Source organism: Micromonospora sp. NPDC049274 (assembly GCF_040678875.1).
Classification (GTDB): domain Bacteria; phylum Actinomycetota; class Actinomycetes; order Mycobacteriales; family Micromonosporaceae; genus Micromonospora.
The window spans coordinates 114614-169219 of record NZ_JBFAQS010000016.1; the positions used below are offsets into that span (position 1 = coordinate 114614).

38 protein-coding genes and 2 pseudogenes are annotated in these 54606 nt (G+C 72.4%); 25 read left to right on the forward strand and 15 right to left on the reverse strand.

All coding sequences use genetic code 11. The features are described from left to right. Positions 1-1050 precede the first annotated feature (1050 nt). The 4 genes from AB0K10_RS26050 (at position 1051) to AB0K10_RS26065 (ending at position 5539) form a co-directional block, all read left to right on the forward strand. Complete coding sequence (locus AB0K10_RS26050; RefSeq protein ID WP_363687603.1) at positions 1051-2235, forward strand: zinc-dependent alcohol dehydrogenase; 1185 nt, start codon at positions 1051-1053, stop codon at positions 2233-2235. Continuing rightward, the gene (locus tag AB0K10_RS26055; protein WP_363687605.1) at positions 2232-3167 is read left to right on the forward strand and encodes an SDR family NAD(P)-dependent oxidoreductase; all 936 of its coding nucleotides are present in this window, start codon (positions 2232-2234) and stop codon (positions 3165-3167) included. Before AB0K10_RS26050 ends, AB0K10_RS26055 begins: the two co-directional genes overlap by 4 nt. Positions 3168-3272: 105 nt before the next feature. Continuing rightward, complete coding sequence (locus AB0K10_RS26060; RefSeq protein WP_363687607.1) at positions 3273-4283, forward strand: serine hydrolase; 1011 nt, start codon at positions 3273-3275, stop codon at positions 4281-4283. A gap of 113 nt (positions 4284-4396) precedes the next feature. After that, entirely contained in the window at positions 4397-5539 is a 1143-nt protein-coding gene (locus tag AB0K10_RS26065) for an MBL fold metallo-hydrolase (RefSeq protein WP_363687609.1), read from the forward strand. 23 nt (positions 5540-5562) lie between these two features. Here the strand turns inward: AB0K10_RS26065 and dgt are convergent, their stop codons facing one another. Beyond that, positions 5563-7074 carry a dGTP triphosphohydrolase gene (gene dgt / locus AB0K10_RS26070; RefSeq protein ID WP_363687611.1) on the reverse strand — a complete coding sequence of 504 codons (1512 nt, stop codon included), beginning with the start codon at positions 7072-7074 and terminating at the stop codon, positions 5563-5565. A gap of 124 nt (positions 7075-7198) precedes the next feature. Between dgt and AB0K10_RS26075 the strand changes: the two genes are divergently transcribed. From AB0K10_RS26075 to AB0K10_RS26085, 3 genes are all read left to right on the forward strand, one after another. Beyond that, positions 7199-9721 carry a Tex family protein gene (locus AB0K10_RS26075; protein ID WP_363687689.1) on the forward strand — a complete coding sequence of 841 codons (2523 nt, stop codon included), beginning with the start codon at positions 7199-7201 and terminating at the stop codon, positions 9719-9721. A gap of 218 nt (positions 9722-9939) precedes the next feature. Continuing rightward, positions 9940-10821, forward strand: coding sequence for an aminoglycoside phosphotransferase family protein (locus tag AB0K10_RS26080; RefSeq protein WP_363687690.1), 882 nt, complete (start codon positions 9940-9942; stop codon positions 10819-10821). Positions 10822-10844: 23 nt separating this feature from the next. Continuing rightward, positions 10845-11309 (forward strand): hypothetical protein, encoded by a 465-nt coding sequence (locus AB0K10_RS26085; RefSeq protein WP_363687613.1) that lies wholly within the window; start codon positions 10845-10847, stop codon positions 11307-11309. Here the strand turns inward: AB0K10_RS26085 and AB0K10_RS26090 are convergent. Continuing rightward, positions 11242-12186, reverse strand: coding sequence for a DUF389 domain-containing protein (locus AB0K10_RS26090; protein WP_363687615.1), 945 nt, complete (start codon positions 12184-12186; stop codon positions 11242-11244). The two genes, AB0K10_RS26085 and AB0K10_RS26090, sit on opposite strands and share 68 nt — an antisense overlap. A gap of 182 nt (positions 12187-12368) precedes the next feature. On the opposite strand from AB0K10_RS26090, the gene AB0K10_RS26095 reads away from it, so the two are divergent. Genes AB0K10_RS26095 through AB0K10_RS26110 form a run of 4 tightly spaced genes read left to right on the forward strand, consistent with a single transcriptional unit; the run spans position 12369 to position 16076 of the window. Continuing rightward, the gene (locus AB0K10_RS26095; protein ID WP_363687617.1) at positions 12369-13553 is read left to right on the forward strand and encodes a DegT/DnrJ/EryC1/StrS family aminotransferase; all 1185 of its coding nucleotides are present in this window, start codon (positions 12369-12371) and stop codon (positions 13551-13553) included. Then, positions 13550-14215 (forward strand): sugar transferase, encoded by a 666-nt coding sequence (locus AB0K10_RS26100; protein WP_363687619.1) that lies wholly within the window; start codon positions 13550-13552, stop codon positions 14213-14215. The genes AB0K10_RS26095 and AB0K10_RS26100 overlap by 4 nt, the downstream gene beginning before the upstream one ends. Beyond that, entirely contained in the window at positions 14212-14859 is a 648-nt protein-coding gene (locus AB0K10_RS26105) for an acetyltransferase (RefSeq protein ID WP_363687621.1), read from the forward strand. Before AB0K10_RS26100 ends, AB0K10_RS26105 begins: the two co-directional genes overlap by 4 nt. Then, positions 14856-16076 carry a glycosyltransferase gene (locus tag AB0K10_RS26110; protein ID WP_363687623.1) on the forward strand — a complete coding sequence of 407 codons (1221 nt, stop codon included), beginning with the start codon at positions 14856-14858 and terminating at the stop codon, positions 16074-16076. The genes AB0K10_RS26105 and AB0K10_RS26110 overlap by 4 nt, the downstream gene beginning before the upstream one ends. Before the next feature lie 106 nt (positions 16077-16182). Here the strand turns inward: AB0K10_RS26110 and wecB (AB0K10_RS26115) are convergent, their stop codons facing one another. Genes wecB (AB0K10_RS26115) through AB0K10_RS26125 form a run of 3 tightly spaced genes read right to left on the reverse strand, consistent with a single transcriptional unit; the run spans position 16183 to position 19488 of the window. Next, positions 16183-17307, reverse strand: a complete 1125-nt coding sequence (wecB, locus tag AB0K10_RS26115) for a UDP-N-acetylglucosamine 2-epimerase (non-hydrolyzing) (protein WP_363687625.1) — start codon at positions 17305-17307, stop codon at positions 16183-16185. A gap of 22 nt (positions 17308-17329) precedes the next feature. Beyond that, complete coding sequence (locus AB0K10_RS26120; RefSeq protein WP_363687627.1) at positions 17330-18454, reverse strand: NAD-dependent epimerase/dehydratase family protein; 1125 nt, start codon at positions 18452-18454, stop codon at positions 17330-17332. After that, on the reverse strand, positions 18448-19488 hold the full coding sequence (locus AB0K10_RS26125) for a polysaccharide biosynthesis protein (protein ID WP_363687629.1): 1041 nt from the start codon (positions 19486-19488) through the stop codon (positions 18448-18450). The genes AB0K10_RS26120 and AB0K10_RS26125 overlap by 7 nt, the downstream gene beginning before the upstream one ends. A gap of 408 nt (positions 19489-19896) precedes the next feature. Between AB0K10_RS26125 and AB0K10_RS26130 the strand changes: the two genes are divergently transcribed. Further along, a complete protein-coding gene (locus AB0K10_RS26130; RefSeq protein WP_363687631.1) occupies positions 19897-21279 on the forward strand; it encodes an O-antigen ligase family protein in 1383 nt (460 codons plus the stop codon). A gap of 21 nt (positions 21280-21300) precedes the next feature. Here AB0K10_RS26130 and AB0K10_RS26135 read toward each other — a convergent pair whose 3' ends face one another. Genes AB0K10_RS26135 through AB0K10_RS26145 form a run of 3 tightly spaced genes read right to left on the reverse strand, consistent with a single transcriptional unit; the run spans position 21301 to position 25053 of the window. Next, entirely contained in the window at positions 21301-22716 is a 1416-nt protein-coding gene (locus AB0K10_RS26135) for a glycosyl transferase family 1 (RefSeq protein WP_363687633.1), read from the reverse strand. Then, positions 22706-24109, reverse strand: a complete 1404-nt coding sequence (locus tag AB0K10_RS26140) for an oligosaccharide flippase family protein (RefSeq protein WP_363687635.1) — start codon at positions 24107-24109, stop codon at positions 22706-22708. Before AB0K10_RS26140 ends, AB0K10_RS26135 begins: the two co-directional genes overlap by 11 nt. An 8-nt stretch (positions 24110-24117) precedes the next feature. Beyond that, entirely contained in the window at positions 24118-25053 is a 936-nt protein-coding gene (locus AB0K10_RS26145) for an NAD-dependent epimerase/dehydratase family protein (protein WP_363687692.1), read from the reverse strand. Positions 25054-25271: 218 nt separating this feature from the next. Between AB0K10_RS26145 and AB0K10_RS26150 the strand changes: the two genes are divergently transcribed. Then, entirely contained in the window at positions 25272-26507 is a 1236-nt protein-coding gene (locus tag AB0K10_RS26150; RefSeq protein WP_363687637.1) for a glycosyltransferase family 4 protein, read from the forward strand. 85 nt (positions 26508-26592) lie between these two features. Here AB0K10_RS26150 and AB0K10_RS26155 read toward each other — a convergent pair whose 3' ends face one another. Continuing rightward, positions 26593-27873 carry a glycosyltransferase gene (locus AB0K10_RS26155; protein WP_363687639.1) on the reverse strand — a complete coding sequence of 427 codons (1281 nt, stop codon included), beginning with the start codon at positions 27871-27873 and terminating at the stop codon, positions 26593-26595. Further along, on the reverse strand, positions 27870-28973 hold the full coding sequence (locus tag AB0K10_RS26160; protein WP_363687641.1) for a glycosyltransferase family 4 protein: 1104 nt from the start codon (positions 28971-28973) through the stop codon (positions 27870-27872). Before AB0K10_RS26160 ends, AB0K10_RS26155 begins: the two co-directional genes overlap by 4 nt. Before the next feature lie 225 nt (positions 28974-29198). On the opposite strand from AB0K10_RS26160, the pseudogene AB0K10_RS26165 reads away from it, so the two are divergent. After that, positions 29199-30371 (forward strand): annotated as a pseudogene (locus AB0K10_RS26165) (glycosyltransferase); the annotation flags it as partial. A 20-nt stretch (positions 30372-30391) separates the two neighbouring features. On the opposite strand, the gene AB0K10_RS26170 reads toward AB0K10_RS26165, so the two are convergent. Both AB0K10_RS26170 and AB0K10_RS26175 read right to left on the reverse strand, forming a co-directional pair. Beyond that, positions 30392-31090, reverse strand: coding sequence for an acyltransferase (locus AB0K10_RS26170; protein ID WP_363687643.1), 699 nt, complete (start codon positions 31088-31090; stop codon positions 30392-30394). Further along, positions 31090-31686 (reverse strand): acyltransferase, encoded by a 597-nt coding sequence (locus AB0K10_RS26175; RefSeq protein WP_363687645.1) that lies wholly within the window; start codon positions 31684-31686, stop codon positions 31090-31092. The genes AB0K10_RS26170 and AB0K10_RS26175 overlap by 1 nt, the downstream gene beginning before the upstream one ends. A 145-nt stretch (positions 31687-31831) precedes the next feature. Between AB0K10_RS26175 and AB0K10_RS26180 the strand changes: the two genes are divergently transcribed. The 6 genes from AB0K10_RS26180 to AB0K10_RS26205 all read left to right on the forward strand — a co-directional run bounded on the left by AB0K10_RS26180 (position 31832) and on the right by AB0K10_RS26205 (position 40446). Beyond that, on the forward strand, positions 31832-32872 hold the full coding sequence (locus AB0K10_RS26180; RefSeq protein ID WP_363687647.1) for a hypothetical protein: 1041 nt from the start codon (positions 31832-31834) through the stop codon (positions 32870-32872). A 151-nt stretch (positions 32873-33023) separates the two neighbouring features. Further along, the gene (locus AB0K10_RS26185) at positions 33024-34226 is read left to right on the forward strand and encodes an aminotransferase class I/II-fold pyridoxal phosphate-dependent enzyme (RefSeq protein WP_363687649.1); all 1203 of its coding nucleotides are present in this window, start codon (positions 33024-33026) and stop codon (positions 34224-34226) included. A gap of 230 nt (positions 34227-34456) precedes the next feature. Further along, positions 34457-36331 (forward strand): nucleoside-diphosphate sugar epimerase/dehydratase, encoded by a 1875-nt coding sequence (locus tag AB0K10_RS26190; protein WP_363687651.1) that lies wholly within the window; start codon positions 34457-34459, stop codon positions 36329-36331. A 301-nt stretch (positions 36332-36632) separates the two neighbouring features. Continuing rightward, positions 36633-37874, forward strand: a complete 1242-nt coding sequence (locus tag AB0K10_RS26195; protein WP_363687653.1) for an oligosaccharide flippase family protein — start codon at positions 36633-36635, stop codon at positions 37872-37874. Continuing rightward, positions 37871-39253, forward strand: coding sequence for a glycosyl transferase family 1 (locus AB0K10_RS26200; protein ID WP_363687655.1), 1383 nt, complete (start codon positions 37871-37873; stop codon positions 39251-39253). The genes AB0K10_RS26195 and AB0K10_RS26200 overlap by 4 nt, the downstream gene beginning before the upstream one ends. Next, positions 39250-40446: a glycosyltransferase gene (locus AB0K10_RS26205; RefSeq protein ID WP_363687657.1), complete on the forward strand. Its 1197-nt coding sequence runs from the start codon at positions 39250-39252 to the stop codon at positions 40444-40446. Before AB0K10_RS26200 ends, AB0K10_RS26205 begins: the two co-directional genes overlap by 4 nt. On the opposite strand, the gene AB0K10_RS26210 is transcribed toward AB0K10_RS26205, so the two are convergent. Both AB0K10_RS26210 and AB0K10_RS26215 read right to left on the reverse strand, forming a co-directional pair. Continuing rightward, the gene (locus tag AB0K10_RS26210) at positions 40395-41714 is read right to left on the reverse strand and encodes a hypothetical protein (RefSeq protein ID WP_363687659.1); all 1320 of its coding nucleotides are present in this window, start codon (positions 41712-41714) and stop codon (positions 40395-40397) included. The two genes, AB0K10_RS26205 and AB0K10_RS26210, sit on opposite strands and share 52 nt — an antisense overlap. 304 nt (positions 41715-42018) lie before the next feature. Then, positions 42019-43215 carry an O-antigen ligase family protein gene (locus tag AB0K10_RS26215; protein WP_363687661.1) on the reverse strand — a complete coding sequence of 399 codons (1197 nt, stop codon included), beginning with the start codon at positions 43213-43215 and terminating at the stop codon, positions 42019-42021. A 471-nt stretch (positions 43216-43686) separates the two neighbouring features. On the opposite strand from AB0K10_RS26215, the gene AB0K10_RS26220 reads away from it, so the two are divergent. Both AB0K10_RS26220 and AB0K10_RS26225 read left to right on the forward strand, forming a co-directional pair. Next, positions 43687-45687, forward strand: a complete 2001-nt coding sequence (locus tag AB0K10_RS26220; RefSeq protein WP_363687663.1) for a heparinase II/III family protein — start codon at positions 43687-43689, stop codon at positions 45685-45687. Continuing rightward, a complete protein-coding gene (locus AB0K10_RS26225; RefSeq protein WP_363687665.1) occupies positions 45684-46865 on the forward strand; it encodes a glycosyltransferase family 4 protein in 1182 nt (393 codons plus the stop codon). The genes AB0K10_RS26220 and AB0K10_RS26225 overlap by 4 nt, the downstream gene beginning before the upstream one ends. A 30-nt stretch (positions 46866-46895) precedes the next feature. Here the strand turns inward: AB0K10_RS26225 and AB0K10_RS26230 are convergent, their stop codons facing one another. Further along, positions 46896-49058, reverse strand: a complete 2163-nt coding sequence (locus tag AB0K10_RS26230) for a Gfo/Idh/MocA family oxidoreductase (protein ID WP_363687667.1) — start codon at positions 49056-49058, stop codon at positions 46896-46898. A 123-nt stretch (positions 49059-49181) separates the two neighbouring features. Between AB0K10_RS26230 and wecB (AB0K10_RS26235) the strand changes: the two genes are divergently transcribed. The 3 genes and pseudogenes from wecB (AB0K10_RS26235) to AB0K10_RS26245 all read left to right on the forward strand — a co-directional run. Continuing rightward, positions 49182-50264 carry a UDP-N-acetylglucosamine 2-epimerase (non-hydrolyzing) gene (wecB, locus tag AB0K10_RS26235; RefSeq protein WP_363687669.1) on the forward strand — a complete coding sequence of 361 codons (1083 nt, stop codon included), beginning with the start codon at positions 49182-49184 and terminating at the stop codon, positions 50262-50264. Positions 50265-50397: 133 nt separating this feature from the next. Next, positions 50398-53499, forward strand: coding sequence for a M14 family zinc carboxypeptidase (locus AB0K10_RS26240; RefSeq protein WP_363687671.1), 3102 nt, complete (start codon positions 50398-50400; stop codon positions 53497-53499). A 95-nt stretch (positions 53500-53594) separates the two neighbouring features. Further along, positions 53595-54506, forward strand: a pseudogene (locus AB0K10_RS26245) (NAD(+)/NADH kinase); the annotation flags it as partial. Between the last annotated feature and the right edge of the window lie 100 nt (positions 54507-54606).

Below are 54606 nucleotides of genomic sequence, written 5' to 3' on the forward strand. Positions count from 1 at the left end.
AGCGGGTTGATCCTCGGCCGCCGTAGCGGGTTGATCCTCGGCCGCCGTAGCGGGTTGATCCTCGGCCGCCGTAGCGGGTTGATCCTCGGCCGCCGCGGCGGGTTGGGGCGACCGTCCCCGGCTCCGGGCGGTCAGGCTTGATCCCTGCGCCGGGGACGGTCGCCCCAACCCTGACCCTGGTCACCGTGCGTCCGCCCGTTGCGCTCCTGCGGGGGTTACGGCGGCTTGATCCACTCGGGTTCCAGGAAGTCGGCCTTTTCCCACGCCCCGGATACCGCGACTTCAAGGAAGACGAGTCGATCAAACGGACGCTGCCACGCCGCACCCGTCCGCCCGCACGGCACCAGCGGCACCGCAGTGAATAAGCGGACGGGCAGGGATCAGGCACAGGCCAGCTCAAGCCCCAGCCCAGCCCAGCCCAGCCCAGCCCAGCTGATCGCATGATCGACGTCATGTCGCCGACATGGCGGGGTCCTGTCGTTGGGAAACCGCCATGTCGCCGATACGGAGTCGATCATGCGTTCGCGCGACCAGAAGCCGCACCGAGAAACGGTCGTAAGGTGCCAATCGCTCGGCTGAGCTCCGCACAGGCGGCCGCGAAGGCTTGATCCACTCGGGTTCCAGGAAGTCGGCCTGTCGTCACGGCTCGGATACCACGACTTCAAGGAAGACGAGTCGATCAAAGCGAGTGCCCACGGCCAGGGGCCAGACCACGGGCAGGGGCCAGACCACGGGCAGGGGCCAGACCACGGGCAGGGGCCAGCCACGGGCTGGGGGCGACCGTGCCCGGCGGAGGGATCAAGCCTGACCGCCCGGAGCCGGGGACGGTCGCCCCCAGCCCCAACCGCAACCACCCACGAGACCGCGGCACGCGACAACCCGAGACCGCGGCACGCGACAACCCGAGACCGAGGCGAGCGACAAGACCGAGACCACCGAGCCGACCCGCCAAGCCCAGACCACCAAGCCCGGACGCCACCGGAGCGAAGTCGGTTCAACTGCTCCTTCCCGGGTAGCAAGTCAGGCAGGACCGAGGGAGGGTAGCCAGACATGAAGGCGTTGACCTGGCAGGGCAAGCGGGACGTACGAGTGGAGGAGGTGCCGGATCCCCGGATCGAGGCGCCGACCGACGCGATCGTCAAGATCACATCGACGGCGATCTGTGGCTCGGATCTGCACCTGTACGAGGTGTTGGGGCCGTATCTGAAGCCCGGCGACGTCCTCGGCCACGAGCCAATGGGCATCGTCGAGGAGGTCGGGTCGGACGTTACCGGGCTCAAGCCCGGCGACCGGGTGGTGGTGCCGTTCAACATCTCGTGCGGCAGTTGCTGGATGTGCAAGCGTCAGCTCTACGCCCAGTGTGAGACGACCCAGGTGACAAGCGAGGGCAAGGGCGCGTCGCTGTTCGGCTACACCTCGCTCTACGGTTCGGTGCCGGGCGGCCAGGCCGAGTACCTGCGCGTGCCGCAGGCCCACTTCGGACCGATCAAGATTCCCGAGACCGGCGCCGACGAGCGGTACCTCTACCTCTCCGACATCCTGCCCACCGCCTGGCAGGCCGTGAAGTACGCGGACACGCCGCCCGGTGGCACCCTGGCCGTCTTCGGGCTGGGCCCGGTCGGTCAGTTCTGCGCCCGGATCGGCCGCCACCTCGGCGCCGGGCGGGTGATCGGGCTGGACCTGGTGCCCGAGCGGCTGGAGTTGGCCCGGCGGCACGGCATCGAGGTGCTCGACGTCCGCGAGCTGTCGGACGTGCCGGGCGCGCTCATCGACCTGGTCGACGGGCGTGGCCCGGACGCCGTCATCGACGCGGTGGGCATGGAGGCGCACGGCTCGCCGGGCGGCAAGTTGGCACACGCGGCTGTCGGGCTTCTGCCGGACAAGCTGGCCCGGACGATGACCGACAAGGCGGCCATGGACCGACTCTCGGTCCTGCATGCCGCGGTGAAGGCGGTCCGGCGCGGCGGCACCGTGTCGATCTCCGGCGTCTACGGCGGCGAGTTGGACCCGATGCCGCTGATGGAGATGTTCGACCGGGGCATCCAGTTGCGCATGGGGCAGTGTCACGTGCGCCGGTGGACGGACGAGATTCTGCCGCTGCTCTCCGGCGACGACGACCCCTTGGGCGTGGAGGACCTGCGCACCCACCGCCTGCCGCTGAGCGACGCGCCGCGGGCGTACGACATGTTCCAGAAGAAGGAGGACGGCTGCATCAAGGTCGTGCTCGCACCTTGAGTACGACGAGGGTGGTGGTGGTCGTCGGCGCGACCAGCGGGATCGGCCGGGCGACGGCCCGGGCGTTCGCCGAGCGCGGCGACCGCCTGGTGCTCGCGGCCCGCGCGCCGCAGACCCTCGCCGAGGTACGCGAGGAGTGCGCGGGCGTCGAGGTGTTGACAGTGCCGACGGACGTCACCGAACCGGGCGCGTTGGAGGCGCTGGCGGAGGCGGCGATCGAACGGTTCGGCCGCATCGACGTCTGGGTGCACACGGCGGCGGTGATGGCCTACGGACGCTTCGACGAGTTGCCGGAGCGGGTGTTCGACCAGGTGGTACGGACCGATCTGCTGGCCGCGGCCGGTGCGGCCCGGGTGGCGCTGCGGCACTTCCGGGCCACCGGCGCCGGCACCCTGATCCTCACCGGATCGGTGCTCGGGCACATCACCGCCCCGTACATGAGCGCCTACGTGACCAGCAAGTGGGGGTTGCAGGGGTTGGCCCGCACGCTGCAGCAGGAGTTGCGCGACAGCCCGGACATCCGGCTGTGCCTGGTCAACCCGGGCAGTGTGGACACTCCGGTGTACCAGCAGGCGGCCAACTACCTTGGCCGGATCGGCCGGCCCCCACCTCCGGTCGCCGGCTCGCAGCGGGTGGCCCGGGCCATCATCGACTGCGTGGACCGGCCCCGCCGGGAGGTGTCGGTGGGCCGGCTGAACGTGGTGCTGCGGGCCGGCTTCACAGTGCTGCCGGGCGTCTACGACGTGCTTGTCGGGCCGTTGATGCGGCTGGCCGGCCTGAGCGGTCGGTCGGTCGCGGCGCATGACGGCACGGTGTTCGCCCCGAATCCGGCCGGTGAGGCGGTCCGCGGCGGCCACCTGCCCGACCTGCGGCAGCTCGTGTCCGGACCGGTCGGGGCGGTGGGCGCCGCGCTGCGTCGACGGCTCGGCTGAACCGTTCGGGACTGTTCGGGACAGCGGAGGGCCACTGTGGATCGATCAACTCGCCTAGGGTGGTGGGCCGGCAAGCGCTCCGGCGCCCCACGACGGGAGAGACGATTGACCATCCGACTGAACCGCAGGACGGCACTCGGGCTGGGGACAGTGGCCACCGCCGGCACAGTGCTCGGCGCGGCCGCCCCGGCCAACGCCGCCGAGAACACCGAGGCGACCCCGACCACCCCGGCCCGGGCCGCCAGCCGGGTCGCCGCCGTCTTCGACAGGTACAGCACCGAGGCCGGCGGCAACTGGCAGGCGTACGTCAGCGTGGCCGACCCGGCGGGCCCGCCGGTCGTCGCGGTCGCGGCCGACGCGGACCGACGGATCGAGGCGTACAGCGTCAACAAGATCGCGGTGGCCACGGCGGTGCTGGACAAGGTCGACCGAGGCCTGCTGACGCTGGACCAGCGGGTCGACGTGACCGCCGCGATCGTCGTGCCGGGCGGCGACGGCATCTTCAGCCTGGACGGCGCGTACCCGAGCAGCGTGACCCTCGGGCACGTGCTGGCCAACCTGCTGACCGTCTCCGACGACACGGCGGTGCGGCTGTGCGGGCTTGTCGCACCGGCCGCCGAGATCAACTCGATCCTGGTCGCGAAGGGTTTCCCGAACACCCAGGTCGAGCCGGTGGCCAACCCGAACCGGTTCTTCCTCGGCACCAGCACCCCGCGGGAGACGCACGACCTGCTGCGCGCCCTGGTCGCCGGCACGCTGCTCTCGCCGGCCTCGACGACGCACCTGCTCGGGCTGCTGCGCTCCCCGGTGGCCTTCACCGACGGCATCCGGCGCACCATGTCCTCGGACGAGCGCGCCCGCATCGCCACCAAGGCCGGCTGGTTCGCCGACGCCCGGCACGAGGCCGGGGTGATCTTCGACCGGTCCGGTGCTGCGGTGCTGACCTACGCGCTGTTCGCCGACGGGCAGGCCGACCCGGACAACTTCGGCGCGACCCACCCGGCGGTGCAGGCCCGAGCCGCCATGGGTCCGAAGTTCCTGGCGGCGGTGGACCGGATCGCGGGCGCGGGCAAGACGTTCCGGGCGCCCACCCGGCGGCCCAGCAACGGCGGCTGACACCGCTTGCGGGCCGGTCGTCGGGTGACGGCCGGCCCGGTGCGGGCCACCGCCGGGGCGGGAACCGCCACGGGGAACTACCGTGTAGTGCGGGACACGGCGGAGGGACGGCGATGGCGTCAGCGAAACGCACGGACGGGCAACGGTCGCTCGGGCGACGGATGCGGGGAACGGCGGCGCTGGCAGCGCTGGCCGGCCTGGCCTGGGTGGCCCGGGACGTTCCGGCGGCGCTCGGCGGCCGGCTCGCCGGCGCCCGCGCCGAACGGGCGGCCCGCTCGCCGCAGTTCCGCGACGGCACCTTCCACAACCAGGCCGACACCCGCACGATGACCGCCGAGCCGGGTCGCAACCTGGTCCGCGAGCTGATCTTCGGCAAGCAGCAGCGGCGTCCCACCGCACCGGTGCCGCTGCTGCGCCCCAGCGCGCCGCCCGCCGCCGACAGCGCCGACGAGCTGAACATCATCTGGTACGGCCACGCCTCCGCGCTCATCGAGATCGAAGGTCGGCGGGTGCTGCTCGACCCGGTGTGGAGTGACCGCTGTTCCCCGTCCGGCCTGGTAGGCCCGCGGCGACTGCACGAGCCTCCGGTACGCCTGGACGAGCTTCCGCCGTTGGACGCCATCCTGATCTCGCACGACCACTACGACCACCTGGACATGCCCACCGTGCGGGCGCTGGTGGCCGGGCAGTCCGCGCCGTTCCTGGTGCCGCTCGGCGTGGGCGCGCACCTGGACCACTGGGGTGTGCCCGCCGACCGGATCATCGAACTGGACTGGTCCGAGTGCCACCGGGTGGGCGGGCTGGAGATCACCGCGACCGCCGCCCAGCACTTCTCCGGCCGAGGGCTGCGCCGCGACGGCACGCTCTGGAGTTCCTGGGTGGTCGCCGGGGCCCGGCGCAAGGTCTTCTACACGGGCGACTCCGGCTACTTCCCCGGGTACGCGGCGATCGGCGCCGAACACGGGCCGTTCGACGTGACGCTGATGCAGATCGGCGCGTACGACCGGGCGTGGCCGACCATCCACATGTTCCCGGAGGAGGCGGTCGACGCTCACATCGACCTGCGCGGCGGGCTGTTCATTCCGGTGCACTGGGCGACGTTCAACCTGGCGCTGCACGACTGGTCCGAACCGGTGAACCGGCTCTGGGCGGAGGCCAAGGCCCGCGACGTCCGGCTCGCCGTGCCCCGCCCCGGCGAGCGGGTGGTGGTCGACGAGCCGCCCGCGGTCGACGGCTGGTGGCAGTCCGTAGCCTGAGCCGGGTCAGAGCACGAGCCGGGTCAGAGCACGAAGGCGTCGGTCCAGAGCGCGCCGGAACGCCCGGACAGCGCATCCAGCATGGCTACCGCCTGCCCGTCGGTGAGCTGCGCCACGAAGTCCACGATGGCGCGGCCCCGGGCGCGGCCGATCCGGTGCGGTGTACGCGGGTGCAGCTCCGCCTCGGCCAGCTCGACCAGGTCGTGCAGCCGGCGGGGCAGCCGGGACTCCTCCTCCGGGTCGAGCAGCCACTCCCACAGGGCCTCCACCAGGGTGCCCAGCAGCCGGGCCTGACCACGCTGGTGCAGGGCCAGGTCGGGGCGGGCCAGCACGAACCGGTGGTGGACGAACTTGAGCACCTGCACCTCGTGCCACTGGGCGCAGCCGAGCAGCACGTACCCGGAGCGCACCGACGGCTGGTCGGTCACCGTGATCGCCTCCACGAAGCGGGTGGACCAGCGGGCGGAGAACCGCGACACGTACTGCTCCGCCTCGATCGAACCGTCGAACGGCATCGCCAGCAGCCCGTCCACCAGCTCCTCGCGGACGTGCTCGACGGCGGCGGCGAACGCGTCGTCGTCGGCGATCCAGGCGTCCTTGCGGTGCAGCTGGCGGCGGAGGCGCTCGATCGCCGCACCGGGCCGCCGAGCCGCCGTGGCCAGCGCCGCGTCGGTGATCGCCCGGAAGTGCCCGCTCTCGCGCTGCCAGGCCATCAGCTCGGCCGACACCGCACCCTGCTGGAGCACCCCGACCCGGTAGAAGTCCTCCACGTCGTGGATGGCGTACGCGATGTCGTCGGCGGTGTCCATCACGGACGCCTCCACGGTCTGCTGCCAGTCCGGAATCCGGCCGGCGAACGGCTCCCGGGCCTGCCGCAGGTCGTCGAGCTCGGTCCGGTACGCCCCGAACTTCAACGAGCCGCTCTCCGGGTCGTCCGGCGGCGGGGTGGCGCCGCGTGGCGGGGGATCCATGGTGCGGGGGTGCGGGTCGGGGTAGTCCAGCCGCGTCCACGGGTACTTCAGCATCGCCGCGCGCACCGCGGCGGTCAGGTCCAGCCCGGTGGTGGCCGCGCCCCGGATCTCGGTGCTCGTGACGATCCGGTACGACTGCGCGTTGCCCTCGAACCCGTCGGCGAGGCCGAGGCGCTGGCGGGCGAGCCGGTCGAGCACCCGCTCGCCCAGGTGCCCGAACGGCGGGTGACCGAGGTCGTGGGCGAGCGCCGCGGCCTCCACCACGTCGGGGTCGCAGCCGCCGAGCTTGTCCAGCAGGTCGCGCCACCGGTCGTCGGCAGTCAGGCGCTCGGCGATGGCCCGGGCCACCTGGGCGACCTTCAGGCTGTGGGTGAGCCGGTTGTGCACCAGCAGCCCGGAACCGACCGGGCTGATCACCTGGGTGACCCCGCCGAGGCGGGCGAAGAACGGCGAGCCGACGATCCGGTCCCGGTCGGCGCGGAACGGGTTGGCCGTGAGGTCGCCGAGGGCTCGGGCGCTGCCGCCGAAGAGCCGCCGGGCGCGCGGCTCCGCAGGTGATTCCATGATCGCCACGCTAGCGCAGGCCCGCGGGGACCGCGGCTGGTCACCCCGGCCGGGCGCGGCGACAAGCGTCGGGGTGGCCCGGCAGAATGCAGGCGGTACCCACTCCCGAAGGCGGATCGAGATCGTGACCCAGTCTGTTCATCAGCGGATCGCCGACGAGCTCGGCGTGGCCGAGCGTCAGGTGCGGGCGGCCGTGGAGCTGCTCGACGGCGGCGCCACCGTGCCGTTCATCGCCCGCTACCGCAAGGAGGCCACCGGCCTGCTCGACGACACCCAGCTGCGCACCCTGGAGGAGCGACTGCGCTACCTCCGCGAGCTGGACGAGCGGCGTGCCGCCGTACTGGAGTCGATCCGCGGCCAGGGCAAGCTGGACGAGGCCCTGGAAGCGCAGATCATGGCCGCCGACTCGAAGTCGCGGCTGGAGGACATCTACCTGCCGTACAAGCCGAAGCGGCGGACCCGAGCGCAGATCGCCCGGGAGGCCGGGTTGGCGCCGCTGGCCGAGACGCTGCTGGCCGACCCCAGCCAGGATCCGAAGGTCACAGCCGCCGGGTTCGTCGACGCGGAGAAGGGCGTCGCCGACGTCGCCGCCGCGCTGGAGGGCGCGCGGGCGATCCTCATCGAGACGTTCGCCGAGGACGCCGACCTGATCGGCACGCTGCGCGAGCAGATGTGGTCGCGGGGCCGGCTGGCTTCCCGGGTACGCGATGGTCAGGAGGCGTCCGGCGCCAAGTTCTCCGACTACTTCGACTTCTCCGAGCCGTACCCGAGGCTGCCCTCGCACCGGATCCTGGCGATGTTCCGGGGCGAGAAGGAGGGCGTGCTCGACCTGACCATGGAGTCGGAGGAGGCCGGTGAGGCAGAGGCCGTGCCGACCGGTCCGAGCCGGTACGAGGCGGTCATCGCCGGCCGGTTCGGGGTCTCCGACGCGGGCCGCCCGGCCGACCGCTGGCTGGTCGACACGGTCCGCTGGGCGTGGCGTACCCGGATCCTCATCCACCTCGGCGCCGACCTGCGGATGCGGCTGTGGCAGGCAGCCGAGGAGGAGGCCGTCCGGGTCTTCGCCACCAACCTGCGGGACCTGCTGCTGGCCGCGCCGGCCGGCACCCGGCCCACCATGGGCCTGGACCCGGGCCTGCGGACCGGCGTGAAGGTGGCAGTGGTGGACGCCACCGGCAAGGTGGTCGCCACCGACACCATCTATCCGCACGAGCCGCGTCGGCAGTGGGACGCGTCGGTCGAGACCCTCGCCCGGCTGGCCGGGGCGCACGGCGTGGAGCTGATCGCGATCGGCAACGGCACCGCCTCCCGCGAGACCGACAAGCTCGCCGGTGATCTGATCGCCCGGCACCCGCAGCTCAACCTGACGAAGGTGATGGTCTCCGAGGCCGGCGCGTCGGTCTACTCCGCCTCCGCGTACGCCTCGCAGGAGCTGCCCGGGATGGACGTGTCGCTGCGCGGGGCGGTCTCCATCGCCCGCCGCCTCCAGGACCCCCTCGCGGAGCTGGTCAAGATCGACCCACGCTCGATCGGCGTCGGTCAGTACCAGCACGACCTGTCCGAGGTGAAGCTCTCCCGGTCGCTGGACGCGGTAGTCGAAGACTGCGTCAACGCGGTCGGGGTGAACGTCAACACCGCCTCCGCACCGCTGCTGACCCGGGTCTCCGGAATCGGCGCCGGGCTGGCCGAGAACATCGTGCTGCACCGGGACGCCAACGGGCCGTTCCGCTCGCGGACCGAGCTGAAGAAGGTGGCCCGGCTCGGGCCGAAGGCGTTCGAGCAGTGCGCCGGCTTCCTGCGCATCCCCGGCGGGGACGACCCGCTGGACTCCTCCAGCGTGCACCCCGAGGCGTACCCGGTGGTGCGGCGCATCCTCGCCAGCACCGGCCAGGACCTGCGCGCGGTGATCGGTAAGAGCGCGATCCTGCGGGGACTGCGGGCCACCGACTTCGTCGACGACCGGTTCGGCCTGCCCACCGTCACCGACATCCTCGCCGAACTGGAGAAGCCGGGCCGCGACCCTCGGCCGGAGTTCCGCACCGCCACCTTCGTCGAGGGGGTGGAGAAGATCGGTGACCTGACGCCCGGGATGGTGCTGGAGGGCGTGGTCACCAACGTGGCCGCGTTCGGCGCTTTCGTCGACGTCGGGGTGCACCAGGACGGTCTGGTGCACGTGTCGGCGATGTCCCGGACGTTCGTCAAGGACCCCCGCGAGGTGGTCAAGTCCGGCGACGTGGTCAAGGTCCGGGTGCTCGACGTGGACGTACCCCGTAAGCGGATCTCCCTGACCCTGCGCCTGGAGGACGAGCCGGCCGCCGGCGGTGGCGGTCGGACGAGCCAGGAGGGTCGAGGCGGCCCGGCGCAGCGCGGACCACAGGGCAGCCGCGGCGAGTCCGGCGGACGCGGCGGCCAGGACGGCCGAGGCGGGTCCGGCGGACGCGGCGGCCAGAGCGGTTCGGGTGGCCAGGGCGGGTCCGGCGGACGCGGCGGCCAGAGCGGTTCGGGTGGCCAGGGCGGGTCCGGCGGACGCGGCGGGCAGGGTGGACGCGGCGGGCAGGGTGGACGAGGCGGGCAGCAGCGCCAGGGCGCACCGGCGCCGGCCAACGACGCGATGGCCGAGGCCCTGCGCCGCGCCGGACTGGCCTGATCCGCGACCTCGCGCGGTGTCGTGTAGATCTTGGACAGTTTCCGTTCGCGCGGAACGGAAACCGTCCAAGATCTGGAGCTGAGCGGCGCGGCGCGGCACGGAAGCGCCGCGCGGCACGGAAGCGCGGCGCGCAACCACCGCGCGGCGGCGCGGCGGCGCGGTGGCCGGAAATCGGCTCGCGCGGGGGTGCGCCTCGGAGTGATGATCTCGCGGTGAGGATGCATGCCGACCAGGTGGACGTGCCCGTGGACGCGGTCGCCGCGCTGGTGGCCGCGCAGTTTCCCCGCTGGCGGGGTCTGCCCGTCCGCCCGGTCTCCTCGGCTGGGACGGTGCACGCCCTGTTCCGGGTCGGGGCGGAGGTCGTGCTGCGGTTTCCGCTGCGCCCCGGGGCCGATTCCGACCTGCGCGCGGAATTGGCGCGGGAGCAGGAGTACGCCGTGCTGCTCGCCGCGCACCTACCGGTCGCGGTGCCCGAGCCGCTCGGCCTGGGTGAGCCGGGCGACGGGTATCCCGGGCCGTGGGCGGCGTACCGCTGGATTCCCGGTGCGCCGGCTCAGCTCGACCGGGTCGGCGATCCGGACGTGTTCGCCAGTGACCTGGCCGCCGTCGTGGTGGCCCTGCGCGGCATCGACACCGGCGGGCGGTCCTGGCCGGGAACCGGCCGGGGCGGACCGCTCGCCGACCAGGACGCCGACGTGCGGGCAGCCCTGGCCGTCAGCGGCGAACTGACCGACACCGCCGCGCTGGCCGAGGTGTGGGACCGGTGCCGGGCCGTCCGCCGCGACGACCCCGACGTGTGGATCCACGCCGACCTGATGCCGGGCAACCTGCTGGTCCGCGACGGTCGACTGGTGGCGGTCATCGACCTCGGCACGGTCGGAGTGGGCGACCCGGCGGTGGACCTGATGCCGGCGTGGAACCTGCTCGACGCGGGGTCGCGGGAGACGTACCGGCGGGCGTTGGGCGTGGACGACGCCACCTGGGAGCGGGGGCGCGGGTGGGCCCTGGAGCAGGCGATCAACGCGCTGCACTACTACGTCGAGACGAACCCGGGAATGGCGGGCATCGCCCGGCACACCCTGCGGGCCGTTCTGGACTGAGTCGCGTCGCGTACCGTCGGATCGTGGGTGAGGGCGACGGCCGCGAGTGGCGGGAGCGGCAGCAGCGGGCGGTGCGGGCGCACGCCGACGCGGAGGCGCGGCGGCGGGCCGCCGAGCAGGCGCAGGCGGCGGAGTTGGTGGCCTGGTTCGTGGCCGAGGCGACCCGGCGGGGTCTGCCCACCACGCGGCTGGTCGCCCGGGGCTACGACGGGCGCGGTCGCTACCGGACGCGGTTGACCGGCTGGTACGTCGACCGGGGCGGGACCCGAGCGGTGGACACGGCCGGTCGGTTCCATCTGCTGACCGTTCCGGGCGGCCTGCGGGCCCGGTTGTTCGGCGTCGACCCGCAGCCCAGCCCGGCGCCGCTTGTCGTCGGGGCCGGCGGGCGCGACGGCGAGTCGATCCCGCTGCGGACGCTGCTCACCCGGTTGCTGGACGGGATCGACGAGCCAGGTTCCACCACCAGAGCTGCTGCACCAGAAGCGTGAGCAGCCCGGCCAGGACGATCGCGCACAGGTTGATCACCAACTGGAGGGCCGAACCGCCGGCCTCGCCCCACACGCCGTAGGCGGCGGCGACCGCCACGTTCGCCGCGGCGGGCACCGTGGTCACCGAGATCAGCACCCCGACCAGGCTGCCCGATTTCTTCGAGGTCAACGAGAGCATGCCGGCGACCCCGGCGAGCAGGCCGACGACCCAGGACAGCGCGTCCGGGCGCCAGATGAAGTCGGTGAGCGGCCGCTCGGCGAGCAGCATCTCCCTGCTCACCAGACCGGCCGCGGTAAGCGCCCAGGTGCTCAGCACGGTCGCCACCATGGCCGCCAGGAACCCCACCGTCAGGGCCTGCACCGATCGGCCGATCACCGACAGTCGGCGGCGCAGGAGCGCCACGCAGAGCGCGGCGAGGGGGCCGAACTCCGGCCCGACCACCATGGCCCCGACGATGAGGATCGGCTGGTCCAGCAGCACACCGATGCCCGCGATCATGGTGGCCACCACGATCAGCACCAGGTAGGTGCCGGACAGCTCGGTCTGCTCACCGGTCTTCGCGGCGATCTCGTCCCAGACCACCGCGTCCGCGCCGCTGCCCGGCGCCCGCTCGGCCGCGCGGTCGGCAGCCGCGGAGATGGTCAGTTCGACGTCGTCGGCGGCGATGCCGCCGCTGGTGTCCACCCCGATGCGCTGGAGCCCGTGCAGCACCCCGTCGGCGCTCTCCCGCACCACGTCGCAGAGGACGAGATCGCCCTCCGGCTGCCGCGCCACGCCGGGCAGCACGGCCAGGTGGGTCACCCCCGCGTTCGCGGACAGCAGGTCGACGACCTCGTCAGACCGATCCGCCGGGACGATCACCCTCAGGTGCAGCACTCGTTCTCCCTGGTGTGGACGTACCGCGGCCGGCAGCACTCTACCGGCCGCGCCGTGGCCGTCGGAACGCGAAGACCGATCGGGTGGAAACGGCGCAGGATCGGCGAAACCACCCATCCACCGCTATAGCGGCTGCTACAACCATTGTGGTCTTTCAGCATGTTTGATCGGAGGCGCCGTCCGTGGATCTCATCCACCACCGTCCGCCCGAGGCGCGCGTTGGCGGCCCGGCCGTCACCGACCCGGTCTTCCTCTCCCCGCCGGACGTCGGCGAACTGGAGGAGTCCTACCTGCTGCGCGCCTTCCGCGCCGGCCGCTTCGACCCCGAGGGCCCGGAGTTGGGCGCGTTCGAACGGGAGGTCGCCGCGCGGGTCGGCGTCGGCCACGCGCTGGGGCTCTCCTCCGGCACCGCCGCGCTGCACCTGGCGCTGCTCACCGTCGGTGCCGGACCCGGTTCCGTGGTGGTCGTGCCCACCCTGACGTTCGCCGCCACCGCCAACGCGGTCACCTACACAGGCGCCGAACCGGTCTTCGTGGACTGTGACGCGGCCACCGGCAACCTCGACGTCGACCTGCTCTCCGACCTGCTCGGACGACTCGCCGAGGCCGGCCGGCGGGTCGCCGCCGTGCTGAGCGTGGACATCAACGGTCGGTGCGCCGACTACGACAGGCTGCTGCCGCTCTGCGCCTCGACAGGCGTACCCGTCGTCGAGGACGCGGCGCAGGCCCTCGGCTCCACCTACCGGGGCCGACACGCCGGCACCCTCGGCCGGGTGGGGATCTACTCGTTCAGCCACAACAAGGTGATGACCACCTCGGCCGGCGGAATGCTCGTCTCCGACGACCCGGCCCTGGTGGCGCGGGCCCGCCACCTCGCCACCCAGGCGCGCGAGCCGGTGCCGCACTACGAGCACCGCGACGTCGGCTACAACTACCGGCTCAGCACGCTGCTGGCCGCCCTCGGCCGGGCGCAGCTCAGCCGGCTGGACGCGATGATCGCCCGACGGCGGGCGCTGCGGGACCGGTACGCCCACCTCTTCGCCGCCGTGCCGGGCACCCGGATCCTCGGCGCCGGCGACCCGGGCTCCAACTGCTGGCTGACCTCCGTGGTGGTCGAGCCCGAACGTGCCGGCTGGCAGGCCGGCCACCTGGCCGAGCACCTGGTCGCCCATGGCGTGGAGAGCCGCCCCATGTGGAAACCGATGCACCGCCAGCCGGTGTACGCCGACCAACCGGCCGCCCTGACCGGGGTGGCCGACCGCCTCTTCGCCACCAGCCTCTCCCTGCCCAGCGGCTCCGCGCTCACCGACGACCAGGTCGACCGGGTGTTCGCCACGATCAGCGAATTTCTCCAGGAGCACCGATGACGAGCGGACCCCGCCCCTACGACGCCCTCAAGCGCGCGCTGGACGTCCTCCTGGCCGCCACCGGTCTGCTGCTGGCAGCCCCGGTGCTCACCGCCGTGGCGCTGGCCGTGCTTGTCACCATGGGCCGGCCGGTGCTGTTCCGGCAGGCCCGGCCGGGTCGGCACGGCCGGTTGTTCCACCTGGTCAAGTTCCGCTCGATGACCGTCGGCGGCGAGGACAGCGCGCCGGCCAACGACGGTGAGCGGCTCACCCCGTTCGGCAGGTGGCTGCGGACCACGAGCCTGGACGAGCTGCCCCAACTGTGGAACGTGCTGCGCGGCGAGATGAGCCTGGTCGGGCCGCGTCCGCTGCTGCCGGCGTACCTGACCCGGTACACGCCCGAGCAGCTCCGCCGCCACGACGTCCGGCCCGGCATCACAGGCCTTCAGCAGGTCTACGGGCGTAACGCGTTGAGCTGGGAGGAACGGTTCGCGCTCGACGTGCGCTACGTACGGCACCGCTCGCTCGCGCTGGACCTGCGCATCCTGCTCCGCACGGTACGGATCGTGCTGCGCCGCGAGGGCATCACGGCGCCGGGCGTGGCCACCGCCCGCGAGTACCTCGGCCCGTCCGGACTCGCCACCGCCGGCACCGGTCACGCTCCGACGACGAGTCGCCGGTGAGCCTGGACATCGTCGTCGTCGGCTGCGGCGGCCACGGCCGGGAGGTGCTGGGCATCGTCCGGGCCGTCAACGCGGCCGCCGGCGGGGAGCCGGTCTGGCGGATCCGTGGCTTCGTCGACGACCGGCCCAGCGAGGTCAACCTGAAGCGGGTGCAGCGGCTGGAGGTGCCCTACCTGGGCGGTACGGCTCGTCTCGCCAACCAGCCCGCCGGCACGTACCTGGCGCTGGGCATCGGGGATCCCGCCTCCCGGCGGGCGGTGGACCGGCGGCTGGCCGCCCACGGACTGCACGCGGCGGTACTGATCCACCCGGACGCGACGGTCGGCCCGGACGCCGTCTACGGCGAGGGCCTCATCGCGTTCCCCGGTGCCCGGGTCACCACGAACGTCACGCTCGGGCGGCACGTGCACCTCAACCAGAACAGTGCCGTGGCGCATGACTGCGAGGTCGGGGACCACGTGTCGGTCAACCCGCTCGGCGCGGTCTCCGGCGACTGCCGGCTGGGCGACGGTGTACTGATCGGGGCGGGCGCGGTGGTGTTGCAGGGGCTGCGCGTCGGCGCCGACGCCACAGTCGGCGCGGGCGCCTGCGTGGTCCGGGACGTGCCGGCCGGCGTCGTCGTCAAGGGAGTCCCAGCCCGGTGAGCGCGAACGGCGCCTCCGGCGGTCCGCGCGTGGGCCACCCGCACGGTGTGCGCCGGCTACGGATCGCGGTGCTGGTCAAGACCAACGCGGGCGGGACCTGGCTGCTGCCCCAGGTGGACGAGTTGCGCCACCGCGGCCACGAGGTGACCGTCGTGCTGCCCGCGGGCGCCGGCCGGCTGACCGACGAGTTGGAGCGCCGCGGGGTCGAGGTGCTGCCGTCGCCGTACGACTTCACACTGGGGTGGTCCGCGCCGGTCGGGCTGCTGCGGCTGCGGTCGCTGCTGCGTCGGCTGCGCTCCGACGTGGTGCAGTACCACCTGATCGCCTCGGCGTACGCGGTGCGGCTGGCCACGCTGGGCCTGCCGGTGCGCCGGGTGCACATGGTGGCCGGCCCGGCGTACCTGGAGTCGAGCCTGATTCGTTCGGTGGAGCGGATGCTGTGGCGGCTCGACGACGTGGTGGTGTGCGGCTGCCGGTACGCCTCCACCCGGTACGGGGAGCTGGGCTGCCCGCCGCAGCGGCGACCTGTCGCCGTGTACGGGGTGGACACCGACGCGTTCAGCCCGGACGCCACCGGCCCGGACCAGCGGGCGAAGCTCCGCGCCGAGCTGGGCATCGACCAGTCCGCGTTCCTGGCGGTGCTGGTCAGCTACGTCTACCCGCCCAAGCGCCTGGTCCACTCCGGTCGCGGGGTGAAGGGGCACGATGTGCTCCTGACGGCCTGGCGGACGTTTCGCCGTCGACACCCGGACGCGCACCTGCTGCTGGTCGGGGGCGGCTGGACGGCGGCCGGGGAGAGCTACCGGCGGCAGCTCGCCCAGCGCTTCGGCGTCACCGACGATCCGGCGGTGACCTGGGTGGAGTCCGTCCCGGACGTCCGGCCCTGTTACGCCGCGGCCGACGTCAGCGTCTCCCCGTCACTCTGCGACGGACCGGGGGCCGCGGTGGAGGCCGGCTCGATGGGCGTACCGAGCATCGTCAGCGGGGCCGGCGGCCTGCCCGAGGCGGTCACCGACCGCTCCGGATGGGTCGTTCCGCCGGCCGACCCGGCGGCTCTGGTGGACGCGCTCGACGCGGCGTACCGCGCCTGGGCCGGCGGCACGTTGCGCCTGCGCGGCCGGTTGGCCCGGCGGCACGTGCTGGCGTCCTTCGACGACCTGCGGGCGGCGGCCGAGGTGGCCGACATCGTGGAGGACGTTGCGGCGCGACGGCGCTGACCCACGACGGCGCTGACCCACGACGGCGCTGACCCACGACGGCGCTGACCCACGACGGTGGGCGGCCGGTGGCCGGTCCCGCCGGACCACCGACCGCCCCCGCGTGTCAGTGCCGGATGCCGGCCCAGTCGTGGTGGCGGCGCACGGTGGAGAGGATGAAGTCGACCACCCGCCGGGAGGTGTCGGGCACCTGGTAGTCGACCGGGCAGGGCACGCCCTGGGCGGCGACCTGCGCCACCGTCACCTCGACCGCCTCGACGACCCCCTGCGGGTCCAGGCCGGTCATGATGATGCCGCCGGCGTCGAGCGCTTCCGGGCGTTCGATCGACTCCCGCAGGGTCACCGCGGGGAAGCCGAGGATCGCCGCCTCCTCGCTGATCGTCCCGCTGTCCGACAGCGTGCAGTACGCCTTCGTCTGCAGGTGTACGTAGTCGAGCAGGCCGAACGGGTCATGGAAGGCGATGCCGTCCAGGGCTGTGGCGTCCGGGGCGAGCGCCTCCAGGCGCTTGCGGGTGCGGGGGTGGGTGGAGACCAGCACCGGGAAGCCCCACCGGTCACGGACGGCCACGAGGCAGTCGAGCAGCCGCTGGAGCCGGTCGGGCCGGTCCACGTTCTCCTCGCGGTGCGCGCTGACCAGGAAGTACCGGCCACTGTCGAGTTCCAGCTGACGCAGGATCGTCGAGCCGGCGATCGGCGCCCGGTAGTGCTCCAGGACCTCCCGCATCGGCGAGCCGGTGTGCAGGATCCGGCGCGGGTGCAGACCCTCGGCGAGCAGATTGCGCCGGGCGTGTTCGGTGTAGACGAGATTGAAGTCGGCCACGTGGTCGACCAGCCGGCGGTTGGTCTCCTCCGGCACGTTGAGGTCGAAGCAGCGGTTGCCGGCCTCCATGTGGTAGACCGGCACCCGCATCCGACGGGCCATCAGGGCGGCGATGCAGCTGTTGGTGTCGCCGAGCACGAGCAGGGCGTCCGGCCGCACCTCGGCGATCGCCGCCTCCATGCCGACCAGCACCCCGCCGAGCACCCGGCCCAGCGAGGACGTGTCGACGCGCAGGAACCGGTCGGGTTCGCGCAGGCGCAGCTCGGAGAAGAACACGTCGGAGAGGCTGCTGTCCCAGTTCTGCCCGGTGTGCACCAGCACGTGGTCGACTGTCTCGTCGAGTCGGGCGAGCACCCGGGACAGTCTGATGATCTCCGGGCGGGTGCCGACGACTGTCATCACGCGGGTCATGGGGTCTCCCTTGGCCTGTCGCTCACCGGACGCCGGCTGGCACGCGGTGCTCGCCGCCGACCGGCTCCGGCCAGGTGTCCGGTCGCTGCGGGTCGAACAGCTCGTTGGTCCAGAAGAGGGTGAGCAGCTCGTCCGGACCGGTGTTGGTGATGTTGTGCGCCCACATGGTCGGCATGTCGATGACGACCGGTTCGGCGCCGCTGACCGGGAACCGGAGGACGTCGGTGTCGCCGACGCGGCGCAGGCTGATCTCCGCGCTGCCGCGCAGCACCACGAACCGTTCCACCTTGGCCAGGTGGAAGTGCTCACCGCGGGTGACACCGGGGAGGGTCGTCGAGCAGAACGTCTGCCCCGCTCCCCCGTGGGTCTTGACCGTCTCGACAAGCGCGCCGCGGGCGTCGGCCCGGCTGGGCAGGGCGAGCGGATAGTGCGCCGGGAAGCAGTGCGACCGGTACGTGTTGAACAGCCGTACGTCGTGCCTGTCGCGCAGCGGCGGGATCTCGCCGGTGCGGTAGATGCCGGCGTACGAGGAGAGCTGGTCGGCGAGGTCGCGGACCCCGATGCGCAGCGCCGGCATTGCGGGGTCCCAGGAGCCGCCCGCCGCCACGCCGGCCAGTCGGGCCGCCGCGTCGGTGACGTGCACCAGGTCCATCTCCCGGTCGGCGTGCACCTCGGGCCGGCCACCCTCGGCGAGCACCCGGCAGAAGGTGGCGACCGCCGAGTTGTACCAGGGCCGGCCGTGTTCGCCGTACAGGTTGGGCAGCAGCACGTCGTCCAGGGCCACCCCGGTTTCGGCGAGGATGCCGGCGGCGGTGGCCTTGGCGTCGCCGTAGGGAGTGCCGTTGCCGGCCTGGACCGAGTTGGCGAAGACCACTCCGGCCGGCGGTTCCGGGCAGGCCCGCAGGCCGTTGGCGAGTTGGGCGGCGAGCTGCACGTTGCCGGCCGCCACGTCGGCGGGCTCGCCGCGGTTGACTCCGGCCAGGTGCAGCACCCGGTCCACCCCGGCGATCCTGCGGGCGACCGTCGCCGGGTCGGCCAGGTCGGCGCGGGTGAGCACGGTCGGCTCGGGCCAGCCGAGCGCGTGCAACAGGACGCGCACGTGCCAGCCGAGGAAACCGCCACCGCCGGTGACGGCGAGCCTCAGCACGCCAACACCGGGTCACGCAGCGCCAGCTCCGCCCGGACCTCCGGCAGCGCCCGGAGCAACTCCACCACCTCGGGTACGCCGAGCCGGGTGGCGTTGGCCGAGTTGAAGTCCTCGCGGGGGGTGTCGCCCAGGTCGCCCTCGGAGACGTAGAGCGCGTAGTTGAGGTCCCGGGCGTCCAGCGGCACCCGGAAGAAGTCGCCGAAGTCCTCGGCCTGGGCCAACTCCTCGCGACTCGCCAGGGTCTCGTGCCACTTCTCGCTGTGCCGTACGCCGATCACGTCCAGCTTGAACGGCACGTCGAAGAGCTGGCAGACCGCCTCGGCGAGGTCGCTGATGGTGCAGGCGGCGGCCTTGCGGATGAACACGTCGCCGGGGCGGGCGTGGTGGAACGCGTGCTCGACCAGGTCGACCGAGTCGGCCAGCGACATGAGGAAGCGGGTCATGGCGGGTTCGGTGACGGTGGGCGCGCGGCCGGCCTTGATCTGCTCGATGAACAGCGGGATCACCGAGCCGCGGGAGTACATCACGTTGCCGTACCGGACGCAGGAGACCGTGGTGGCGCTGTTCGGGTTGTTCCGGGCGTACGCCTGGGCGACCTTCTCCATCAGCGCCTTGCTCATGCCCATGGCGTTCACCGGGTAGACGGCCTTGTCCGTGCTGAGGACGACCACCGAGCTGACCCCGTTGTACGCGGCGGCCTCGACCACGTTGCCGCTGCCGAGGATGTTGGTGCGTACCGCTTCGAGGGGGAAGAACTCGCAGGAGGGCACCTGCTTGAGCGCCGCCGCGTGGAAGACGAAGTCGACGCCCCGGGTGGCGCGCACCACGGTGTCGACGTCGCGGACGTCGCCGATGTGGTAGCGCACCCGCTCGTCGCCGATCGACCGGCGCATGGCGTCCTGCTTGGCCTCGTCCCGACTGAGGATTCGCACCTCGGCGACGTCACGGTCGAGCAGCCGCCGGGCCATGGTCTGTCCAAAGGATCCGGTCCCACCGGTGATCAGCACCCGGCGACCCGCGGTCGTCACGCTCATTGGTTCTCCCGTTCGTCGTCCGACGGGCGGCTTCCACCCGCCACCCCCGGGCGGAGCACGACGCGCCACGTTCCGGGGCACCGGCCTCCGGCGGCCAGGTTCGACTCCGCGACGGATTCGGCACCCGGGTCAACGAATGCTCGGAGGAGCAGATACGCGTTCGGTAGCAAAGGGGGTTCAATTACCCATCAGAGCCCTAAAGACCATACGCTTATGCGGTGAATTGACCTCTTCGCGGCCCGTTACCTGATAGAAACGGTCCCGTGCCGCTCCCCGGCCCCGGCCGGCGCGGACCGTTCCCGGGTCCGCCGCCACGAGGGGTCGCACCCGGTCGTTCCAGAGAAGGAGTCCCATGCCGCGCGGTCACCTCTCCGGCCCGATGCGGGACCCCGAGCCGGAGCGGGGCCGATGACCGCGGCGCCGCCGGAGACCGGGCCCACCACCGGCGCCCGCTACCGCGCCACCACCGAACCGCTGGTGCCGGCCATCGGCCGACGCCGCCGAGCGGCGGATGCCCGCCCCGCATCCCCACCAGCCCCACCTGCCCCACCTGCCCCACCTGCCCCACCTGCCCCACCTGCCGGCAGCCTGCCCGCCGTCCTGGCCCTGTGCGTGGTCGCCTTCCTGGCGGCCCGCCCGCCGTGGTGGTCGTTCAACTACGGCGCGATCCTCGCGGTGCTCGCGATCGTGCTGACCGGCCGATTGCCCAGGCTGCGCCCGCTCGACGTCGCCGCGCTGCTCACCGGCTGCTGGGCCGCCGCCAGCCTGCTCTGGAGCAGCCGGACCGACCTCACCGGCCCCGCCGCCTACCGCTACATCTCGGTAGGCGTGCTGTTCGTGGCCTGCCGGCACGTCGTGCGGGGACGGCGGGACCTGCTGCTGGTCGGCTGGACGTTCCTGGGCGGATGTGCGGTGGTCGCCGTCGAGGTGGCCACCGGCGCTCGGTCCCAGGGGCAGGTGCTGCTCTTCGCCGAGCGGTACGGCATCGCCGGCAAGGAGGTGAACGTCACCGCGTACACCCTGGCCGCCGGGGTGGTGCTGGCCCTGGTGCTCGCCGCGGCCGGCGCGCACCGGCCGCCGCTGCGCCTCGCCCCGCTGGCGTTGATCGTCCTACTCGGGTACGCCGTGCTGCTCACCGGATCGCGGGGTGCCGCCATCGGCGTCCTGCTCGGTCTCGTCGTCGCGCTCGCCACCCGGATCGCGCCCCGACTGACAGCGGTCACCGTCGCCGGCCTCGCCGCCGCGCTTGTCGCGCTGGTGCCGTTCGGGCTGGCGCCGAAGGCCGAGCTGCTCTGGCTCGACGGCCTGTACGGACGGCCCACCGGCGACATCTCCGGCCGCCTGTCGATCTGGCCGTACGCGCTGTCGACCTGGTCCGAGTCGCCGCTGGCCGGCTCCGGGGCGGGCGTGTTCATCGGCACCAACCCGTTCGAGATCGGGCCGCACAACCTGCTCCTCACCGTCGGCAACGATCTGGGTCTGGTCGGCGTCGCGCTCTACTTCGCGACGATGGCCGGGGCGCTCGTCGGCACCGCCCGCACGGGCCGGGCCGGGCTCCTGACCGCCTGCGCGTGCGTCGGGATCATGCTGCCGATCTGGCTGACCGGCCAGTGGGAGACGTCACTCGCCTTCTGGCTGGTGCTCGCGCTTGTCACAGTCCTGCCGGGGATCTGGGGCCCGCGACGTCACGCGGGCATCGCCGCGCGACACGCCCGCAGCCGTCGCCGGCGCCCGAGCACCGTCGCGCCGGTCATCACGGTCGGCGGGCGGACGGTGGCGACCAGCCGGTAGCGCCGCCGTCGGGACGGGTCCTCAACCGACGTCCGAGCCCTCCAACGCGGCAGCCCGCCCGGGTCGGGGCACCACCGCCGCGCCAGCCGGTCGACCCGCCGCCTCCCGCAGCACCTGGGCGAAGCGGGCCGCCACCCGGTCGGTGCGGTGATGACGCTCCGCGTACGCCAGCCCTCGCCGGCCCAGACGGGCCCGCAACTCCGCGTCGGCGCAGAGCGGGCCGAGCGCGGCGGCGAGGGCGGCCGGGTCGTCGTGTCCGACCACCGCACCGGCGTCGGCCGCCGCCAGGTGCGCCATCGACGCCACCTCGGCCGGGCCGAACGCGAGTACGGGACGGCCGGCCGCGAGGTACTGCGGGATCTTGGTGGAGAGCGAGTAGCGGGTGTACCTGCGGTGCTCGGCGGCGAACGACTCGACGTGCACCAGCACATCGGCCCGGCGCAGCACCCCGGAGACCTCCCCGCTTGCCAGCGACCGGCCCAGGTGGACGGCGGGCATCCCGGCGAACGCGCCACCGTAGCGGCCGACGTCGGCGGCCGGGGCGTGCACGGTCAACCGCGCCGGTATGCCCCGGGCGGCCAGCTCGCCGACGGCCGCACCGACCTGGCGCAGCGACCGCCACCGGTCCAGGTGCAGCCCACCGACGTAGACCAGTTCGACAGGGGTCCCCCCCGGCCGATCCGGCGCGGGCTGGTGGGGATCGGCGAAGTCGGCGGCGTCGACACAGTTGCCGAAGGCGGCGAACGGCAGCCGGTAGCGGCGTGCGAACTCCCGCGCCATCGCCTCGCTGATCCCCATCCCGTACGAGGAGTGCCGCAGAACGTCGCGGAACCCGGCGCGGACGGCGAGCCGGGGCAGACCCAGCACCTGGCCACCGGTGTACAGCGTCGTGGGCCAGTCGTCCATGAAGTGCGGAACCAGCGGCACCCGGCACTCCTGCGCCGCGGCGACCGCGAGGCGCATCATCCGGATGCTGCCCAGCGTCGTGTAGACCACGTCCGGCCGTTGGTCACGAAGCCAGCGACGGACGTCCGGGGGTACGCGGACCGGGCTGAGGTCGACGAACGCCCGCAGTTGGGTACGCAGGTGGACGCGCAGCGCACCAGGTGCCGGATCCCGGGCCACGGCGACCGTTGCGCCTGCCGGGCTGGGCGCAGCCACCACGTCGACCGGACCCTTCAGGACGGTCCGCAGCGGCCGGCGCACGCGTTCCCACTGCCGGAACAGGTGGTACTCGACCGGCGCGTTGCGCGGCGCGAACCGCGCGAACGTGCCGACGGCGTCCGTGCCCGGAGCGCGGTCCTCGGCGTACAGCTGCGCGAGCCGGTCCGCCGGCCAGCCGGTGAACAGGTTCGACAGGGTGATGCCGGTGCCGGTGGAGCGGTCGAACACGGCCGCGCTCACCACGAGCACGCGGGGATAGTCGTCAGCGCGCACTGTCCACCAGTTCCTCCTCGACGGCCGGACCGCGGTGGCGCCGCAACGTCCGGCGATATCCGTACAGCGCCGCCGGCGCGACGGTGAGCGCGTAGCCGACGGCGCCCACCCAGGGCACGGCGGCGACGCCGAGCCGGTCGGCGGCGAACCACTTACCGAGCACCGACAGCACCAGGAACGCTCCCCAACCGCACAACTGCGGGACGAGGACGCCTCCGGCGTTCTGCACCATGAACCGGGGCGAGAGCGCCGACTGCAACAGCCACCAGACGCCCAGGCCGGCGAGCAGCCAGCGGTCGCCCCCCATCGGCACCGGCAGCCAGGCGGCGAACAGCCGGTCGCCGACGGCCACCAGGGCCACCGCGGGCAGGCCGGCGGCGAGCACGGACAGCACTGTCATCCGCCGCGTGGTCCGCCGCACCCAGTCCACCTGCCCCTGGGCCAGGGCCTCGCCGTTGGCCGGCCAGAGCGGCACGTTGACCAGGACGACGAGCTGACCGAGCTGGGACAGCAGCTTGGCCGGCACCACATAGCCGGCCACCGCGGAGAGGCCGAGCACATGCGCGATGATCAGCGTGTCGGCGTTGGTGGCGAACGAGATGACCACGGTGAGCACGAAGAACAGCCCGCTGAGCCGGGTCAGCTCCACCGCGGTGTCGAGCCGCACGGCGCGGGGCGCCGGTCGGATCCGCGGCTCCTGCCGGCCGAAGAACCACAGCGTGTTGAGCAGATTGACGAGCAGCGGCGTGGCGACCGAGACGGCCACCACCAGGATCGGCGACCAGCCGGCCCGGACCACGCCGAGCACCGCGCCGAGCGCGGCCAGGCTGCCGGTGGTCTGCCACACGTTGCTCCGGCCGACCTGCTGGTAGGCGTACTGGACCCGGGCGATCAGGCTGAGCGGGACGTTCAGCGCGAACGCGGTGAGACAGATCAGCGAGATCATCCGGGTCTGCTCCGGGGTGACCTGACCTGTCACGTTGAACAGCGCCGACCACGGAACCGCGCCGGAGCAGGTCCAGAGCAGACCGGTGAGAACCAGCGCGAGCACCGACAGGGTCAGGTACGCGCTGGAGATGTAGCGGCGGGCCTGGGCGGTGTCGCCGTGGGCGTAGCAGGGGGCCAGCTTGGTCATCAGCCCGCTGCCCAGCCCCAGGTCGGCGAAGGCCGCCATGCCGGCCAGCGCGGCGACAGCCATCCACAGGCCGTACAGGTCGTTGCCGAAGTAGGGCAGCGTCACCGGCACCAGCACGATCGGCACGACGAGCCCGGCCAACCGGCTCAGCAGCGCGGTGGCCACGCCGGAGAGCAGCCGGCGACCACGGTCGGGGCGGCGGCGGTGTGCGCCAGGTTTACGGGTGTGCCGGGTCCGCTCGGCGACCCCGGACGACATCGGCGTCCCTACTGACCCGCGAGGACGTGATCGGACATCCAGGCCACCGTGCGTTCGAGGCCGGTGCGCAGCGGCACCGGCCGCACGGCGGGAAACAGCGTCCGCAGGCGGGCGCAGTCGGCCTGGGAGTCCCGCACGTCGCCCGTTCGTGGCGGCTCGTGCACCACCGACAACGGCCGACCCAGGATGTCCTCCAGCTCGGCGACCAGGTCGAGCAGCGACACCCGCACGCCGAAGGCCAGGTTGACCACGTCCGTGGTGGACACCCGGCGCACGATGGCGTCGACGATCACCGAGGTGACGCTGCCGACGAAGGTGAAGTCGCGGGTCTGCCGGCCGTCGCCGTGCACCCGCAGCGGCTCACCGGCGAGCGCGGCGGTGACGAAGCGCGGCAGCACCGCGGCGTACGCGTGGTGGGCGGCCTGCCGTGGTCCGAAGACGTTGAAGAAGCGGAACGGCAGCACCGGCAGGTCGTAGCAGGCCGCGTAGGCGACCGCGTACGCCTCGGCGGCCAGCTTGGACACCGCGTACGGCGAGACCGGTATGGGCCGCAGCCCCTCCTGCCGGGGCAGTACCGGATTGGTGCCGTAGACCGACGACGACGACGAGAGGATCAGCTGGCCCACGTCGTGGCGACGAGCCGCCTCCAGCACCATCAGGGTCCCGGTGGCGTTGGCGTGGTGGCTGGGCAGCGGCCTGTCGATGGAGCGCGGCACCGACCCGAGGGCAGCCAGGTGCACGACGCTGGACGCGCCCACGAACGCCTCGTCGAGCAGATCCGGGTCGAGCACGGTACCCCGGTGCAGCCGGACCGGCTGGTCGTGCAGGTTGTCGAGCAGGCCGGTGGAGAGGTCGTCCACGACCACGATCTCGGTCACCTGTGGGGTCTCGGCGAGCGCCCGCACCAGGTTGGCGCCGATGAACCCGGCACCCCCGGTCACCACTACTCTCAACGTCTCCCCGTTTCGGCTCGGCTGGCGAGCCGCCCGGCGGCGCGATGCCCGCCCGGCGGCACGGTGGCGGTGACCGCTCGGCGGCCCACCAGTGTGACAACGAGCCCTGTTCCCGCAAGTCACGCAAAACGGACCCCGTGTCGCGTGTCCTTCGTCGCCGTCCGGCCGTTGTGTGCCCCGGGTGGCCGAGACGACGGGAGAGCCGGGGCATGCGAATCGGACTGATCAGTCAGTGGTACCCGCCGGAGAGCACGTTCGTGCCCGGTCAACTGGCCACGGAGCTGGCCCGACGCGGCCACGACGTCCGGGTGCTGACCACCTTTCCGAGCCTGCCGCTGGGGCGTACCTATCCCGGTTGGCGGCAGCGGTGGAACCATCGGGCCTCCGACCGGGGGGTGACCGTGCGCCGGGTGCCGGCGTACCCGAGTCACGACCGGTCCGGTCTGCGCCGGGCGGCGAGCTATCTCTCGTTCGCCGCCACCAGCACCGTGGCCGCCCCGCGACACCTGCGCGGCGTCGACGCGCTGTACGTCTACCACCCGCCGCCCACCTCGTACGCCGCCGCCGGCCTGCTGCGCCTGCTGCGGGGCGTACCGACAGTCCTGCACGTGCAGGACCTGTGGCCGGAGTCGGTGACGACGTCCGGGATGGCACCGGCCGGGCTGGCCGGCCGGGCGCTGGACCGCCTGCTCGCCGCCAGCATGCGCCGGATCTACCACTCCTGCGCGGGCATCGCGGTGATCGCGCCGGCGATGGCGGAGCAGGTGGTCGAGCGGGGGGTGGACCCGGGTGCGGTGCGTACCGTTTTCAATTGGACCGACGAGGCGCTGTTCCGGCCGGTGCCCGGCACCGACGCGGCCCGCCGGGCGATCGGCCACCGCGGCAGGACCACTGTGATGTTCGCCGGCAACCTGGGCCTGTTGCAGGGCGTCGACGTGGCGATCCGCGCGGCGGCGGCCGTGCCGGACGCGGTGGACCTGGTCTTCGTCGGCACCGGGCTGGGCGCGGAACAGGCCCGGCAGCTCGCCGACGAGCTGGGCGCGGACAACGTCCGGTTCCTCGGCCGCCGTCCGGCCGCCGAGATGGCCGAGCTGTACGCCGCCGCCGACTACCAGTTGGTCATGCTGCGTGATCTCCCGTGGTTGCGCGGGACGGTTCCGTCGAAGTTGCAGGCCGCGCTGGCCTGCGGCGTGCCGGTGCTGATGTCGGCCGACGGCGACGCCGCCAGTCTGGTCAGCGCCGGCGGGGCGGGACTGGTCTGCCCACCGGACGACTGGCGGGCGCTGGCCGACCAGTTCGTCGCCGCGGCCGAGGTGCCGCGCGAGGAGCGGGCGGTGATGGGCCGTCGGGGTCGCCAGCTCTACCTGGATCGGATGTCCTTGCGGGTCGGCGTGGACCAGATCGAGGATCTGCTCGGCAAGGCCGCCGCCAGCGGACGGGGCTGACCCCGCCGACGTCGAGCCCTCCGGGCACGCCTCGCGGCCTGTGCGGCCGCGACGACCCGATCACCCGTCGACGCCCGATGAGCAGTCAGTCCGGCCGCTGCGGGAGCGTCGCACCGACGACGGCCGGGGCGCCACGCTGCTCGGTCAGCCCGGTCTGCCCGGTCAACCCGGCGAGGAAGTCGCGCATCCGGCGACCCTGGGCGGCCGGGTTGCGGGTCTCCCGCACGAAACGGGCCCCGCCCGCGCCCAGCGCCCGCGCCTGCGCCACCGGCAGGTCCAACACCCGGCCGATAGCCGCGCGCAGCCCGTCGACGGTGTCCGGCTCGGCGTACGACAGCCAGGGCGCGTACGCGGACGGGATGCCGGGCAGTCGGGTGCTCACCACCGGTACGCCCGCGGCGAGATACTCGATGATCTTCGACGGGAACGACCAGCGGACGAAGTCCTGGTCCACGGGGCGGGGATTCACCAGCACGGCGGCACGGCCCAACCGGGGCAGCAACTCGGCCCGGGGCAGCAGCTCGGGTGGCACGATGCGCCGGTCCACTGCGGCCTGTTCGCGCAGCCACTGCGTCAGCTCGCCCCGCCCGTACACGCACAGTCGCAGGTCGTCCCCGGGCAGGCCGCGGAACGCCTCGACGAGCCGGTCGACGCCGTACGCGCGACTGAGTCCGCCGGCGTAGACGATGTCCCGGGTCGACCCGGCGCTCGCGGGCCGGCCGTCGGCGGTCGGATCGGCCGCGCAGATGCCCTCCATCACCAGCCGCGGACGGCCGGGGGCGAAGTCGTCGGCGAGCGCGGGGGTCAGGGCGATCACCCCCGAACAGCGGGCGAGGGCGACCCGGACCAGCGCGACGTCGAGCCCGCGCAGCAGCCGGACCAGGCGACCGTCGGTGGGGAGCGCGACGCCGGGCGGGTCGGTGAGCACCGGCACGACCCGAACGCCGCGCCGCCGCGCCCGCAGCACGCCGAACCACAGGAAGGGCGAGTGCACCCCGTGCACCAGCAGCACCTCGGTGTCCCGTTCGCGCAGCGCCCGGCCTCCGGTGCGCCAGGCGGCCACGAAGCGGGTCAGGTGCTTGAGACCGAGCAGGTTGACGAACGCCAGCAGGTGACCGTCCACGTCGTCCTGCCGGAAGTGGCCGGCCCGGAATCGGACCTGCCGGTTGCCGGGCCAACCCGAGACCGGCGCCGCCGAGAGCAGGTGCACCGGACAGTCGGCGGCCCGCAGAGCGCGGACCAGACCCCAGGCGAAGGTGTGGGTCTGCGTCGGCATGATGGTGTCGCGGGCCATGATCTCGGCGAGCACGTCGTCGGGCACTGTGAAGCCCAGGAACGTGACGCGCGGGCCGCCCGGCGGCGTCACGCCCGCTCCCCGAGCACCCGCTGGTAGACGCGGTCCAGAGCGCCCAGCATGACGTCGAGGCTGTAGCCCTCGGCGACCACCTTGCGGCCCAACTCCCCCAGGTGCCCGCGCTCCCCGGGGTCGTCGAGCAGCGGAGCCAGCGCGGCGGCGAGGGCGTCCGGGTCACCCGGTGGCACCAGCCGACCACCGCCGGAGCGCAGCACCTCCACGTTGCCGCCCACCGCCGACGCGACCACCGGCAGCCCGTGCGCCATGGCCTCCAGCAACGCGTTGGAGAGGTTCTCGTGCAGGGTCGGGAAGACGAAGAGATCCGCCGCGGCGAGCAGGTCGGGAACGTCGAGCCGGTTGCCGAGCAGGCGTACCTCGATCTCGCCGGAGTGGGCCAGCGCGGCCGACACCCCGTCGCGGTCGGGCCCGTCGCCCGCGACCAGCAGCACCCGGCGCGCGGCCGACGGCGACCTGCCGGTGGTGGACGGCGGCAGGCGCCGCAGCGCGTCGGCGAGGACGCCGAAGCCCTTCTCCCAGGTCAACCGGGACACCGCGATCATGGCCACGTCGTCGGGCCGCAGCCCCAGGTCGGCGCGCACCCGGTCACGGGCGGCGCGCGGGTCCGTCGGCAGCGGAACCCCGTTGGGGATCACTCCGACGAACTTCGGGCCCAGGCGGCGCAGGAAGTCCCGACCGGCGGCGTACTCGCAGACCGCGCCGACGTGGCTGGCCAGCCGCAGCGTCGCGGGCTCGGCGCCGTGCACGAGCGCGCGGCGCTTCCAGGCCGGCCCGGGCTGACGCAGGTCGCGTACGGTCCCGTGCACGGTGACCAGGACACGGGGACAGCCGGCGAGCCGGGCGGCGAGGACACCGTGGAAACCCTCGTTCTGCAGCCCTCGCACGTGCACCAGGGCGGGTCGCACCCGGCGCAGCAGGCGCACCCACTCCCGCAGCAGCGGCACGTTCAGGCCGCCGTTGCCCGCGTGCTGGTGCATCCGGACGAACTCGTACCGCTCGGCCAGCGACGAGGAGAGCACCCGCTGCACGGCGGTGAGCGGACCATTGGCACCCGGGGTTCCGGCCGAGTGCTGCACGACCACCGGCCGCGTCACGGCTGGACTCCGCGCGACGACGGACGGCACCGGTGGTCGAGCGCGGTGCGACGCTGCATGGCCTCTCATTCCGACGGCGGCTCGGCGTCGGGCCGGATCCGGCCCGCGGACAGCACATGTACGGCAACTGCGGCGCGGCGCGCGAGGTGACGGCACGCGGAGCACGGAGCACTGCCTAGACTTAACGGCCATAACGGCTAATTAACCCGAGTTCTCCCAAGGGGGATGACCGTGGGCGAGCCCACCACCATCGCGGGCTCCGTTCGCGCTTCGCGCCCCGCCGCGACGCCGCAGGTGCTGGCGCTTGCCGCCTACCGGTTTCCGCACGGCGACGCCCTGTCCAACCGTCTGCTGCACCTCGCCCGGTCCGCCACCCCGGCGGGCGGCGTGACAGTGGTGGTCAACGACTGGCCACAGGACGGATCGCGCCCACCTGTCGCGCCACCCCTGCCGCCCGGCGTACGGCTGATCGAGCTGCACCGTCGCGTGGTCGGCGGCGGGGTGCCGGGCCGCTGGCTGCACCGCCGCCTGTGGCCCCTGCGGGTGCTGGCCGCGCTGCGTCGCGCGGGCGTCCGCCCGGACGAGTTGGCCGGCGTGTACCTCCCCCTCGGGCTGTTCACCCTGACCACCTGGGTGGCGCTGCGGGCGACGGTGCGCTGCCCGGTGACTGTGGACGTCCTGGAGCGACACGACCGGGCACAGTTCCCCCGGGGGTGGCTGACGCCGTACTTCATCCGCCACCGGTGGACATCCTTTCTGGCCGGACGGCTGGCGGACCGGATCATCGCCATCTCCGAGACGCTGGAGCGACGCTTCGTCGACAGCGGTCGCCCGACGCTCGTGGTGCCGCCGCAGGTGGACTGCGCCGACTACACCGACCCCGCGCCGCCCCCGCTCGCCGGTGGTCTGCGGCTGCTCTACGCCGGATCGGCCGGACCCAAGGACCAGTTGGCCGTGGTGCTGGAGGGCGTCCGCCGCCTCGCGCCCGACGACCGGAGCCGGGTGCGCCTGGCGATCGCGGGGATCAGCCGGGAACAGGCTGGCCGCCTCTCCGACCTGGACGACGCCGGACTCCGCGACCTCGACGACCAGGTGACCTTCCTGGGCTGGGTTCCTCGTGACGAGATCCTCGCCGAGTTGCGCCGGGCGCACTTCTCAGTCCTGGTCCGCCCCCCGGCCGGGTACGCGCAGGCGGGCTTCCCGTCCAAGGTGCCGGAGAGTCTGGCCGCCGGCTGCCCGGTGCTGCTCAACCACACAAGTGACCTGCGGCGCTACGTCGTGGACGGCCGCGAGGGGATCGTGCTGGCCGGCTGCGCTGCCGATGACGTCCGGGACGGAATCGAGCGGGCGCTGCGGCTCAACGACAGGGCCTGGGCGGCGATGAGCCGCGCGGCCCGCGAGCGGGCCCACTGTTTCGACTACCGGGCCTGGACGCCTGTCGTCAGCGACTTCGTCACCGGCGCCGGGTTCGGGGCGGGCGTCGGCAGGTCGGCCAGAGCCGCCAGCTCGGTGGTGGACAGTCGGCGGTCCACCGGGTAGAGCTGCCGCTCGTGGGCCCGGATGGTCGCCACCGGCCAGCGCAGGCGGATCACCCGGGCCGGGTTGCCGGCGGCCACCGCGTACGGCGGCACCGAGCGCGTGACGACCGCGCCCGCGCCGATCACCGCCCCGCGGCCGATGGTCACGCCGTGCAGGATCACCGCCCGGGTGCCCACCCAGACGTCGTCGCCGATTGACACACCCCGGTCCTGGGTGTCGTCGCCGGGCACCTTGTCGACCGCGATCATCGGCACGCCGACCTGGTCGATGCGGTGGTTGCCGCCCCGGATGGTCACCTCGGGGCCGAACATGACGTTGTCGCCGATCCGGATCCTGGACCGGGCCGCCATCAGGACCGGCCGCCAGCCGAGATCCACGTTGTGCCCGACCTCGATCGTCTCGCAGGTGTAGACCCCGTCGGGGTCGACTGTGAAGTTGTCGCCCCGAGCAGCGAACCGCCGGGCCAGAGCGAGACCTCGGACGGCACGGCGGGCCCGCGAGGTCGTGCGCAGGAGGCGGTCCAACGCCCCGATCACCGGGCCGAGAAGGGCACCCGGCCGCCCCGCCGCCACCCGCATCAGACGCCCGCCTGGCCGGCGCCGGCCTGTTCCGGGACTCCGTAGATCCGGCGGATCACGGCGGCCTTCTCGCCCGCCGGCAGGTGACCACAGCCCAGCGACCGGGCCCGCAACCGCTCGAGATAGTCGTCCACGGTGCGGATGACGCGGGCCGGCACCCCGGCCGCGACGCTGTTGTCCGGGATGTCGCGGGTCACCACCGAGCCGGCGCCGACGACGCACCGGTTGCCGATCGTCACACCGGCGAGGATGGTCGTGCGTACGCCGAGGTAGACGTCGTCGCCGACGCGGATCGGCGCCGTCCACTCCAGGTCGGGCACCTCCTTACGGAGGATCAGTGTGCCGCCGTCGTGGGTGATGAACTGGACGCCGGCCGTGACATAGACGTTGTCGCCGAGCGAGACGAGCCACGGCTCGGAGCCGAACATCGCCCGGTCGACACCGTAGAACCGGACCCGCCCCCGCAGGTCGACCCCGAGGGACCGGGCGAAGCCCTCCGGATCCCGTGCGGCGGCCAAACGGTCGCGCAGTGCCACCCGTACGCCCCGCAGCGCACCGAGCATTCCGCCCTCGATTCCTAGGGTTCCACCGGTCAACTGCGCATCCACGGTAAGGCAGACAAACCGACCGATCGAGCAATATCCTCAAAGTGGCCTATTTATCGATACGACCCGAATTTATTACACCTTTTGTGCTGGTTTGGGGCCACCGCGCCCGACCGCCGCAGGCAGAGAGCACGAGATGACCAGAATCCTGATCCTGACCGACTACCGGGGCACGTTCTACTCCACGGCCCGGAGCCGGCACGGCCTGTGCACGATGGACGTGGACAAGATCGCCGGGTACCTCGCCGACGCGGGCCTCGATCCCGAGGTCGTCCGGTTCTCCGACCTGGACCTGAGTGCGGATCTGCGGGGGGTGCCGGTGCTCTACACCTCGTCGGAGGACCGCGGGCTGCACTACAAGAGCTGGATCGAGGATCTGGTGCTGGCCCTGGAGACCGCCGGAGCGCGGGTCATCCCGGGTTACCGCTACCTGCGCGCCCACCACAACAAGGCGATGATGGAGGCTCTGCGCGCGCAGCTCTTCCCCGAGGACGCCCGCCTCCTGGGCACCCGTACCTTCGGCACCTACGAGGAACTCGCGGCGACGGAGCTGGCCGGGCCGTGGCCGAAGGTGCTCAAGTCGGCGTACGGCGCCGGCTCGCAGTTCGTGGCCCGCGCCGCGGACCGGCGCGAGCTGCTGCGCACCGCACGCACCCTCAGCGAGACCTCCGACCGGGGCGAGGCCGTTCGTGAGCACGGCCGGCGACTGTTGCGCCGCGATCACCATCCCCGCTCCCTGCACCGGCAGAAGTTCCTGGTGCAGGCGCTGATCCCGGGACTGGCCGGAGACTTCAAGGTGCTCCGGATGGGCGCGCGCTACTACACGCTGTACCGCCGCAACCGACCCGGCGACTTCCGCGCCAGCGGCAGCGGCGACTTCGACTTCCAGGACCTGGCGGGCGTCGACCGCGATGGGCTGCTCGACTACGCGGAGCGGGTCTCCGACACTCTCGGCACCCCACTCGCCTCGTTGGACATCGGCCACGACGGTGAGCGCTTCCACCTGCTCGAGTTCCAGTGCCTGCACTTCGGCACGGTCACCGCCGAGGAGTCGACCGGCTACCACCTCCGGGTGGGTGACGCCTGGCAGCACGTCGAGGAGGAGTGCGACATCGAGGCGGTGTTCTGCGCGGCGATCGTGGGGCATCTGCGGCAATTGGCGCCACGGTCCCGGTAGGCGCCGGCCCGGACCGCTCCGGCCGTGTCCAACGCGAGGGTTTGGGGGTTTATCAGGCGGATGCCGACCGAGTGCGAAGATTTGGGGTTTCTGTGCCTCCAGGTCCCGCCCGACGTCGGCGCACGCTGCCCACCGTCGCGGAGGTCGGAACATGCCGTTGCCTGGTCGTCTCGCGGACGCGGTCGATTCCCCGCCGCGCCCGCACCCGGGCGACACCGTGTACCTGTCGCCGCCCGACATCGGGCCGCTGGAGGAGTCGTACCTGATCGCCGCCCTGCGCTCGGGCTGGGTGGCGCCCGTCGGCCCGGACCTGGCGGCGTTCGAACACGACGTCGCGACCCGGGTCGGCACCGGCGGGGCCGTCGCCGTGAACTCCGGAACGGCGGCCCTGCACCTGGCCCTGCTCGGTGTGGGAGTCGGCCCCGCCGACGTGGTCATCGTGCCCACCCTCACCTTCGTCGCCACCGCGAACGCGGCCCGGTACATCGGCGCGCGTCCGGTCTTCGTCGACTGCGATCCGCTGACCGGCAATGTGGACGTCGACCTCGCCGTCGACCTGATCCGACGGCTGCGGGCGCGCGGCGAGCGGATCGGCGCGATGGTCGGAGTGGACATGTTCGGCAGTTGCGCCGACTACAGCGCCCTGCTCCCCCTGTGCGCCGAGACCGATGTACCCCTGGTGGAGGATGCCGCCGAAGCCCTCGGCGCCAGCCACGGCGGGCGGCCCGCCGGCTCCTTCGGTCGCGTCGGCGTGCTGTCGTTCAACGGCAACAAGATCATGACCACCTCCGGTGGTGGAATGCTGGTGTCCGACGATGCCGTGCTGCTGGCCCGCGCTCGGCACCTCGCCACCCAGGCCCGTGAACCGGCGCGGCACTACGAGCACCACGAGACCGGCTACAACTACCGACTCAGCAACCTGCTCGCGGCACTCGGACGCGCCCAGCTCGTCCGGCTGGACCAGATGATCGCCCGACGCCGTCACCTCCGCGACAGGTACGCCAAGCTCTTCGCCCCGGTGCCCGGTGTGCGGCTCGTCGGCGCCGAGGACGTCGAGTCCAACTGCTGGCTGACAGTCATCGCCGTCGAGCCGCAGCGGTGTGGCTGGCGGGCCGACGACCTCGCGATCCACCTGGCGGAACGAAACATCGAGACCCGGCCGGTGTGGAAACCGATGCACCTGCAGCCAATGCACGCGGGCGCGGAGAGCCTGCTCACCGGCGCGGCCGAGCGTCTCTTCACCGACGGGCTCACCCTGCCCAGCGGGAGCGCCCTCACCGAACCGCAGATCGCCCGGGTGTTCACGGCGATCGACGAGTTCCTGAGCGCCCGGACAGGCCCGTCCCCGTCGTGAACGACGGGCCCGACCTGGTCCACCACAGGGGGTCGGCCCTCGAAGGGTGGCCGATCAGGTGACGGTCAACCGGCGTACCGGCTCGCGGAGGTCGGCAGTAGCAGGATATTCCGGCGTCCAGTGGCAAAGGCACCAGAAATTTAGAGAATGATTGTAACGGGGACATAGGCCGCACATCGCCTTCGACCGAGCGGCGGAAGCCGGCCGGGGGACGGACAGGAAGCGAGCACATGCCGCAGGAAACAGAGCACACGGAACGCGTGGACCGGCGGACTCGACGGACCAGGGCACGCCGTGCCACCGCGGCCCTCCTCGCCACCGACACCACCGCCTGGGTGTGCGGTTTCGTCGCGGCGGTGTGGACTCGGTTCGAGTTCCACCTCCCGCCCGGCCAGCCGAGCCGGGCTGCGGCGATAGGCGTGCTCGCGGCCGTCGTGCACCTGGGAGTCGCGTCCGTGCGACGCCTCCACTCCGGACGCCACCCGCTGGGCAGCCTGCAGGAAGCCCAGGGCGTCGCCGGCAGCGCCGTCGTGGCGGCCGCCATCGTGCTGCTCGGCCTACTCCCCTCCGGCGAGCGACCGGTGCCGGCAAGCACCCCGTTGGTCGGCGGCGCACTCGCCCTGCTCCTGATGCTCGGCGCCCGGTTCGCCTACCGCCATCGTCGGGACCTCTCGATGCGACCGGACGTCCGGTCGTCAACGCCGGTGCTGTTGTTCGGGATGGGCGACGCCGGGCAGGAACTGCTACGGGCCATGCTCGGCGATCCACGGGGGCGCTACCTGCCGGTGGGCGCTCTCGACGACGATCCCGACAAGCGCGACCTGCGCATCCGAGGGGTCCGGGTGCTCGGCGGGCGGCAAGACGTGCCCTCGGCGCTGCGGCGTACCGGGGCGGGTGCGGTCATCTTCTCGGTGGCCAACGCCGACGCCGCGCTGATCCGGGAGATCCGGGAGGCAGCCCTCGCCGCCGGCGCGGTGTTCAAGGTCCTGCCTCCCGTGCGGGACCTGGTCGACCACCGGATCACCGTCACCGACGTCCGGGACGTGCAGATCGGCGACCTGCTCGGCCGCCGCCAGGTGCTCGGTGACCTGCCGCTGCGAACGAACAGCCTGACCGGACGGCGGATCCTGGTCACCGGCGCCGGCGGATCGATCGGCTCGGAGCTCTGCCGTCAGGTGCTGAAGGCCGACCCGGGTGAGCTGATGATGCTGGACCGGGACGAGTCGGCCCTGCACGGTCTGCAGATGTCGCTCGCCGGACGCGCGCTGCTGGACGGTCCCGAGCTGATCCTCGCCGACCTGCGCGACGACGAGGGGATCCGACGGATCATCCACGAGCGCCGCCCGGAGATCATCCTGCACGCGGCGGCGCTCAAGCACCTGACCCTGTTGCAGCGGCACCCCGGCGAGGCGGTGAAGACGAACATCTGGGGCACCCTCTCGGTGCTGGACGCCTGCCGGGACGTGGCCAAGTTCGTCAACATCTCCACCGACAAGGCCGCCAACCCGATCAGCGTGCTCGGATACTCGAAGCGGATCACCGAGCAGCTGACCGCGCACGCGGCGTCCCGGTTCCCGGGCACGTTCCTCAGCGTCCGGTTCGGCAACGTGCTGAGCAGTCGCGGCTCGGTGGTGACGGCGTTCCAGCGGCAGATCGAGGACTCCCTGCCGATGACAGTCACCCACCCCGAGGTCACCCGCTACCTGATGACCGTCCAGGAGGCCGTCCACCTCGTCCTGCAGGCCGCCGAGATCGGCCGGGACGGGGAGGCGCTGGTGCTGGACATGGGCGCGCCCGTCCGCATCGCCGACCTGGCCCGGCAGATGGCCGAGCAGGCGTCCAGTCAGGTGCCGATCGTCTACACCGGCCTGCGCCCCGGAGAGAAGCTGCACGAGGATCTCTTCGGCGCCGGTGAGACCGACACCCGGCCGTTGCACCCCCTGGTGTCCCACGTGGGGGTGCCGGCGCTCGACCCGAGCGAGGTGAGCGGGCTCGACCCGTACGACGACGAGGCGAAGCTCATCGAGCACCTCGCGCTGCTCTGCGCCCGGCCGGTCGGCCGGACGGTGGACGGCCCGCTGGGCGTACCCCTGCAGTCGCGGTGATCCACCCCGCACCCAAAGGCGCTCTCCGGCAGTTATGCCGGTGAGGAAGCCCAGCGTGAGGCCGCGCAGCGGCATCCGCATCGCCAGGCGCGTGCCTCCGCCGCGGATCGATTGGACCGAAGGATTGCCGGCCCCCGACAGCAGGTTCGAGCGGCAGGAACAGCCGGACGCCGCGGCGGCGGGAACCGGTCGGACTGTCCAGACGGTCGAGCCGCCCGCGCCGGCCGCCCCCGCTCCCCCGAGCCGGCGTCGCGGTCGTCGGCTGCTGTCCTGGATCGCCACCGCGGCGCTGAGTCGAGCGGTGAGCGCCGTCGTACCGCTCTTCCTCCTCCCCGTGACCCTGTCGTATCTCGGCACCGACCTGTACGGCCTCTGGGCGGCGGTCCTGGCCGTCACCGGGATGGTCGCCTTCGCCGACCTGGGTGTCGGGCTCGGCCTCATGACCAGGCTCGCGCCCTGCCGGGTGGACGGTGACTGGGCGACGGCCCGGCGCTACGTCTCCAGCGCCTACGCGGCGGTCTGCGGCGTGGCGCTTCCGACGTGTGGCCTGCTGTGGCTGGTCGGCGGGTTCGTCCCGTGGCCGGCGCTGTTCAACGCCACCGGGGCGGCGGCCGACGACGCGCACCTCGTCGCCCTGGTCTGCCTGACGGCCTTCCTGCTGAACATTCCGCTGTCGCTTGTCGCCCGGGTGCAGTACGCGTACCAGCAGGTGGCGGTCAGCAACATCTGGCAGGCGGCCGCGAGCGCGCTCTCGTTGCCGCTCGCGCTCGGCGCGGTGTTCGCGAAGCTGCCCCCCATCGCTGTCATCGCCAGCATCGCCATCTCCCCGCTGCTGGTCAACATCGCCAACACGGTGTGGACGTTCGGCTGGCGGCTGCCCCGTCTGGCGCCGCGCCCGAGGTTCGTCGACGGTCGGGGCATTCGTGACCTGTTCGGCCTGGGCGGTCTGTTCTTCCTGGTGACACTGGTGATGGTCCTGGCGGACAACGCCGACCCCCTGCTCATCGCGCACGTGCTGGGGCTGGCGAGCGTCACCGCGTACGCGGTGCCGGCCCGGCTGTTCACCCAGCTCGGCGCGCTCGTGACGCTCGTCAACCAGCCGCTGTGGCCGATGCACGGCGAAGCCCTGGCGCGCGGCGACCTCGACTGGGTCCGCCGGACCGTGCGGCGCATGACAGTCGTGTCCACGCTCGTCGCGGTGGTGCCGTCGACCCTCCTGGTGGTGTTCGGCGAGGCGTTCTTCGCCGCCTGGCTACCCATCCCGATCGGGAACCGGGCACTCCTGCTGGGCCTGGCCTGCTGGTGGATCGTGCTGGCCGCGATCTCCCCACGCTTCATGGTGCAGAACGCGGCCGGGGTCGTCCGCCCCCAACTGTGGGGCTACCTGCTGTACCTGCCGCTCTCCGTGCTCGGGAAGCTGCTCGGCCTGCACTGGCTGGGCGTCTGGGCCGCGCCGTACATCGCCGTCGTCATCTACAGCCTGACTGTCGTCCCGGCCGCCATCTACGGCTACCGGCGCGCACTGACCCCGCGGACCACATGAGAGAGGCGGACGTACCGATGCTTGTGGACGAGGAATTCCCCCGGGTGCTGGTGGTGAGCCACACGCCCTTCAGCCGTGTCAGCGGTACCGCCATGACCCTGTCGAACCTCTTCTCCGGCTGGCCCAGGGACCGCCTCGGGCAGGTGTACACCGGGAACATCACGCCGTCGACGGAGGTGTGCGAGAACTACTTCCACTTCCCGCCGCGTGACCACTACCTGCCCGTCCAGTACTACTCGATGCGGATGCTGGGGTGGAACGGCCACACCCCGCTGCAGCAGAGCCGGCCGATCGCCGCCGTCCACGCGGCGGCGGAGAGCCGTCCCACGGTGGCCAGGGTCTACGCGCAACTGCGCGCGAGCGCCGACCTCAGCCCGATCCGTGTCCCCCCGGCGCTGATCCGCTGGATGCGGGACTTCCGTCCCGACGTCGTCTACTCGATGCTCGGCAGCGTCCGGCTCACGAGGATCACCGCCCTCGCGGCGCGCACCTGCGACGTGCCGGTGGTGCCGCACTTCACCGACGACTGGCCGGCGACGCTGCACGCCAACGGCGAGCTGTTCGGTCGGGCCACCCGCAGCGTCCAGGAGACGACGGCACGGCTCATCCGCCTGGCGCCACTCGGCATGGTGATCAGCCAGCCGATGGCCGACGAGTACGACCGACGGTACGGGATCCCGTTCAGCCCCTTCGTGAACTGCGTCGACGAGGGCTTCTTCGCGGCGCCCCGCACCGACGTCGACGGGCAGCGCGGCGTCGAGCTGGTCTACGTCGGCGCCCTGCACCTCAACCGCTGGGAATCGCTGCGCGACATCGGCGCCGCGCTGGACGACGTCGCGCAGGCCGGCCCGTCCGTCCGACTGACCATCCACGCTCCGGAGAGGGACCTCGCCCAGTACGGACGGCACTTCGCCGACCTGCGGCGGGTACGGCTGGGGCCGTCGCTGACCAGCGAGGAGGTGCCCGCGGCGCTGCGGTCGGCGGACGTCCTCGTGCACATCGAGTCCTTCGACGAGGAGATCCGCCGCTACACCCGTTACTCGGTCTCGACGAAGATCCCCCAGTACCTCGCCTCCGGGCGTCCCATCCTCGGCTACGGTCCCGCCGAGGTGGCGTCGATGGACCACATCCGGCAGGCAGGCGCCGGAGTGATCGTCGGGACGAACGACCGAGCCAGCCTGGTGCGCGACCTCGCGACCCTATGCGGCGACGCGGCGCTGCGGGAGCGGCTGGCCCGCAACGGGGTCGACTTCGCCCGGCAGGAACATGCCCGGGAGAACGTGGCCGCACGGTTCGCCGCCACGTTGCGCGCGGCCGCGCGAGCCGGCTCCGTCACCCCCGACCGTCTGACCCCGAGGCGCGGCGGGGTGCGGCGATGAGACGTACCCGATGGGTCGCCTGTGTGGGTCCGTTCCTGTTCCCGTGGGGTGAGGCGGGGTCGCGGCGGGTGCACGGCCTGGTGGCGTCGTTGGCCGCCGCCGGCTACGACGTGGTGGTGGCCGGCGGCGGGCCGGAGCCGCGTGTCCGCACGCCGCTGCCCGGCGTCGACGGCCCGGGTTCGGTCTCGCACATCGGCCTGGCGGAGCGGCCACCGCCGACGGCCGGGCCGGTGGGCAGCTCGATCCAGACGCTTGTGCGCTGGGGTCAACGGACGGTCCGCTGGCTCGACGCCCAGCCGACCAGACCGTCGCACGTGCTGGTGCACGGCGGCCAGGCCCAGTACATGTTCCACCTCCAGAGGTGGTGCCGACGGCACCGCGTGCCGCTGATCGTCGACGTCGTGGACTGGTTCAACGGCCGGCACGTGCGCGGCGGCTACCTCGGCCCGCTGCACGTGAGCATGAAGCTGGCTCTGCACCACTACTACCCGCGCTGCGACGGCGTCATCGTGATCAGCTCCTACCTCGAGGACCACTACCGCCGTACCGGTCGCCCGCTGCTGCGGGTGCCGCCCACCCTGGACGTGAAGGGCCTGACGCTTGACGCCCGGCAGACGGCGGCGGGCGGATCGTCCCCCCTCACGCTCGCGTACGCGGGCAATCCGCACGGGAACAAGAAGGATCTCCTGGGCACCGTCATCGAGGCGGTGGGTCGTGTCCAGCGCGACGGCGCGCACGTCGAGCTGCGCATCTACGGCCCGACAGTCGACGAGGTACGCGGTCTCGTCGAGGGCCGAGCGTTGCCCGAGGGCGTACGGTGCCTGGGTCGACTGCCGCAGGCGGAGGTGGCGAGCGCCCTGCAGGCGGCGGACTTCACAGTCCTCGTCCGTCGCCCGGACCGGGCCACGAACGCGGGCTTCTCGACGAAGTTCTGCGAGAGTCTGGCCAGCGGCACCCCGGTGATCGCCAACCTCACCAGCGACATGGGCAGGTACCTGCGCCCCGACCTGGAGGGCCTGGTGTGCCGGGACCACACGCTGGCCGGGGTCACCGAGGCGTTCCGCGCCGCCGCCCGGCTGAGCGACGCGCAGCGCAGCGTGATGCGCCAGGCCGCGCGCAGCCAGGCGCTCGAATCGTTCGACTACCGGGCGTACGCGGAGTCTCTCGGCCGGTTCTTCCGACGCTGGGACTGACGCCCGTCGGCGGGCGACTGCAGCGCGGAGAGCACGAGGAGCGTGGCCATCCCGACGATGGACTCCGGCGCCATGCCGAGCTGGTTGTTCGCCGGCACGTAGACGATGAGGATGCAGAGCTGCGCGAAGATCAGCGTCGGGACCACCCGTCGGGTGGACACCGCCGCGCGCCACGAGCCGGCGAAGAGCCATCCGACCAGTCCCATGAACAACGCCGCTCCTGGGAAGGTGAGGTCGGAGGCGAGCCAGGGATAGATGGTGGCCCAGTACATGCGCGCGGGCCACCCCTTCTCGTGCTGGGTGCGGTCCGGGTACGTCGGGTGTTCGGTCAGGTCCACCCCGAAGGACTGCTCGGCGAAGAGCGCGGCGGACGGCGCGCTACCGAGACCGTGCGACCACTCGAAGGGCACCTGGAGGTTGTAGGAAAGTCCGAGGTATCCGTGCGTCGGGTAGCCGATCATGGCGGCGAGGCCCACGGCCGCCGGCTCACCCATGGCGCGCTCCACCTCGGAATTCACCCGCACCACCTCACCTGTGGTGCCGAACTCCGTTGCCCGTGTCGCGTGGCTGAAGGCCATGTAGGTGGCCAGGAGCACGAACGCCCCGCCGAGCAGCATGAGCGCCCGGCGACGCCGCGAGCGGGCCCGCCGCCGGTGGCGGGTCGACGCACGGGCGATCAGCATCCCCGCCGCCAGCATGATGACGACGTCGCCGAGGCCCTTCATGGTGCCGATGAAGAGGTAGAACGCCAGGTGCATGGTCGTACCGACGATGCCGGCGAGTCGCAACCAGCCGGGCAGGCTCGACCAGTGCACCACCAGCAGCGGTACGAGGGCCACGCTGAGAATGCCGAGCGGAAGCAGCAGTGTCATCCACGGGCCCGTGCTCGCGACGCCCTGTTGGTAGACGTCGAACTTGTTCACGTAGCCGGTGGCGGGCGCCTCGATGCTCGCCCACACGCTCTGCGGGCCGGTGGCGCCGAACTGGACCAGCCGCGTCAGGCTGACGATCACGTAGTAGACGGCGCTGGCCAGGACCAGTCGACGCACCTGCCGGATGCGGTCGGTGGAGTGCGACGCGACCGCCACCACCGGGATCCGACGCGCCATCTGCGCCACGTATCCACAGGCGAAGAGCGCGGTCGCCGCGAGCACGAAGGCGCAGAGCCGGTCGGGGTTCTCGACCTGACGGGCCAGCCTCGTCAACCAGAACGCGCCGAACGTGCCGAGCATCCACGTCAGGGCCAGCACCAACGGCAGCCACGTCACCGTGCGAGGTCGCGGCGTCGCGGGGTCCGGCAGGGACGGCCGGTGTCCACGACGGTCGGCCGGCGGCGATGGCGCGAGCGGCCGACCGTCGGCGCTTCCGATGGGCGGGCGGTGTCGGCCCCGACTGATGCCGTCGAGGGCTGTCACCGAGGCCCGCTCCCGGCCGAACGTCCGACCCTGGGTGGTCGCGAGTCGACCCGGACAGGATTCCGAGTTTGCACTCGCCGACCCTCCACTCGTACGGCTGTCGGTAGTCACTGAACGAGCAAACGACCGTGCACGTACCGGGGTGATGGCCGCCGCGTCAGGAGACGGCGCCGTCGGCCATCAGACGGATGCTCGGGCGCCGGGCCGGACCGGCGAAGAGGTCGTCCGCCGACCCGGATCGTGTCCCGCGACGGCCGGCGACCTGGACCGGGAGCATCGACAGCAGGGCGAGTACCAGCCACGGCCCCCGCTCGAACTCCCACACTCCGGTCAGCCAGATCGGAAATCCGCCCACCAGGAACAGCCCGGCGACACGGAGTCCGACCGGACACTGCGCCGCCCGCCTGGCGAGCACCGAGCCGAACAGGGCGGCGACGCCCAGCAACCCCACCAGGCCCAGGTCAACGGCGACGGCGAGGACGGCGTTGTGCGGGCGGATTCCCAGCGGGTTCCCGATCTCGAAGATTCCCGCGCCGTCGCCGAACCAGAGGGCGTCCCACCAGTAGGACGACGCGTACCGCCACATCTCGATACGACTCAGCACGTCACCTGTCGCAGCCGACCCGATGACGCTGTCCGCCCAGCTCAGGGCGCTCTGACCCAGACCGAGCGGCACCGTCACCAGCAGCGTGGGCACCACGGCCGCCGCGGCCACCCACATCGCGCGCGGATTGAGCTCGCTGAGCAGCGCGTACACCACGATGAGCAGCAGGGCGACCAGTGCGCCCTTGGTCCGGTTCAGGAAGACACCGGACGCCAGCACCGGCAACACGGCGATCAGCCCGATGGTGACGAGCCGAGGTTGACCGCGAATTTTCAGCAGGCCCAGTACCAGGAGGAACGCGGTGATGCTCGAGTAGGCCGTGAAGTTGATGTTGGTGCCCTCGATGCCGAAGCGCACCGCCATGTCCCACGCGCTGGCCTGCCCGCCGGCTCCGCGCGCCTCGATGATCAGGCCCCACGCGGCGATCACGCATCCGACGATGTACGAACCCCCGACCGCCAGCAGGTGCCTCGGCGTCGTGACGACGTGGCGGACCGCGACGAAGAGAAGACAGGCCGAGGTGTACGCGAGAGCCACACTCCGCGTCTGTGCGACATCGCTGGACCAGACGACCGTCAGCTGCGCCCAGCACGCCACCGCGACAGCCAGCACATCGGGCAGCCGGGGGCGGGGAACCCGGCAGCGGAGAAGGATCGCGGCGGCCGAGGCCTCCAGGACGATCAGCCAGGCGTTCGCCGACGACGCCTGGAAGGCCGCGACGCACAACAGCCCGACGGCGACCGTCGTCATCCGTGTCCGCCAGCCCGCCCGTCCGCTTCCGGCCACGGTCACCGCGGCCGCGCCTCGGGACACACTGCCGACGCCGACTCGGGACACACTGCCGACGCCGGCTCGGGGCACGCTGCCGACGCCGGCTCGGGGCGGCGCCGGCGAGTGGGATCCGAGCCCCGTCCGGGTTTGCGATGTCACGGCCACTCCTTCTCGTCACTGAAACGGCACCGGCGACGTTGGACAGACGACAGGCACGGCACGCCGCAACGGCTCTCGCGCGACCCGGGATCGTGCGCAATGCCCGATTTGTACCGCAATTGCAGCTTCCCCGACACGCCAGCGCGATCGGGAGCAAATGCGCGAATTGCTACCAACGTCCTGATACCGTCGCTCGCCCGCTGCTGCGAGCCGCACACGCTCAGCATCGCGAGCGGTCCGCGCTCACGCAGACCGTGATCGCCTCCGTCGTCCTGCCCCGAGGGGAAGCTGATGGCCAGACCCGATCTCCGTGCGGTCGCCGTGGACCTGCGCGCCCTTGGCCTGTCGGCGCCGCTACGGGCGGCATACGAGGCGTCCAAGCGCAGCGGATTCCACGCCGTCCTGTTCCAGGGTCGGGCCCCCCGCCACCGTCCGGCCACCGTGGTGCCGCTGGGCAGCACGACGCCGCTCACCGATGAGGCGGGGCAACGCTGCCTGGATGACGCCGGCCGCATCCTGCGCGAAGGGCTTCGGGTCTTCGGCGCCCGGGTGGCGACAGGCGTGTCGGCGCCGTGGAGCACCGACCCGCTGAGCGGGCGGCAGTGGCCGGCGGACGTGCCGTGGTGGCGCGTCGACATCCGCTCCGTGGCACGCCTGTCCGACGTGAAGCACACCTGGGAGGCGGGCCGCCACCGCGACCTGGTCGTCCTGGCCCGCGCGGCCCGCCTCGACCCGGCCGGCCCCTGGCACGACGGCCTCGGCGGCCTGCTGCGGGCCTGGTGTGAGCAGTCGCCACCGGAGCGGGGAGTGAACTGGTACTCCAGCCTTGAGCTGGCGCTACGCGCGGTCGCCTGGAACCAGATCCTGGCGCTGGCCGGCGAGCGGCTGCCCCGCGACGTGGTGGCCGCCATGGAACGGCACCTGCTGGCCAGCGCACGACACCTGCTGGTCGAGCTGCCCTACACGGTGAGCAGCATGCGCAACAACCACATGCTCGGTGACGCGCTCGGGTTGATCCTGCTGTCGCGCATGTTCCCCACCGCGACGCGCGCCCGCTGGTGGGCGCGTACCGGCGAGCGGATGTTCGCCACGCAGCAGCGCCGGCACTTCGGGCCGGACGGCCGCATGATCGAGGACTCGCTGTCGTACCACCGCTTCGTTCTGGAAATGCTCGTCGTGCGACTGCTGCTCGGCGGCGCGCCGGCCGGCGTGCGCCACGACCTGCGCGCGGCCAGCCTGCACCTCGCCCGACTCGGTGTCTTCGACGGTGAGGTCCCGCAGTACGGCGACTGGGACGAGGGGCGGGTGCTCGCGTCCTCCGGCGACCCGCTCGACGTGGCCGGCTCGGCCGCGCTCGGGCTGGCGCTGTGCGGCGAACGGCTGCCGGCGCGGTGGTTCGCCGACTTCGACGAACTCGCCTGGTACGCGCCCGCGAGCGCCCGGGATCAGGCCACCGCGGCGGCGTACCCGTCGGCCCGGCGCGGCGCGACGACCTCGGGAGGCACCGCGCTGATCGAGCGGGGGCCGTGGCGGGTGTGGTTCAAGGTGGACGGCGGCCCGTCGCACGGCCACGCCGACCTGACCTCGGTCTGGGTCACCCACAACGGCCGGTGGCTGATCGCCGATCCGGGCACGGGCACCTACAACGGTCCGTTGGAGGTCCGCAACGGACTGCGCACCTCCGCCGCCCACCCGGTGCGCCGCCCGGACGGGCAGGACCAGCTGATTCCGCACCGCGCGTTCCGCTGGCTCGCCACCGGTCGTGGTCACCTGGGACAGCCACTCGTCCGGCCGGATCGCACCATCGCGTTCGGGTGGCACGACGCGTACGCGCGCGGCGAGCACCCGGTACGCGTCGGCCGCGCCGTGGTGGTGGCCGACGCGTACGTGGCCATCGTCGAGTTCGCCGACCCGCCGGGGGCGGCCGGCACCTGGTCGCTCACGATCCCCCTGCACCCCGACGTCGCGGTGGAGAACGACACGCTCCTCACCGGCGACACCAAGCTCGACCTGTTCGGGTTGGACGGGTACGAGGCGGTACGCGGGCGGTCGACGCCGTTCGCGGGTTGGCACAGCCGGACGTACGGGCGCTGGGAGCCGGCGACCTGGCTCACGACCGAGACCCGGGCCGACACCGTCGCCTGGGGGCTGGGCACTGTGCCCGGGCCACGGCCCGACGCGACAACCCTCGACGGTCTCCGCTACGAGGTGGCCTGGACCGACGGGGGCGCCACCCTGACCGTCACCCACCTCGCCTCCGGGGACGTCCAGCACGTGGGAGCACCGCTATGACACGACGCAGGGTCCTGGTCCTCAACCACTTCGCCGTGCCTCCGGGCCATCCGGGCGGCACCCGGCACGTCGAGCTGTTCAGCCGCCTGCCCGGCTGGTCGCACGTGATCATCGCGAGCCGACGAAACATGATCACCGGCCGGCCGCAACGCCCGGAGCCGGGATTCCACCCGGTCGCCGTGACGCCGTACCGGGGCAATGGCGTGGGCCGGGTGCTCAACTGGGCCAGCTACGGGGTGACGGCCACTCTCGCCGGCCTGCGGCAGCCCCGACCCGACGTGGTGTACGCGTCGTCGCCACACCTGCTCGCCGGGCTGTCGGGCTGCGTCGTGGCAGCCCTGCGGCGTACGCCGTTCGTTCTGGAGGTCCGGGACCTGTGGCCCCGGGTGCTCGTCGAGATGGGGACGCTGTCGGAGACGTCGACGGCGTACCGGGCGCTGGAACGCCTGGAGCGTTTCCTGTACCGACGCGCCGACCGGGTGGTGATCCTGGCGGCGGGCGTGCGGCAGGCGATCGAGAGCAAAGGCGTACCGCCCGAGCGGATCGTGTTCATCCCCAACGCGGCCGACCCGGACGACTTTGTCCCCAGTGGTGACCGCGACGAGCTGCGGCGACGGTACGGGTTCACCCGCCGGACGGCCGTCTACGCGGGAGCGCACGGCCCGGCCAACGGGCTGGACCTGCTCCTGAGCGCCGCTCGGGCGGTGCCCGAGATCGACGTCGTGCTCGTGGGAGCGGGCGTCGAGAAGGCACGCCTGCGGGCGACGGCGCGTGACATCGCCACCGTGCGGTTCCTCGACCCGGTGCCGAAGACCGAGATCCCCGACCTCCTGCACGCCGCCGACGTCGGCGTGCACGTCCTCGCGGACGTCGAACTGTTCCGCGCCGGGGTCAGCCCCAACAAGGTGTTCGACTACATGGCCGCCGGCCTGCCGATCGTCACCAACAGCCCGGGAATCGTCGGCGACCTCGTGCTGGGCGCCGACGCCGGGTCGGTGACCCCGCCGGGGCACCTCGCCCACGGCCTCGCCCAGATGGTGCAGGCGAGCCCGGACGAGTTGGCGAAGATGGGCGCGGCCGGCCGACGGTGGATACGGGACAACCAGTCGCGGACGGCGATGTCGGGCGCCCTCGGCCGCCTGCTCGCCACGCTCGTCGACGACGACGCGGCGCGCTGACCCGCCCGGGTCAGCGCCGGCCGCGCCGCGTCAGGAGGTGATCCCGGCGCTTTCCGCGTTGACCTGCATGGGGAGTCGCGCCGAGGGCTCCTCCGCGATGCCGGCCAGCGCGGCGATAGCGGACAGCATCGCCTCCGTCGTACCGATGGACGCCTCGAACCCGCGCTGGTGCGGCGCGTTCCCGGCGATCACCGCCCGCATGTGGGCCAGCTGCTCCTGGTGTCCCTTGCCGCCGGGCGCCCGCTTGACCTCCCGGCCGTCGATCTCCAGGCGTCGGAAGTCGTCGATCAGCACGGTGTGGCCACGGCCGAGGATCTCCAGCCGTTCCTTCGGCGTGCGCCGGTGCCCCCTTGTGGAGTACGTGATCGTCGCCGTGGAGCCGTCGGGGTATCCGAGCAGGACGCTCACGTCCTCCTCCAGGCCCGGTTCGCCGCGTCCACTGCCGTACGCGTGCACGACCCGGGGCTGCTCGCCGACCAGCCACGACGCGAGATCCACGAAGTGGCACACCTCGCCGCGGACACGGCCGCCCTGGCGGCGGTCGTGGTACCAGTGCGCGGCGGGTAACTGCCCGGCGTTGACCCGGTAGGCCACGCTGATCGGCCCGGACCCGGCGCTCAGGACCTTCCGGGTGTACGCCACCATCGGCGCGTGCCGCCTGTTGAACCCGACGAACAGGTGGCCCGGGTTGCGGTCGTACGCGGCCAGCACCCCGTCGAGCTCGTCCCGCGTCAGCGCGAGCGGCTTCTCCACGAAGACGTGCTTGCCGGCGTCGAGCGCCCGCACCGCCAACTCGGCGTGGGAATCGTGGCGGCTGAGGACGAACACCACGTCCACGTCGTCGCGGACGAGCAGGTCCTCGACCGTCGGCGCCACCACGGCGATGCCGTTGCGCTCCGCGGCGTGACGTGCCGACAGCCCCTTGGCTGACGTGATGGCGACGAGATCGTCGCCCCAGCCGGCCGCCTTGAGCGCGGGCAGGAAGGTCGCCTTGGCGTACGTGCCGGCCCCGATCAGCCCCGCCCGGGGTGACGCCGACCGCCGGCGTGGCCGGATCGTGGCCGGGCGGGCGGCCGGCTGCGCGGGCGCCGAGTAGGTGAGCTGCACCGCGAGCGAGCGCGGGTCCGACGCCAGCACCTCGTACGCCGACGTCGCTTGCTGCACGTCGAAGACGTGGGTCACCATGTCGTCGACGGCGACCCGGCCGCTGGCCACCAGGTCGAGGTAGGTCTCCACGTTGCGCCGCGCCGTCCAGCGCACGTGGCCGATCGGATAGTCGACGCCCCACTCCTCGTACGCGCGGTCGTAGCGACCGGGGCCGTAGCTGCGGGCGAAGCGCAGATCCAGCTCGCGCTCGTAGAAGCGCCTCCGGTCGAGGTCCAGGCCGACGTCACCGACCACTACCAGCCGGGCCCGGTCGCGGGCGATCTCCGCGCTGCGGGCGACCGGCTCCGACGAGGCGGTCGCCGCCGTGATCAGGACCGCGTCGACACCTCGACCACGGGTGGCCTCCATGACCTGCTCGGTGGTCGCCGCACCGGCCTCGACCAGCCCGAGCGCGCCCACGCCGCTGGCCAGCTCGGCGGTCCAACCGCGTAGGTCGATGCCGACGACGGTGAGCCCGGAGGCGAGTGCCAGTCGTACCGTCAGTTGGCCGACCAGGCCGAGGCCGACGACCGCGACCGCGCCGCCCACGCTGACGTCGGCCTGCCGCAGCCCCTGCAACGCGATCGCCGCCACCGCGCCGAAGGCGGCGGCCTGGTCCGACACCGCGTCCGGGACGGGCACCGCGAGCAGGCCCGGCACCGCCTGGTACTCGGCGTGCCCCGCCGACGCCGTGGCCACTCGCATCCCGGGGCGCAACCCGTCGGTCGCCGCGCCGGCGGTGACGACGACGCCGGCCGCGCTGTACCCCAGCGGCATGTCCTCGTCGAGCCGGCTGCGCACGGCGGCGAGCGTCGAGCGGACTCCCCCGGTGCGCGCCCGGTTGACGACCTGGCGGACGAGATCCGGCCGGGCGCGGGCCTTGCGCAGCAGGCTCGCCGAGGCCAACTCCCGCACGGCGCGCTCGGTGCCCGCGGAGAGCAGGGACCTGCGCGTGGCGACGAGCACCTCGGTGGCGCCGGGCTCCGGTTGCGGAACCTCCACGACTCGCAACTCGCCGCCGGACACGGATTGGACGATCTGCTTCACGCGGTCTGCCTGCCTTCGGGAATAAGAGTCAGTCGACACTGCACAGAGAGCAAAGGTATCAAATTGGATAACTTGTACCATTGGTACGACGCCGCTGATTCACGCCGAATTATGAGGAGATCCATGTCGGCCGACGCCGTTCTGCACGTCGCGGGCGCACGCCCCAACTTCCCCAAGGCGGCACCCGTGATCCGGGCGCTGGACCGACACGGCGTGCGGCAGCGCCTGGTCCACACCGGACAGCACTACGACGACCGGATGTCCGAGGTCTTCTTCCGTCAGCTACGGCTCCCCGAGCCGGACCTCAACCTCGGGGTGGGCTCGGGCAGCCACGCGAGCCAGACCGCCGCGGTCATGACCGGCCTGGAAGAGCTGATGGTCGCCGACCGCCCGGCGCTCACAGTCGTGTACGGCGACGTCAACTCCGCGCTCGCCGCCGCCCTCGTCGCGGCGAAGCTGGGCATCCCCGTCGCCCACGTGGAGGCGGGTCTGCGCAGCTTCGACAGGTCCATGCCCGAAGAGATCAACCGGGTCGTCGTCGACCACGTGTCCGACCTGCTGTTCGCCACCAGCCCCGACGCCCTGGCACACCTGGAGACCGAGGGCATCGCGGCGGAGAAGGTCCACCTGGTCGGCAATCCGATGATCGACACGCTGCTGGCCAACCTCGACCGCTTCGACGTCGCCGGCATCCGTGCCGCGCTCGCGCTCCCCGAGCGCTACGTCGTCGCGACGCTGCACCGGCCGGGCAACGTCGACGACGCGGCGGACGCCGTCGACCTGGTGAAGGCGATGCACGCCGTCGCCGACCACCTGCCCGTCGTCCTGCCGCTGCACCCGCGCGGCAGGCGTCACCTCGAAAACGCCGGCCTGCTCTCGCATCGTGCGATGCGGGTCATCGAGCCGCTGGGGTACCTCGAGTTCGTCAGCCTGGTCCGCGGCGCGGCGGTCGTCGTCACCGACTCCGGAGGCGTACAGGAGGAGACGACGATGCTCGGCGTGCCCTGCCTGACCTTGCGGCCCAACACGGAACGCCCGATCACGATCACGCACGGCACCAACCGCCTCGTCACCCGCTCGACGCTCGCCGAGGCGGTGGCGAACACCCTCGCGACCGGTCGGCTCGCCGTACGGGCCACGCCGCCGCTGTGGGACGGCGCGGCCGGGGAACGGATCGCGCGGATCATCGTGGCGGCGCTGCGGTAGCCGACCCCGCCGAGTGGTCACGTGCGGCACCGGAACCGACACGGTCGGCTACCTCCCAACCCATCGACCTATTGACATGAATCAAGCCAGGCCGAAGGCTCGCGCCTACAGGTCCTTCACCCAAGGAGGCGCGATGAGACCGAGACGAATGGCGATCGCCGGCGTGGTCACCCTGCTCGGCGCCCTGGCACTCGCCCCACCGGCGAGCGCGCGGCCACCGTCGGATCCGGGTGCCCGCGAGGGCCTGGAGGTGTACGTCGGCACCGTCGACGCGAAGCAGCGTGACCTGCTGCGTGAGGCCGGGGTGGACCTCGGTCACGACGCCACGGCGGACTCCACCGGCCGCACCACCGTCGAGACGGTCCTCACGCCCCGGCAGGCGAAGCGGCTGACCGACAAGGGCGTTCCGATCAAGGTGAAGAAGGTCCGCGGCAAGGACGCGTCGCAGGCGCTGCGGGAGCAGGCCGCGGCGGGCTGGTCGGCGTTTCGCCCGTACAGCGAGCCGGGTGGCCTGCGCGACGAGATCAGCGCCACGGCAGCGCGGTTCCCGAAGCTGACCAAGCTGGAGACGATCGGCAGGACCCGGCAGGGCAGGCCGATCCTCGCGATCAAGGTGACCAGGGACGCGCGGAAGGTCCGCGACGGCCAACGACCCGCGGTGCTCTACGCCGGCGCCCAGCACGCCCGCGAGTGGATCACGCCGGAGATGACCCGCCGGCTGATGCACCACGTGCTCGACAGCTACGGCACGGACCGGGAGATCACCCGACTGCTCGACACGACCGAGCTGTGGTTCCTGCCGGTGGCCAACCCGGACGGCTACGACCACACCTTCACGCCCGGCAACCGGTTGTGGCGCAAGAACCTGCGCGACAACGACGGCGACGGCCAGATCGGCTCCGGCGACGGCGTCGACCTCAACCGCAACTTCGCCTACAAGTGGGGGTACGACAACGAGGGCTCCTCGCCCGATGAGAACAGCGAGACCTACCGGGGCCCCGGCCCGGCCTCGGAGCCGGAGACCAAGGCGCTGGACGGGCTGCTGCGCCGGGTCGGCTTCGAGTTCTTCGTCAACTACCACTCGGCGGCCCAACTGCTGCTCTACGGCGTGGGCTGGCAGGTGAGCACGCCGACACCCGACGACGTGATCTACCAGGCGATGGTCGGTGACGACGCCCACCCGGCCGTGCCCGGCTACGACCCGGACATCTCCGCCGAGCTCTACACCACCAACGGCGACACCGACAGCCACGCCACCGTCCGCTACGGCACGTTGGGCTTCACCCCGGAGATGTCGACCTGCCAGTCCGCCGCGGCCGTCGACCCGGACGACAAGTGGCGTCCGGAGGACTGCGTCAGCGAATTCATCTTCCCCGACGACGAGACGCTCATCGCCGGCGAGGTGGGCAAGAACCTGCCGTTCGCGCTGGCCGTCGCCAGGTCCGCGGCCGACCCGGACGACCCGGTGTCGGTGGTGGGCCGCAGCACCCCGGACTTCGTGGTGGACGCCTTCGACACCTCGTACGGGCGCACCCAGCAGGTCGCCTCGATCACCCGCCGGGCCCTCAAGAACGTACGGATGCACTACGTCGTCAACGGCGGCCGGCCGAAGACCGTCGGGGTCCGTGAGTGGCGCGGCGGCGAGCGGTACGGCGACACCAACGACGACTACTACGCCGAACTACGCGGCACGGTCACCGGCACGAAGCCCGGCGACCGGGTGGAGGTCTGGTTCACAGGCGTCAAGCAGCGCGCCAAGGTGGTGGCCAGCGAACACTTCACCTACCGGGTGCACACCGACATCGGCGGCGACGTGCTGGTCCTCGCCATGGAGGACGTCACCGGACTGAGCCCGACGCAGACCGGCACCACCGCGAAGTACGCCGACGAGGTCGCCGCGTCACTGACCGCCGCCGGACGCAGCAGCGACGTGTACGACTTCGACGCCATGCGACGCACGGCGCCGCACCCGCTCGGCGTGCTGTCGCACTACAAGACGGTGGTCTGGGAGACCGGCGACGACGTCATCCTGCGCTCCCCCGGCCAGGTGGCCGGCACCGCGGCCAGGGCGGCGCTGGACACCGAGCTTGCCGTGCGGGACTACCTCAACGAGGGCGGCAAGCTGCTCGTCAGCGGCCAGTACGCCCTCTACGCCCAGGGCGCCAACGGGTCGTACGTGTACCACCCGGACGCGCCGCCGGAGTGCGCCGACGGTGAGGATCCCACCTGCCTACCGCTGCTCAACGATTTCCAGCAGTACTGGCTGGGCGCACACACCTACGTCAGCGACGGCGGCACCGACGCGGACGGCCCGTTCCCGGTCCGGGGCTCCGAGGGGGTGTTCGCCGGCTTCGACGGCACTCTCAACGCCGCGGGGTCGGCGGGCAACCAGGAGCACACAGCCTCGTTCCTGACCACGTCGAGCTTCCTGCCGGTCGATCAGTTCCCGCAGTTCGCCAGCTCCGCGCCCGTGGACTGGGTACGCCCCGGGGCGGCGCCGTTCGACCCGCGCACCGGTGACTGGTACCTGTGGAGCGGGCAGGCCGACGAGTCGTTCAAGCGCCTCACCCGCACCGTGGACCTCTCCGGCGCCACGAGCGGTGAACTACGGTTCGCCGCCTCGTACGACGTCGAGGCGGACTGGGACTTCCTGATCGTCGAGGCACACGAGGTGGGCAGCGACGACTGGACGACCCTGCCCGACGCCAACGGGCACACCGGCCGGGAGACCGGGGAGAGCTGCGAGTCGGGTTGGCAGACCCTGCACCCGTTCGTCGCGCACTACCAGGGCGCGGGCTGCTCGGCCACCGGCAGCACCGGCGAGTGGCACGCCGTCACCGGAGCGTCCGGAGGTTGGCAGGACTTCTCGATCGACCTGTCGGCGTACGCCGGCAAGCAGGTTGAGGTGTCGATCTCGTACGTCTCCGACTGGGGCACCCAGGGCCTGGGTGTCTTCCTGGACGACGCCCGGGTGCTCGTCGACGGGTCCACGGTCACCGAGACCTCGTTCGAGACCGAGGACCTGGGTGGTTGGACGGTGGCCGGTCCGCCCACGGGTTCCGCTGGTAACGCCACCGACTGGTCGCGCAGCCAGCAGGCGTTCGAGGAGGGGTCGGTGGTGGTCACCGCCGACACCGTGTACCTGGGCTTCGGGCTGGAGGGCCTGCCGCCTGCGGCCCGCAACAACCTGGTCGCCCGCTCGCTGACCCACCTGAGCGGCCGGCCGCGCCGCTGACGGCACGGGAAGGTACGCCGGCCGGTCCGTGGACGGCCGGCGTACCTTCACCGGTACGCCGGACGCGTCCGACGCCTGTGTGGTGAGCTGTACGGGTGGCGGGGCTGGGACTGATACTGCACCCCACCCGGGATGTCACCGAGGTGGTCGGGATCATCGAACGGTGGGCGACGCGCCACCACAAGTCGCTCTTCGTGCGTGCGGAGGACAAGCACCGCGTGCCGACCAGTGTCGAGCCCGTGCCGGAGAAGGACGTGGCAGTCCGCGCCGACGCGTTGATCAGCATCGGCGGCGACGGCACCATGCTGGGCGCGCTGCGCTCGGCCTTCCTCGACCCGAAGCCGGTGCTCGGCGTCCACCTGGGCCGGCTCGGTTTCCTCGTCGAGATCGAGCCACCGGCGCTGCCCGAGGCGCTGAGCCGGCTGCTGTCGAAGGACTTCACCATCGAGTCACACGCCTGCCTGGCCTGCGACGTGTGCGGCGACGACGTGGTGGCGTTCAACGACATCGCCCTGGTCCGGCGGCCCGGCTCAGGTTTCGTCACCGCCACCCTGGCCGTCGACGGCCAGCAGTACGGCTACTACCGCGCCGACGCCGTGGTGGTGAGCACGCCGATCGGCTCCACGGCGTACAGCTATGCCGCAGGCGGTCCGTTGATCTCACCGGCGGCGGACGCGGTGGTCATCACGCCGTCGGCGCCGATGGCCGGCATCTCCCGCTCGGTGGTGCTCTCCGGGGACGAGAAGATCCGGCTGGAGTTGGAGCCCCACTCGTCGGCCGTGGTGGTGGAGATGGACGGGCTGGTGTTCCGGGACGCCGCGGACGAGGGCGCGGTGGACATCAGCTATCGGCGCAACGCCGGCCTGGTGGTCCGCTTCGACCCGCTGCGCTACCAGGAACGCAACCAGCTGAAGATGAGCCTCCTCGACCTGCCCTTCCTCCCCGAACAGCTCAAGGCACTACTCCCCAAAGAACTACAAAACGCCAACGAAAAAGAAATCCCCCCACGCTGTGCGGGGCTCGGCGCTGCTGTTCCGCGTCGCCGACACCTGTGTGCCGCTGCTGGACGTCGGCACCACCGAGGACGAGATGGTGACCGCGCTGGGC

Bases quoted from the DNA above. Each gene is read 5' to 3' on its own strand.
- AB0K10_RS26050 (WP_363687603.1), top strand. From the start codon at position 1,051: ATGAAGGCGTTGACCTGGCAGGGCAAGCGGGACGTACGAGTGGAGGAG.
- AB0K10_RS26065 (WP_363687609.1), top strand. From the start codon at position 4,397: ATGGCGTCAGCGAAACGCACGGACGGGCAACGGTCGCTCGGGCGACGG.
- dgt (WP_363687611.1), bottom strand. From the start codon at position 7,074: ATGGAATCACCTGCGGAGCCGCGCGCCCGGCGGCTCTTCGGCGGCAGC.
- AB0K10_RS26080 (WP_363687690.1), top strand. From the start codon at position 9,940: ATGCATGCCGACCAGGTGGACGTGCCCGTGGACGCGGTCGCCGCGCTG.
- AB0K10_RS26100 (WP_363687619.1), top strand. From the start codon at position 13,550: ATGACGAGCGGACCCCGCCCCTACGACGCCCTCAAGCGCGCGCTGGAC.
- wecB (WP_363687625.1), bottom strand. From the start codon at position 17,307: ATGACCCGCGTGATGACAGTCGTCGGCACCCGCCCGGAGATCATCAGA.
- AB0K10_RS26125 (WP_363687629.1), bottom strand. From the start codon at position 19,488: ATGAGCGTGACGACCGCGGGTCGCCGGGTGCTGATCACCGGTGGGACC.
- AB0K10_RS26130 (WP_363687631.1), top strand. From the start codon at position 19,897: ATGACCGCGGCGCCGCCGGAGACCGGGCCCACCACCGGCGCCCGCTAC.
- AB0K10_RS26140 (WP_363687635.1), bottom strand. From the start codon at position 24,109: ATGTCGTCCGGGGTCGCCGAGCGGACCCGGCACACCCGTAAACCTGGC.
- AB0K10_RS26150 (WP_363687637.1), top strand. From the start codon at position 25,272: ATGCGAATCGGACTGATCAGTCAGTGGTACCCGCCGGAGAGCACGTTC.
- AB0K10_RS26170 (WP_363687643.1), bottom strand. From the start codon at position 31,090: ATGCGGGTGGCGGCGGGGCGGCCGGGTGCCCTTCTCGGCCCGGTGATC.
- AB0K10_RS26180 (WP_363687647.1), top strand. From the start codon at position 31,832: ATGACCAGAATCCTGATCCTGACCGACTACCGGGGCACGTTCTACTCC.
- AB0K10_RS26185 (WP_363687649.1), top strand. From the start codon at position 33,024: ATGCCGTTGCCTGGTCGTCTCGCGGACGCGGTCGATTCCCCGCCGCGC.
- AB0K10_RS26190 (WP_363687651.1), top strand. From the start codon at position 34,457: ATGCCGCAGGAAACAGAGCACACGGAACGCGTGGACCGGCGGACTCGA.
- AB0K10_RS26200 (WP_363687655.1), top strand. From the start codon at position 37,871: ATGAGAGAGGCGGACGTACCGATGCTTGTGGACGAGGAATTCCCCCGG.
- AB0K10_RS26205 (WP_363687657.1), top strand. From the start codon at position 39,250: ATGAGACGTACCCGATGGGTCGCCTGTGTGGGTCCGTTCCTGTTCCCG.
- AB0K10_RS26215 (WP_363687661.1), bottom strand. From the start codon at position 43,215: ATGACGACGGTCGCCGTCGGGCTGTTGTGCGTCGCGGCCTTCCAGGCG.
- AB0K10_RS26220 (WP_363687663.1), top strand. From the start codon at position 43,687: ATGGCCAGACCCGATCTCCGTGCGGTCGCCGTGGACCTGCGCGCCCTT.
- AB0K10_RS26225 (WP_363687665.1), top strand. From the start codon at position 45,684: ATGACACGACGCAGGGTCCTGGTCCTCAACCACTTCGCCGTGCCTCCG.
- wecB (WP_363687669.1), top strand. From the start codon at position 49,182: ATGTCGGCCGACGCCGTTCTGCACGTCGCGGGCGCACGCCCCAACTTC.
- AB0K10_RS26240 (WP_363687671.1), top strand. From the start codon at position 50,398: ATGAGACCGAGACGAATGGCGATCGCCGGCGTGGTCACCCTGCTCGGC.